The sequence below is a fragment of the Sphingomonas sp. Mn802worker genome, from assembly GCF_000382485.1.
In the GTDB taxonomy this organism is placed as follows: Bacteria; Pseudomonadota; Alphaproteobacteria; order Sphingomonadales; family Sphingomonadaceae; genus Sphingomonas.
Genome location: NZ_AORY01000004.1, coordinates 225,010 through 280,716 on the forward strand (window position 1 = coordinate 225,010; position 55,707 = coordinate 280,716).

The 55,707-nt window shown below is 67.2% G+C and carries 54 protein-coding genes, 1 tRNA gene and 2 pseudogenes (2 of these 57 cut by a window edge); 22 read left to right on the plus strand and 35 right to left on the minus strand.

All coding sequences use genetic code 11. The annotated features are described in order from the left end of the window. Positions 1 to 773: the 3' portion of an N-formylglutamate amidohydrolase gene (locus SMN802W_RS0104520; RefSeq protein ID WP_019515702.1), read on the plus strand. Its footprint begins 73 nt before the window's first position; only the last 773 of its 846 coding nucleotides appear in the window; the start codon falls outside the window, past its left edge; it ends in the stop codon at positions 771 to 773. Between the two features lie 187 nt (positions 774 to 960). On the opposite strand, the gene SMN802W_RS0104525 is transcribed toward SMN802W_RS0104520, so the two are convergent. From SMN802W_RS0104525 to SMN802W_RS0104535, 3 genes are all read right to left on the minus strand, one after another. Further along, positions 961 to 1,509, minus strand: a complete 549-nt coding sequence (locus SMN802W_RS0104525; RefSeq protein WP_019515703.1) for a cytochrome b — start codon at positions 1,507 to 1,509, stop codon at positions 961 to 963. Between the two features lie 13 nt (positions 1,510 to 1,522). Further along, positions 1,523 to 2,290, minus strand: a complete 768-nt coding sequence (locus SMN802W_RS0104530; protein WP_019515704.1) for a SapC family protein — start codon at positions 2,288 to 2,290, stop codon at positions 1,523 to 1,525. 135 nt (positions 2,291 to 2,425) lie between these two features. Further along, positions 2,426 to 3,850, minus strand: coding sequence for an FAD-binding oxidoreductase (locus tag SMN802W_RS0104535; protein ID WP_051083501.1), 1,425 nt, complete (start codon positions 3,848 to 3,850; stop codon positions 2,426 to 2,428). Positions 3,851 to 3,912: 62 nt separating this feature from the next. Here SMN802W_RS0104535 and SMN802W_RS0104540 point away from each other — a divergent pair, with 62 nt between their 5' ends. Beyond that, entirely contained in the window at positions 3,913 to 4,401 is a 489-nt protein-coding gene (locus SMN802W_RS0104540; protein ID WP_019515706.1) for a hypothetical protein, read from the plus strand. Between the two features lie 16 nt (positions 4,402 to 4,417). On the opposite strand, the gene SMN802W_RS0104545 is transcribed toward SMN802W_RS0104540, so the two are convergent. The 12 genes from SMN802W_RS0104545 to SMN802W_RS0104595 form a co-directional block, all read right to left on the minus strand. Then, a complete protein-coding gene (locus SMN802W_RS0104545) occupies positions 4,418 to 4,645 on the minus strand; it encodes a hypothetical protein (RefSeq protein ID WP_019515707.1) in 228 nt (75 codons plus the stop codon). A gap of 150 nt (positions 4,646 to 4,795) precedes the next feature. Next, positions 4,796 to 5,158 carry a hypothetical protein gene (locus SMN802W_RS0104550; RefSeq protein WP_019515708.1) on the minus strand — a complete coding sequence of 121 codons (363 nt, stop codon included), beginning with the start codon at positions 5,156 to 5,158 and terminating at the stop codon, positions 4,796 to 4,798. Continuing rightward, the gene (locus SMN802W_RS18695; RefSeq protein WP_019515709.1) at positions 5,158 to 5,664 is read right to left on the minus strand and encodes a JAB domain-containing protein; all 507 of its coding nucleotides are present in this window, start codon (positions 5,662 to 5,664) and stop codon (positions 5,158 to 5,160) included. Before SMN802W_RS18695 ends, SMN802W_RS0104550 begins: the two co-directional genes overlap by 1 nt. 68 nt (positions 5,665 to 5,732) lie before the next feature. After that, positions 5,733 to 6,179 carry a hypothetical protein gene (locus SMN802W_RS18700; RefSeq protein ID WP_019515710.1) on the minus strand — a complete coding sequence of 149 codons (447 nt, stop codon included), beginning with the start codon at positions 6,177 to 6,179 and terminating at the stop codon, positions 5,733 to 5,735. 62 nt (positions 6,180 to 6,241) lie between these two features. Further along, positions 6,242 to 6,592, minus strand: a complete 351-nt coding sequence (locus SMN802W_RS0104560; RefSeq protein WP_019515711.1) for a hypothetical protein — start codon at positions 6,590 to 6,592, stop codon at positions 6,242 to 6,244. 38 nt (positions 6,593 to 6,630) lie between these two features. Further along, positions 6,631 to 7,203 carry a response regulator transcription factor gene (locus SMN802W_RS0104565; RefSeq protein ID WP_083925607.1) on the minus strand — a complete coding sequence of 191 codons (573 nt, stop codon included), beginning with the start codon at positions 7,201 to 7,203 and terminating at the stop codon, positions 6,631 to 6,633. 197 nt (positions 7,204 to 7,400) lie between these two features. Continuing rightward, positions 7,401 to 7,796, minus strand: coding sequence for a hypothetical protein (locus tag SMN802W_RS0104570; RefSeq protein WP_019515713.1), 396 nt, complete (start codon positions 7,794 to 7,796; stop codon positions 7,401 to 7,403). A 263-nt stretch (positions 7,797 to 8,059) separates the two neighbouring features. Then, complete coding sequence (locus SMN802W_RS0104575) at positions 8,060 to 8,695, minus strand: TetR family transcriptional regulator (RefSeq protein WP_019515714.1); 636 nt, start codon at positions 8,693 to 8,695, stop codon at positions 8,060 to 8,062. A 70-nt stretch (positions 8,696 to 8,765) separates the two neighbouring features. After that, positions 8,766 to 11,240, minus strand: coding sequence for a hybrid sensor histidine kinase/response regulator (locus SMN802W_RS0104580; protein WP_083925608.1), 2,475 nt, complete (start codon positions 11,238 to 11,240; stop codon positions 8,766 to 8,768). 83 nt (positions 11,241 to 11,323) lie between these two features. After that, positions 11,324 to 14,623: an error-prone DNA polymerase gene (locus SMN802W_RS0104585; RefSeq protein ID WP_019515716.1), complete on the minus strand. Its 3,300-nt coding sequence runs from the start codon at positions 14,621 to 14,623 to the stop codon at positions 11,324 to 11,326. Between the two features lie 186 nt (positions 14,624 to 14,809). Further along, the gene (locus tag SMN802W_RS18705) at positions 14,810 to 17,857 is read right to left on the minus strand and encodes a DUF6504 family protein (RefSeq protein WP_019515717.1); all 3,048 of its coding nucleotides are present in this window, start codon (positions 17,855 to 17,857) and stop codon (positions 14,810 to 14,812) included. Continuing rightward, on the minus strand, positions 17,772 to 18,506 hold the full coding sequence (locus SMN802W_RS0104595) for an ImuA family protein (RefSeq protein ID WP_026325745.1): 735 nt from the start codon (positions 18,504 to 18,506) through the stop codon (positions 17,772 to 17,774). Before SMN802W_RS0104595 ends, SMN802W_RS18705 begins: the two co-directional genes overlap by 86 nt. Before the next feature lie 471 nt (positions 18,507 to 18,977). Between SMN802W_RS0104595 and SMN802W_RS0104600 the strand changes: the two genes are divergently transcribed. The 4 genes from SMN802W_RS0104600 to SMN802W_RS18135 all read left to right on the plus strand — a co-directional run bounded on the left by SMN802W_RS0104600 (position 18,978) and on the right by SMN802W_RS18135 (position 23,261). Then, on the plus strand, positions 18,978 to 20,252 hold the full coding sequence (locus SMN802W_RS0104600; protein ID WP_037523333.1) for a thiamine pyrophosphate-dependent enzyme: 1,275 nt from the start codon (positions 18,978 to 18,980) through the stop codon (positions 20,250 to 20,252). 59 nt (positions 20,253 to 20,311) lie between these two features. Beyond that, positions 20,312 to 21,316 carry an alpha-ketoacid dehydrogenase subunit beta gene (locus SMN802W_RS0104605; protein WP_026325747.1) on the plus strand — a complete coding sequence of 335 codons (1,005 nt, stop codon included), beginning with the start codon at positions 20,312 to 20,314 and terminating at the stop codon, positions 21,314 to 21,316. A gap of 188 nt (positions 21,317 to 21,504) precedes the next feature. After that, on the plus strand, positions 21,505 to 22,851 hold the full coding sequence (locus SMN802W_RS0104610) for a dihydrolipoamide acetyltransferase family protein (protein ID WP_019515721.1): 1,347 nt from the start codon (positions 21,505 to 21,507) through the stop codon (positions 22,849 to 22,851). Between the two features lie 251 nt (positions 22,852 to 23,102). Beyond that, a complete protein-coding gene (locus SMN802W_RS18135; protein WP_156818725.1) occupies positions 23,103 to 23,261 on the plus strand; it encodes a hypothetical protein in 159 nt (52 codons plus the stop codon). Positions 23,262 to 23,267: 6 nt separating this feature from the next. On the opposite strand, the gene SMN802W_RS18140 is transcribed toward SMN802W_RS18135, so the two are convergent. Together SMN802W_RS18140 and SMN802W_RS0104620 are read right to left on the minus strand one after the other, a co-directional pair. Then, positions 23,268 to 23,411 carry a lmo0937 family membrane protein gene (locus tag SMN802W_RS18140; RefSeq protein ID WP_019515722.1) on the minus strand — a complete coding sequence of 48 codons (144 nt, stop codon included), beginning with the start codon at positions 23,409 to 23,411 and terminating at the stop codon, positions 23,268 to 23,270. Positions 23,412 to 23,505: 94 nt separating this feature from the next. Further along, positions 23,506 to 24,864 carry a hypothetical protein gene (locus SMN802W_RS0104620; RefSeq protein WP_193378571.1) on the minus strand — a complete coding sequence of 453 codons (1,359 nt, stop codon included), beginning with the start codon at positions 24,862 to 24,864 and terminating at the stop codon, positions 23,506 to 23,508. A 112-nt stretch (positions 24,865 to 24,976) separates the two neighbouring features. Here SMN802W_RS0104620 and SMN802W_RS0104625 point away from each other — a divergent pair, with 112 nt between their 5' ends. Then, positions 24,977 to 26,701, plus strand: a complete 1,725-nt coding sequence (locus SMN802W_RS0104625; RefSeq protein ID WP_026325748.1) for a DEAD/DEAH box helicase — start codon at positions 24,977 to 24,979, stop codon at positions 26,699 to 26,701. 2 nt (positions 26,702 to 26,703) lie between these two features. On the opposite strand, the pseudogene SMN802W_RS16425 reads toward SMN802W_RS0104625, so the two are convergent. Beyond that, positions 26,704 to 28,097 (minus strand): annotated as a pseudogene (locus tag SMN802W_RS16425) (helix-turn-helix domain-containing protein). 166 nt (positions 28,098 to 28,263) lie between these two features. Between SMN802W_RS16425 and SMN802W_RS18560 the strand changes: the two are divergent. The 3 genes from SMN802W_RS18560 (at position 28,264) to SMN802W_RS17855 (ending at position 30,679) form a co-directional block, all read left to right on the plus strand. Then, positions 28,264 to 28,419, plus strand: a complete 156-nt coding sequence (locus SMN802W_RS18560; RefSeq protein WP_019515726.1) for a hypothetical protein — start codon at positions 28,264 to 28,266, stop codon at positions 28,417 to 28,419. A 122-nt stretch (positions 28,420 to 28,541) separates the two neighbouring features. After that, positions 28,542 to 30,137 (plus strand): isocitrate lyase, encoded by a 1,596-nt coding sequence (locus SMN802W_RS0104640; protein WP_019515727.1) that lies wholly within the window; start codon positions 28,542 to 28,544, stop codon positions 30,135 to 30,137. Between the two features lie 206 nt (positions 30,138 to 30,343). Beyond that, entirely contained in the window at positions 30,344 to 30,679 is a 336-nt protein-coding gene (locus tag SMN802W_RS17855; protein WP_083925610.1) for a hypothetical protein, read from the plus strand. A gap of 38 nt (positions 30,680 to 30,717) precedes the next feature. Here SMN802W_RS17855 and SMN802W_RS0104655 read toward each other — a convergent pair whose 3' ends face one another. Next, complete coding sequence (locus SMN802W_RS0104655) at positions 30,718 to 31,155, minus strand: MarR family winged helix-turn-helix transcriptional regulator (RefSeq protein ID WP_019515729.1); 438 nt, start codon at positions 31,153 to 31,155, stop codon at positions 30,718 to 30,720. Positions 31,156 to 31,299: 144 nt separating this feature from the next. Here SMN802W_RS0104655 and SMN802W_RS0104660 point away from each other — a divergent pair, with 144 nt between their 5' ends. Further along, positions 31,300 to 31,725, plus strand: coding sequence for an organic hydroperoxide resistance protein (locus SMN802W_RS0104660; RefSeq protein ID WP_026325749.1), 426 nt, complete (start codon positions 31,300 to 31,302; stop codon positions 31,723 to 31,725). A 107-nt stretch (positions 31,726 to 31,832) separates the two neighbouring features. Here the strand turns inward: SMN802W_RS0104660 and SMN802W_RS0104665 are convergent, their stop codons facing one another. From SMN802W_RS0104665 to SMN802W_RS0104700, 7 genes are all read right to left on the minus strand, one after another. Continuing rightward, positions 31,833 to 35,033, minus strand: a complete 3,201-nt coding sequence (locus tag SMN802W_RS0104665) for a TRCF domain-containing protein (RefSeq protein WP_019515731.1) — start codon at positions 35,031 to 35,033, stop codon at positions 31,833 to 31,835. Between the two features lie 194 nt (positions 35,034 to 35,227). Beyond that, on the minus strand, positions 35,228 to 35,686 hold the full coding sequence (locus tag SMN802W_RS16430; protein ID WP_019515732.1) for a hypothetical protein: 459 nt from the start codon (positions 35,684 to 35,686) through the stop codon (positions 35,228 to 35,230). A 260-nt stretch (positions 35,687 to 35,946) separates the two neighbouring features. Beyond that, the gene (locus tag SMN802W_RS16435; protein WP_019515734.1) at positions 35,947 to 36,342 is read right to left on the minus strand and encodes a hypothetical protein; all 396 of its coding nucleotides are present in this window, start codon (positions 36,340 to 36,342) and stop codon (positions 35,947 to 35,949) included. Between the two features lie 57 nt (positions 36,343 to 36,399). Further along, entirely contained in the window at positions 36,400 to 37,596 is a 1,197-nt protein-coding gene (locus tag SMN802W_RS0104685) for an acetyl-CoA C-acyltransferase (protein ID WP_019515735.1), read from the minus strand. Positions 37,597 to 37,661: 65 nt separating this feature from the next. Continuing rightward, positions 37,662 to 37,829 (minus strand): hypothetical protein, encoded by a 168-nt coding sequence (locus SMN802W_RS18145; protein ID WP_019515736.1) that lies wholly within the window; start codon positions 37,827 to 37,829, stop codon positions 37,662 to 37,664. Between the two features lie 134 nt (positions 37,830 to 37,963). Continuing rightward, a complete protein-coding gene (locus SMN802W_RS16440; protein ID WP_019515737.1) occupies positions 37,964 to 38,683 on the minus strand; it encodes a phosphocholine cytidylyltransferase family protein in 720 nt (239 codons plus the stop codon). A 33-nt stretch (positions 38,684 to 38,716) separates the two neighbouring features. Then, positions 38,717 to 39,823, minus strand: coding sequence for an inositol-3-phosphate synthase (locus SMN802W_RS0104700; RefSeq protein WP_019515738.1), 1,107 nt, complete (start codon positions 39,821 to 39,823; stop codon positions 38,717 to 38,719). Positions 39,824 to 39,950: 127 nt separating this feature from the next. Between SMN802W_RS0104700 and SMN802W_RS0104705 the strand changes: the two genes are divergently transcribed. Together SMN802W_RS0104705 and SMN802W_RS0104710 are read left to right on the plus strand one after the other, a co-directional pair. Further along, the gene (locus tag SMN802W_RS0104705) at positions 39,951 to 40,817 is read left to right on the plus strand and encodes a CDP-alcohol phosphatidyltransferase family protein (protein ID WP_019515739.1); all 867 of its coding nucleotides are present in this window, start codon (positions 39,951 to 39,953) and stop codon (positions 40,815 to 40,817) included. 74 nt (positions 40,818 to 40,891) lie between these two features. Next, positions 40,892 to 41,425 carry a superoxide dismutase family protein gene (locus SMN802W_RS0104710; RefSeq protein ID WP_026325751.1) on the plus strand — a complete coding sequence of 178 codons (534 nt, stop codon included), beginning with the start codon at positions 40,892 to 40,894 and terminating at the stop codon, positions 41,423 to 41,425. A gap of 1 nt (position 41,426) precedes the next feature. Here SMN802W_RS0104710 and SMN802W_RS0104715 read toward each other — a convergent pair whose 3' ends face one another. Next, complete coding sequence (locus tag SMN802W_RS0104715) at positions 41,427 to 43,001, minus strand: spinster family MFS transporter (protein ID WP_019515741.1); 1,575 nt, start codon at positions 42,999 to 43,001, stop codon at positions 41,427 to 41,429. Positions 43,002 to 43,051: 50 nt separating this feature from the next. After that, positions 43,052 to 43,594: an RNA 2',3'-cyclic phosphodiesterase gene (gene thpR / locus SMN802W_RS0104720; protein WP_026325752.1), complete on the minus strand. Its 543-nt coding sequence runs from the start codon at positions 43,592 to 43,594 to the stop codon at positions 43,052 to 43,054. Between the two features lie 165 nt (positions 43,595 to 43,759). Here thpR and SMN802W_RS0104725 point away from each other — a divergent pair, with 165 nt between their 5' ends. The 4 genes from SMN802W_RS0104725 to SMN802W_RS0104740 all read left to right on the plus strand — a co-directional run bounded on the left by SMN802W_RS0104725 (position 43,760) and on the right by SMN802W_RS0104740 (position 46,537). Beyond that, the gene (locus SMN802W_RS0104725; RefSeq protein ID WP_026325753.1) at positions 43,760 to 44,497 is read left to right on the plus strand and encodes a Bax inhibitor-1/YccA family protein; all 738 of its coding nucleotides are present in this window, start codon (positions 43,760 to 43,762) and stop codon (positions 44,495 to 44,497) included. Positions 44,498 to 44,582: 85 nt separating this feature from the next. Next, entirely contained in the window at positions 44,583 to 45,365 is a 783-nt protein-coding gene (locus SMN802W_RS0104730) for a transglutaminase-like domain-containing protein (protein WP_019515744.1), read from the plus strand. 62 nt (positions 45,366 to 45,427) lie between these two features. Next, positions 45,428 to 45,733: a hypothetical protein gene (locus SMN802W_RS0104735; RefSeq protein ID WP_019515745.1), complete on the plus strand. Its 306-nt coding sequence runs from the start codon at positions 45,428 to 45,430 to the stop codon at positions 45,731 to 45,733. Positions 45,734 to 45,997: 264 nt separating this feature from the next. Further along, positions 45,998 to 46,537, plus strand: coding sequence for a hypothetical protein (locus tag SMN802W_RS0104740; protein ID WP_019515746.1), 540 nt, complete (start codon positions 45,998 to 46,000; stop codon positions 46,535 to 46,537). Positions 46,538 to 46,540: 3 nt separating this feature from the next. Here SMN802W_RS0104740 and SMN802W_RS0104745 read toward each other — a convergent pair whose 3' ends face one another. The 3 genes from SMN802W_RS0104745 to SMN802W_RS0104755 are packed head-to-tail and all read right to left on the minus strand — an operon-like array spanning position 46,541 to position 48,410. Further along, complete coding sequence (locus SMN802W_RS0104745) at positions 46,541 to 46,840, minus strand: barstar family protein (RefSeq protein ID WP_019515747.1); 300 nt, start codon at positions 46,838 to 46,840, stop codon at positions 46,541 to 46,543. Beyond that, positions 46,822 to 47,577 (minus strand): extensin family protein, encoded by a 756-nt coding sequence (locus tag SMN802W_RS0104750; RefSeq protein ID WP_019515748.1) that lies wholly within the window; start codon positions 47,575 to 47,577, stop codon positions 46,822 to 46,824. Before SMN802W_RS0104750 ends, SMN802W_RS0104745 begins: the two co-directional genes overlap by 19 nt. Next, entirely contained in the window at positions 47,574 to 48,410 is an 837-nt protein-coding gene (locus SMN802W_RS0104755) for an NUDIX hydrolase (protein ID WP_019515749.1), read from the minus strand. The genes SMN802W_RS0104750 and SMN802W_RS0104755 overlap by 4 nt, the downstream gene beginning before the upstream one ends. 198 nt (positions 48,411 to 48,608) lie before the next feature. Between SMN802W_RS0104755 and SMN802W_RS0104760 the strand changes: the two genes are divergently transcribed. Both SMN802W_RS0104760 and SMN802W_RS18955 read left to right on the plus strand, forming a co-directional pair. Next, a complete protein-coding gene (locus tag SMN802W_RS0104760) occupies positions 48,609 to 49,853 on the plus strand; it encodes a DUF2171 domain-containing protein (protein ID WP_019515750.1) in 1,245 nt (414 codons plus the stop codon). Positions 49,854 to 50,119: 266 nt separating this feature from the next. Continuing rightward, positions 50,120 to 51,300 (plus strand): annotated as a pseudogene (locus SMN802W_RS18955) (glycosyltransferase). Positions 51,301 to 51,343: 43 nt separating this feature from the next. Here SMN802W_RS18955 and SMN802W_RS0104770 read toward each other — a convergent pair. The 4 genes from SMN802W_RS0104770 to yajC are packed head-to-tail and all read right to left on the minus strand — an operon-like array spanning position 51,344 to position 54,681. Further along, positions 51,344 to 51,712 carry an MTH938/NDUFAF3 family protein gene (locus tag SMN802W_RS0104770; protein WP_037523347.1) on the minus strand — a complete coding sequence of 123 codons (369 nt, stop codon included), beginning with the start codon at positions 51,710 to 51,712 and terminating at the stop codon, positions 51,344 to 51,346. A 25-nt stretch (positions 51,713 to 51,737) separates the two neighbouring features. Then, the gene (gene secF / locus SMN802W_RS0104775) at positions 51,738 to 52,712 is read right to left on the minus strand and encodes a protein translocase subunit SecF (RefSeq protein ID WP_019515752.1); all 975 of its coding nucleotides are present in this window, start codon (positions 52,710 to 52,712) and stop codon (positions 51,738 to 51,740) included. 14 nt (positions 52,713 to 52,726) lie between these two features. Then, positions 52,727 to 54,325 (minus strand): protein translocase subunit SecD, encoded by a 1,599-nt coding sequence (gene secD / locus SMN802W_RS0104780; RefSeq protein ID WP_019515753.1) that lies wholly within the window; start codon positions 54,323 to 54,325, stop codon positions 52,727 to 52,729. Between the two features lie 14 nt (positions 54,326 to 54,339). Next, the gene (gene yajC, locus SMN802W_RS0104785) at positions 54,340 to 54,681 is read right to left on the minus strand and encodes a preprotein translocase subunit YajC (RefSeq protein ID WP_026325758.1); all 342 of its coding nucleotides are present in this window, start codon (positions 54,679 to 54,681) and stop codon (positions 54,340 to 54,342) included. A gap of 188 nt (positions 54,682 to 54,869) precedes the next feature. Here yajC and SMN802W_RS0104790 point away from each other — a divergent pair. The 3 genes from SMN802W_RS0104790 to SMN802W_RS0104800 all read left to right on the plus strand — a co-directional run. Next, positions 54,870 to 54,946 (plus strand) — tRNA-Pro (locus SMN802W_RS0104790). Between the two features lie 89 nt (positions 54,947 to 55,035). Then, positions 55,036 to 55,581 (plus strand): glycosyl hydrolase 108 family protein, encoded by a 546-nt coding sequence (locus SMN802W_RS0104795; protein WP_019515755.1) that lies wholly within the window; start codon positions 55,036 to 55,038, stop codon positions 55,579 to 55,581. A gap of 93 nt (positions 55,582 to 55,674) precedes the next feature. After that, positions 55,675 to 55,707, plus strand: partial view of a 3TM-type holin gene (locus tag SMN802W_RS0104800; protein ID WP_019515756.1) — the start only. Its footprint extends 375 nt past the window's final position; 33 of the gene's 408 nt are visible here — the first part of the coding sequence; the start codon lies at positions 55,675 to 55,677; its stop codon lies off the right edge, out of view.

Consider the following 55,707-nt stretch of genomic DNA (forward strand, 5'->3'; position numbering starts at 1 on the left):
GACGCGCCTATCCCGACGCCTTGTACGCGGCGTTGCGCGTGCCGCGCACCAGCCTGCGTGCGCTGGAGGATCGGTACATGGATGCCGTGGTGTTGCCCGCACGCGGCAACGAGACGCTGCTGCTGCAGGATGCCCCGCGCGCCTGGATCGACCTCAACCGTGCGGAGGATGAACGCGACCCGCTGCTCGACGATGGCGCACGCCGATCGAATCTGTCGGCGAAGGTGCGCGCCGGACTCGGCATCGTGCCGCGTCGGACGGGTGCGACCGGCGATGTCTGGCGACGCCGGCTGGGGTGCGGCGAGGTCGATGCGCGGATCGTGGCGGATCATCGGCCGTATCATCGGGCGCTGGGCGAGGCACTGGCGCGCGCGCGCGACCGCTTCGGGGTGGCGGTGCTGCTCGACCTCCACTCGATGCCGCCGCTGCCGGGCGGCCGCACCCGCGTCGTCGTGGGTGACCGCTTCGGTCGTGCCGCGGCGCCCCGCTTCATGCGGCGGGTGGAGGCGGAGGTGGCCGCGAGCGGCCTCATTCACGCGGTCAACAACCCCTACGCCGGCGGCTACATCCTTGAGCGACACGCGCAGCAAGTGGCGCAAATTCACGCGGTGCAGCTGGAGATCGACCGAGCGCTCTATCTCGATCAGCGGCTCGACCAGGTAGGGCCGGGACTGGAACGGACAAGCGCTCTGGTCCGCGCGATCATCGACGCGCTGACCGAAGAGGCTCTGTCGGGCGTTGGCGGCAATGATCTGGCGCAAGCGGCCGAATGAAAAAAAGCCACCGTGCTAAAAGCACGGTGGCCGAGGTTCAGGGAGGAGGCACATCGAAGATGTGCCGTACGGTCTTGCGAAAGGGGGGACACAAGAACCGTACGCAACAAACATAAGACGACAGCCAAAGGTTTCAAGCAAGCGGCGAGAAAATCACCGTTTCCCCCGCACGCCTGATCGCTGCACCTCAGTGGCGTAGCACCGGTGCCATCCGCGCCAGCACGTGGTCGCGCTGGATCAGGTGATGGTAGAGTGCCGCCGCGACGTGAAGCACGACCAGAGCGAGCATCAGCCAGCCAAGCACACCATGCGCACTGTGTCCGGCGTCGGCCGCGCCTCCTGACAGCGGCAGCAGCGGCACGTCAAACAGGCCAAACCAGTTGAGCGGGCGCGTTGCATCAGGCGCGGACACCATCGCCCAGCCGGTCAGCGGCATCAGGACCATCAATGCGTACAACGCCCAGTGCGTCAGGTGCGCGGTGCCGCGCTGCCACTGCGGCGTACCTGCAGGCAGCGGCGGCGGGCGGTGCGTCAGCCGCCACGCCATCCGCGCGGCGGTGAGCGCAAGCACGGTGATGCCGATCGCCTTGTGCGCGCCCATCAGCTTGCGCAGCGCGGGGATCCCCTCGTGACCGATCCCGATCACGAGGTTGACGATCACCAGCGCGGCGATCGTCCAGTGGAACGCGATCGCCACCGACGAATAGCGGGCAGTGTCGGTGGAGTATCGCGTCACAAGGGTTCTCCGATCAGAACGTCAGCTGCTGCTGCGGCATCTTGCCCAGACGCACCTGCCGCGAGAAGACCTCGCGCATCAGCGCCAGCGAGAAAAGATGCGCGTAAAGCAGCGGCAGCATGCCGGACTGCGAAATCTTGCGCAATTGGTCGCCGCGCAGGTCGGCCAGCTTCTGCTCGTCGACCATCTGGAAACCGCGATAGACGAACGGCTGCTCGACACCTTCCTGCTGGATCGAGACCTCGCCGTCCATCAGCAGGTCCATCTCTCGCAGCTCCTTCATAAACTGGCTGGTGCGCGCCCCCGCCTGCTCGAAGCTTTCGGTGAACTGCAGCACGTTCTGCACGATCTCGGTCGGCTTGCCGTCGGCGAACATCGGCTCGCCGTCCTCGAACGGACCGATCGTGTCCGACGTCGGATCGAAGCACAGCGATAATTCCTGCGCATCGGGGCTGAGGCGGGCGAGCATGTACGGATAGCGGCGGATGTAAGCGGGGACGTAGAAATCGTCCTGGATCAGCTTTCCCTCGTCGTCGACGAAGACATTGACGCCCTCGTTCAGACCCATCAGTCCGATCGGAATCGCGTCGTCGCCGATCGAGAAGACGATCGGCATGTAGCGCTGCACCAGCGGGAATTCCTCAACCGTCAGCGGCACCGCATGCTGCTGCGCGAGGAAGGGAGCGACGTTCGCCGGACGGATGCGGTAATTCGCATGCGCCTCGCTCGAAAGCGGCTCCAGGCCATTGTAGAAGAGCGGAAGCTGCGGCGCGCTGGCCATTGAACATGTCTCCAGGTGTGATCGTTTTGATTTCTGCGCGAAAGTTCCCGCGCAGGCCGTCTTTTTCCGGCGGGTTATTCGGTGCAACGGTCACGCGCAAGCATGATCGGGCCTGGCGCGCGCCATCCGCGACCTTCAACGCGCGATGAGCTTGCCCGGATTGAACAGCCATGCGGGATCAAGCCCCTGCTTGATCGCACGCAGCGCGCCCATGCGCGCGGGCGAGGACAGGCGCGCCAGCTCGCCGATCTTCATCTGTCCGATCCCGTGTTCGGCCGAGATCGATCCGCCTGCCGCCACGACCAGGTCGTGAACGAACGCGGAGACGACCGGCAGCTGCTCGGCGTACCAGTGCGCCGGGTCGCTCCCTTTCGGGGCACGAACATGGAAATGGATGTTGCCGTCGCCCAGATGCCCGAACCCCGACGCGCGCGTGCCGGGAAAGCGCGCCTCGCACGCGGCGGCGGCCTCGACCATGAAGCGCGGCATCGTGTCGACCGGCACCGAAATATCGTGTTGCGCCGCCGGTCCGGTCGCACGCTCGGCATCCGAGATCGATTCGCGCATCCGCCAGAAGGCATCGGCCTGCGCCTCGCTCGCCGCGATCGTCGCATCGGCGATCAGCCCGTCCGCCAACGCGGCGGCGAGCACACGCTCGACCATGCCGACGGGGTCGGCGGCGGCGTCAGCGGCCGTGACCTCGACCAGCACATGCCATGGGGCCGCGCTCTCCACCGGCGCGCGCGCGTCGGGCAGATAGGCGAGCACGGCGTCGAGTGACTCGCGCGGCATTAGCTCGAAACTCTCCACTGCGTCGCTTGCCGCCTGAAATTGCCGCAGCAGCAGCAGCGCATCGTCGGGCGAGCCGAGCGCGATCCAGGCGACAGCACGCGCCGCGACCGCCGGCACCAACCGCAGCGCCGCGGCGGTGACGATGCCGAGCGTTCCCTCCGCCCCGATCAGCAGTTGGTTGAGATCATAGCCGCGATTGTCCTTCTTGAGTGGCGACAATCCGTCGTGGAGCGATCCGTCGGGCAATACCACCTCGACGCCGGCGACCAGCCCGCGCATCGTGCCGAAGCGCAGCACCTGCGTTCCGCCCGCGTTGGTCGACACGAGGCCACCGACCGTCGCCGATCCGCGCGCGCCGAGCGTCAACGGGAAGCGTTGACCAACCGACAGCGCCGCCTCGTGCAGATCGGCCAGGATCACGCCTGCTTCGGCGACCGCAAGTCCGGCGGCGGGATCGAGCCGTCGCATCCGCTTCATGCGGCGAAGCGACAGGATCGCCGCGCTGCCGTCTGCCGGCGGGGTCGCGCCGCCGACCATCGAGCTGTTGCCGCCTTGCGGAACCAGCGGCACGCCGTGCGAGACTGCCGCGCGCACCGTCGCCTGGACCTGGGCGGTATCTTCCGGCTCGATCAGCAGGTCGGCATGGCCCTGATAACGGCGCCGCCAATCGATCAGCCACGGTGCAATCGCGTCCGCGTCGGTGACGATCGCGCGCGATGGCAATTGCGTGGAAAGGTCGGTGGCAAGACGTTGCAGCGCGGAGGTCATCGCCCCGTCTTGCGGCGAATTCATCAAAGGTTCAAACGTTTGAGCGCAATCCACCGTGGTCGATGTTCACGCGCGTTCGCCCTTCTTCGCTGACCGGCTCTGCACTGCTTGCTCCCGCGCTCCTGTTCGGGGCGGCGCCGATGCTGGTGTCGGCGCAGCTGCCGCCGCCGCCTTGGGCGGGTAGCGAACTGGCGCAGCTCACCATCCACGAACGGCTGATTATTCGCATTCCGCGCGTCTTGCCGTCACGGCTACGTGCGACACCGATCGCACCGGTGTGGCACGAGAAGAAGGGGCCGCGTTGCGTCGAGATGAAATCGCTTACCGGCGCGGCGATCAGCGACGATGGCGATGTCGACCTGATCGTCGACGGGGTCAGCCGAATTCGTGCCAAGCTGGACGATGATTGTCCGGGGATGAACTTCTATTCGGGCTTCTACCTGAAGCCGACCGCAGACGGTAAGATTTGCGCCGGCCGTGATCTGCTACGTTCACGCAGCGGATCGCGATGCGGGATCGATCGCTTCCGGCGGCTGGTGACGGCGAAATAGGCCGCGCCGACGCTGCCTAGCCGATGACGCGCGTCGGACGCTCGCGCTTTACCGTCTGGGCCGCCGGCGGAGCGGACGCGTTCGCCATCGCCGCCGCAGTGCCGGTCGCCGGGCGAAGGTGGAACCACTCGGGTCGGTCGATCGCGATCAGGAAGGCGAGCACGCTCAACCCGAATCCCAGCATCAGCAGCGAGGCACGGATCGACTCGAGCAGGCTACGGTGACGCGGATCGGCTTCATGCATCGGTGCGGACTCCTGGAACGAATGTCAGATCTACCCGACAGCGATCGCGTTCGTGTGATCCCCACGTGACGTTTTCTTGCTGCAACGCAGCGTAACATTTTGGCAGCGGAGCAAGTATCGTGCGACTTGTCCCAGCAACATACTCGCGCGCTAATCGTCCTCGGATTTCTTATGCAGCGACCGCAGATCGTGAAGCAGCGCGATCGGCTCGTCCGCATCGCCGACATGGATCAAGGCGCGCTCCGCATCGATGAACGAGATCGCGGCATCGGCCCGATCGGTGCGTTGTTGCAGCAGCCGTTGCATGGCGGCAAGGTCGATGCCGGGGGTGCGACGGTCGACCAGGATGATGTCGGGATCGGCGCCGGCCTCGATCAGGCGCAACGCCTGCGCACCGTGCGGAACCGAGCGGACGGTCATCGCGGTGCGCAACCGCTCGTACAGGCTGAGCGGCAGGTGTGAATCGATTGTCGCCTCGACCACCATGACGTCGAGCGGGCGGCGGCGACGCATCAGATCAGCCCTGCGGCACGCAGGCTGACCTGGCCGCCCGCGGCGACGATGACATGGTCGTGCAGCGCGATCTTCAGCGGCGCGGCCGCTGCGAGCACCGCGCGTGTCAGCGCCACGTCGTGTCTGCTCGGCGTCGGGTCGCCCGAGGGATGGTTGTGCGCCAGGATGATCGCGGTGCTGCCGAGGTCGAGCGCACGGTGGATCAACTCGCGCACATGGATCGCGGTGGCGTCGATCGTCCCGCGCGCCACGACCTCCGACCGGATCAGGCGGTTGCGCGTGTCGAGGAACAACGCGCGTACCTCCTCGCGCGGCAGGAACGCCATCTGCACGCGCAACAGGTCGTGGAGCGCAATCGAGTCGGACACGAGCGGCCGATCGTCGAGCCGGCATTCGAGCACGCCGCTCATCGTCTCGGCAAAGCTCGCAAGCGCGGCGCTGACCGCAGCGCCGTCGCGCACCACCGCGTCGATCCGGTGCGGGCTGGCGGTCAGCGTTGCCGCCACCGTCTCGAACTCCGCCGCCAGCGCCCACGCCTCGTGCTGCGCATCGGGCAGGTCGCGCAGCAGGTAGCTTAGCTGGCGCGCGCACTCCCGTGCCCGCGCGCTGACGCACCCGTGTGGCTCGGCGTCCGCCAGATGCCCGCCGCGAGCACCGGCAACAACAGGTAGGTCGTCAGTCCCGCGATCGAATAACCGTTCGCGTGGAAACCCGGATTGATCAGCCGTCCCAGGTGCGCCAGCAGCGACGGCACCATCAGCGCGGCGGCGAGGAGAGGCCATCGGCGTTCCGATCTCACGGCCACCAGCACGAAGATCGCAAAGGTGATCAGATCGAGCACCATGATGCGCCATTCGAGTTGGTGGTAACGGATCGCCAGCGGCGAGCGCGCGAGGCGGGTGAGCACCACACCGACGAACAGCGTGGTCGTGACCATTCGCTCGTGCCAGCCGCCGCGCAGCCAAGCGGCGATGACCAGCAACGCACTGACGATCCAGAAACAGGCGACATACCACGGCATAGGTGCTGACCCATCACCGCGCGAGCGCCGGGTCAAGCCCGAACGCTCGTGCGCCCACGGGTTCAGGCGGCCTGCGCGGCCGCGAGCGTCAGCGTCGGCGAGGTTCGCTCGGGCGACACGGTGTCGTCGGGGCCGACCGCGCCGGGTGCGATGTTCCAGGCGGCACGATATTCGGCCAGCCGCACATGAACGCGGTAGAGCGCATCCTGCGCCGCGAACGACGCATTCGCCGCCTCGAGCGCGAGCGCGACGACGTCCCCGGCCTCGTCGGGCACAAAACGCGCGCGCTGCCGTGCCTTCAACAGCGTGGCGACGCACTCGAAGCTCGCAGCAGCGGCGTCGACTGCTTGGCGCTTGGCGGGAAGAAAGGATGCGCCGACGTCGAGCGCGATCTGGTGACGGAGATGCGACATGCGGTGAACTCCCGTGCCTGGCCGGGCAGGCGCGCCGGCTAGTTGGTGCGATGTCGGTGGATCGCGTCCGCCCAGCGCTGCAGTCCGTCGGTCACCGGTGCGACCAGCGCCAGTGCCGCCATGACGGCGAACCCCAGCGCGGCGATCGTCAGCAATCTGGACAGCGCGGAAGGGTAACGATCCGCCGTGTTGCCGCCGGTGAATTGGGTCGGAGCGTTTGTGGGTAGGTGCAGGAAGATCGCTCGATCCTCCCGCACCATCTCCGCGTCGCCCCCCAACGCATCGACCCCCGATTGATGCGGCGGATCGGCCGGATGCGGGATACCAGACAGTGCCTTAAGGGATGGCTTGGTAGGCTCAGGCAGCGCAAGTGTCTGAAAAGATTTGATCTCAACGGTGCGCTCATCCTCCGCCACCATGCGCGCCGCGGCGGGCCGGCGGATCCCGCCCAGCTTGGCGCGCGCGTTGCGGACGTGGGTCTCGACCGTCTTCGCCGACAGGTTGAGGGCGCGCGCGACCTCGGGGCCTTCCAGTCCTCGCGCGAACAGGCGCAGCACTTCGCGCTCGCGCGCGGTCAATGCTCGCAGACCGTCGTGTGACGTGGAAGGCATGGCTAGTCCCGGTTCGCCGCCAAATGAGGAACCGATATTAACCTTGTTCGCACATGCCCGCCAGTGTGCGATTGGTTCGACCGATCAACGTCACCGGCGAGTGCGCGTATAGATGCCGGGACGGGCGAGCATTCTCTCCGACCTCGCTTGATCCGGCCGCTTACCCGATCACTCAATACGAGCGAGCAAGTCTTGCCTCAGGCCTGCGGCTTGCGCGCGACGCGGGCGGACGCGATGCTGCCGAGCAGCGTCTCATATTGCGCCATCGTGTAACCGGCGTCGGTGAAAGCGGTCAGCGCGCTGCTCGGGACGGTGTAGCCGTGGTGCCAGCTGAGCACCGCCATGCGGCGCAACGCCTCCAGCTTCGAATCGGCAAGCCGCGGATTGTGGCGCGAGCCGAACAGCCCTCCCATCGCGACCGAGATGCGCGACGGCTGCCGCAGCGACGACAGGCGATCGTTGCGCGCGATCGCGACAACCGACCATTCGAGCGCGCTCAACTGCGTCGCGGGCGTTTCGACCGGCAGGGGGTCGTGGCGCGGGGCAAGCGTCGACAACTCGTCATGCCGGGCTGCGAAATCGATATAGGCCATCACTGTCTCCCTGCCGCGTGCGCGTGCGAAACCGCGATCATGGTCGAGCCATGTCCGGGTTGATTGTCTTGCTGGCGGATCGTCGGAACGAACCGCGCTTCGATGTTGATGACGATCGGCCGAAACCGTTCGTGGGTGGGTGGAGGCCTTCCCGATCAGGTCAGCATCCGTTTCTATACTCAGCGGTATAGAAACCGCGCCGGGTCAGGTCAACAGCTTTGTGTACCGCACGGTAAAATAATTCGCTCGGAGACTGCCGAAGATCAACGCGTCGGCCATATCGCCAAGCTGGTGTCGACCACGCGCTCCAGATCGGCGCGCGTCGCTCCCGATCCCGCTTGCACCGCCATGCCCTGCACCAGCGCGTAGATATAGGCCGTCAGCGCCTCGGGCGCGAAATGCGCGGGCAGGTCGCCTTCGTCCTGCGCGGTGCGGAACCGCTCAACCAACGCGGCCTGCGACGAGGCGCGCCGTTTCATCACCTCGGCCTTGATCGATTCACCCTCCGCCCCACACGCGCTTGACGTGATGACGCGCAGGCACCCGCTCGGCCCGCAATCGTTCGTCTGTGCATCGATCGCGCCGCGCATCAGATATTCGGCAACCGCGCGCGCGGTCGGCTGCTGCAAGGCCTCTCGCGTATAGGCAAGCTTTTCCGCCTCGTAGAGGTCGAGCGCCTTGTGGAACAACGCTTCCTTGTTGCCGAATGCCGCGTAGATGCTCGGCTTGGTGATCCCCATCGCCTGGGTGAGGTCCGCCATAGTCGCGCCCTCATACCCCTTCGACCAGAACACGCCCAGCGCCGCCGTCAACGCGGTGTCGACGCAGAATTCGCGCGGACGCCCCTTGGGCGCTGCGCACGGCGACGTGGCAGGAGCATCGATCAAGGCAATTTCCATAACGCCCGGTATATAATTATGCGGACGCCAGAGTCCAGTCAGGCGTCAGCCCGCGCCCGCTCCAGCGTGTTCAGTCGACGAGCATATCCGCCACGCGGCGCTTCAGCTCCGCCAGGTCGAACGGCTTGGTCAGCACCGCCATGCCTCCCTCCAATTGGCCGGCGCCGACCGCAGCGTTGGCGGCATAGCCGGTGACGAACAACACGGCCAGCGACGGCCTGACCGCGCGTCCGGCATCCGCGACCTGTCGCCCGTTCAGCCCGCCCGGCAAGCCGACGTCGGTAATCAGCAGGTCGATCGCCATGTCGGTGCGAAGGATCGCGATCCCCTTGGATCCATTCGAGGCGGTCAATACGCGGTATCCCGCCTCCACCAGTACGTCGCAGACCAGGTCGGTAATGGCGGTCTCATCCTCGACCAGCAGGATCGTGCGGCCGCGCGAATTCCGGCTGGGCTCTTCGTCCTGCGAGGAGGGCGCGGTGGATGTGGCATGTGCCGGCACCGCGCCGACCAGCCGCGGCAAAAAGAGCGACATCGTCGTGCCATGGCCGATACGCGATCGCACCTGCACCTGCCCGCCTGACTGATGCACGAAGCCGTGGATCATCGACAATCCGAGCCCGGTGCCTTCACCGATCGGCTTGGTAGTGAAGAACGGATCGAACACGCGCTCGATCACGTCATCGCTCATCCCGGTGCCGGTGTCGGTCACACGCAGCACAACGTAATCGCCCGGCATCAAATCGGGGAGCTCGGGTGAGGCTGCAGCGATGGCGACATTCTCGGTCGTGATCGACAGCCGCCCGCCATCGGGCATCGCATCACGCGCGTTGATGCAAAGGTTGAGCAACGCATTCTCGAGTTGCGGCGCGTCGACCAGCACCGGCCACAATTCGCGCGGCGTTTCGACACTCAGTTCGATCTCGGGGCCGAGCGTGCGGTCGATGATGTCGATCATGCCGGCGACCAGCACGCCCGTGTCGGTCGCGGTCGGCGCCAGCGTCTGGCGGCGCGAGAAGGCGAGCAGGCGCTGCGTCAATGCCGCGGCGCGCTGCGCGCCTGTTGTCGCCATCGTCATATAACGGTCGAGCCGGTCATATTGCCCGGCCTTGATCCGGTGGCTCAGCAGTTCGAGCCCGCCCGTCACCGCGGTCAGCAGGTTGTTGAAATCGTGCGCCAGCCCGCCGGTCAGCTGTCCGACCGCCTCCATCTTCTGCGCCTGTCGCAACTGGCTCTCGGTCGCGGCGAGCGCTTCTGCCTGCGCGCGCTCCTCGGTCGCGTCGCGCCCGACCGCGATGATCAGGCCATCGCCCGGTCCCGCCGCCCAGACGATGGTGCGATAGCTGCCGTCCTTGTGGCGATAGCGGTTCTCGAATCGGGCGTACGCCTCGCCCGCGCCGATGCCGGCCGCTGCCGCCGCGGTCCGCTCCAGGTCGTCGGGATGCGTCAGCGGCAGGAAGTTCTGCCCCACCAATTCGCGTTCGCTCCAGCCGAGCACGCGCGTCCACGCCGGATTGACCGCATCGATCGTGCCGTCGGCGCGCGCGACCAGCATCAGGTCACTCGACAATTGCCACAGCCGGTTGCGGTCGGCGGTCCGCTCCGCCACCTGTCGCTCCAGCGTCGCGGCAAGCTCCTCAAGTTGCCGGCGCGCGGCGCGGCGCTGCGTTTCGTCACGCGCAATCTTGATGAAGCCGCGTTCCCGCCCTTGCGCGTCGGCAGGCAGCGGGTGGACAGAGCCGTTCAGGTACACGTGCGTTCCGTCGCGCCGCACCTGCCAGCGTTCATCGGCGGCGCCGCCAACCCGCGCCGCGCCGATCAGCTCGCGCACGTCCGCACCCGAAGCGCGATCCTCGGGCGTGAAGGTCATCGACATGGGCTGGCCGACCGCCTCCGCCGGGGTCCAGCCGAGCACCGCCTGCGCGCCCGCCGACCAGCTGGTGATGACCCCGCCCGGATCGGTCGTGAAGATGACGTGGTCGGTCGCGCCTTCGATCACCAGGCGCAGGCGTTCCTCGCTCTCGCGCAAGGCCGCGTCGGCCAGCACGCGCGTCGTCGTCTCGTTGGTGAAGATGAACAGGCCGGCGATCTCGCCAGCCTCGTCGAGCACGCGCGAGTAGGAGAAGGTCCACCATGTGTCCGCCGCGCCACGATCCGTGTCGAGCTTCCACGGCAGGTCGGTGAAACGCTGGCTGCGGCCGTCGAACGCGTCGCGCACGATCGGCATCGCCTGTTCGAGCGCGTCAGCCCATACCTCGGCGAAGCGTGCGCCCATTGCCCAGTCAAGCCGGGGTCCGAGCAGTGGAAAATACGTCTCGTTGAAGAAAAAGAACAGGTCGTTGCGACCCCAGCTGAGGATCATCGATTCGGGCGAATTTAGGATCAGGCTGAGCGCGGTCTTGAGCGCCGTCGGCCACCCCTCGGGCGGGCCGAGCGGATGGTCGCGCCAGTCGCGCGCCAGGATCAGCGCGGTCGCGGCACCGCCGCCTGCCAGAAAGCGCAGGCCGGGCGGCAATGGATCGGGGGACGTCGGATCGGAGTGCATGGCCTCGTGCGGGCGAGAAGGTCGATGATGCGACACATAGCCGGGCGGTGATCGCCCTGTCATCCCGCCCGCCACCGGACGCGTCAGTGAAAATCGTGGCTCTTGATCGGGATGACCGGCTCTGGCCGATCACGGAAATGATAGTCGGAGCGGATCGTCGGGCGCCATTTCGGATCGCGCGCGTCGGGCGTGCCGCCGTTGGTCGCGCCGTCACCGGGCGAGGTGAAGCGCGGCAGGTCGATCTCGCCGACGGTGCGCAGCATCGCGGTCAGGTCGGTCACGCGGTCGACGATGACGTGCGTCACCTTGCCCTCTTTCTGCACGCGACCGCGTAAAGACACCATCGCGGCGGACATGACGGTGCGGCGTTGCGCCTCGAACCGGTCGGGCCACAGGATGCCGTTCGCGACCCCGGTCTCGTCCTCGATCGTCAGGAACAGCACGCCCTTGGCGCTGCCCGGGCGCTGACGCACCAGGATGATGCCCGCGACCTCCACCCATTTGCCGTTGCGGTGTTCGAGCGCCTCGCACGGCACCATGCCGCGTTCGTTCAAAAGCCCGCGCAGGAAGCGCAAGGGATGCGCGCGTAGCGACAATTGCGTTGCTCGGTAATCCTCCACCACCTCACGCCCTTGCGTCAGCCGGGTGAGCGTGACCGATGCCTCCGGCGTCTCGATCCCGGCGAACAGCGGCAGCGGCTTTTCTCCCAGTCCGCGGATCGCCCACAACGCTTGCCGCCGGTCGAGCCCCAGTCCTGCGAACGCGTCCGCCTTGGCGAGCTTTTCCAGTGCGGCAAGCGGCACGCCCGAACGCCGCCACAGATCCTCTACCGAGCGGAACGCCCGCTCGCCCCGTGCCGCCAGGATCCGTCCCGCGTCCTCACCCGACAGGCCATGCACGATGCGCAGGCCCAGCCTGAGCGGCAGGTAAGGGGAGGGGGCCGCGGCGGGCGGTGCGTCGCCCAGGCTCGTATCCCATTCGCTTTCCATCACGCAGACCGGGCGGATCACCACGCCATGTTCGCGCGCGTCGCGTACGATCTGCGCGGGAGCATAGAAGCCCATCGGCTGCGCGTTGAGCAGCGCGGCGCAGAACACGTCGGGATGGTGGCATTTCATCCACGACGAGGCGTAGGCGATCTTGGCGAAACTCGCCGCGTGGCTTTCGGGGAAGCCGTAGCTGCCGAACCCCTCGATCTGCTTCACCAGCCGCTCGGCGAATGCCTGGGTGATGCCGTTGCGGCGCATTCCTGCAATCAACCGTTCACGGAACGGTCCGACCCCGCCGGTCGCCTTGAACGTCGCCATCGCGCGGCGCAATTGATCCGCCTCTCCGGGCGTGAACCCCGCGCCGATAATCGCGACCTGCATCGCCTGTTCCTGGAACAACGGCACGCCCAGCGTCTTGGTCAGCACGGCGGCGAGCGCGTCGTTCGGGTATTCGATCCGCTCCAATCCTTCGCGGCGTTTCAGATAAGGGTGCACCATGTCGCCCTGGATCGGTCCGGGCCGCACGATCGCGACTTGGATCGCGATGTCGTAGAACTCCTTGGGCTTCATTCGCGGCAACATGCTCATCTGCGCGCGGCTCTCGATCTGGAACACGCCCAACGTGTCGGCTTGCTGGATCATCGCAAAGGTGGCGGGATCGTCGTGCTGCAGGTCATCGGACGCCATCGTCAGGTCGGTGTCCTTGTGCGCGTGGAGCAGGTCGAACGCGCGCCGCATGCAGCCGAGCATCCCCAGTCCCAGAATGTCGACCTTCATGAAGCCGAGTTCCTCGATGTCGTCCTTTTCCCACTCGATTACGTGGCGATCGGGCATCGCCGCGGGCTCGATCGGAACCAGATCGTGGAGCGGCGCGCGCGTCAGCACGAACCCGCCGGGATGCTGCGACAGGTGGCGCGGCGTGCCGATCAGGTCTCGCGCCAGTTCCAGCGCGAGGGCAAGGCGCGGCTCGCCCGCATCGAGGTTCAGCGCCTCGACATGCTCGGTCGGAACGCCTTGGCTCGACCAGCCCCATACCTGTCCGGCGAGTCCGGCGGTCATGTCCTCGGGCAGCCCCAGCGCCTTGCCCACCTCGCGGATCGCGCCGCGCGTGCGGAACCGGCTGACCACCGCGGTCAGTGCGGCGTGGTCGCGGCCGTAGGTCTCGTAGATCCACTGGATCACCTCCTCGCGCCGTTCGTGCTCGAAATCGATGTCGATGTCGGGTGGCTCGCGCCGTTCCTCCGACACGAAGCGCTCGAACAGCAGCTGGTGCTTGACCGGATCGATCGAGGTGATGCCGAGCACGAAACAGATCACCGAATTGGCGGCCGACCCGCGCCCCTGACACAGGATGCCGACCGAGCGCGCGTAGGTGACGATCGAGTTCACCGTCAGGAAATAGGCCGCGTAATTCATGCGCCCGACCAGCGCGAGTTCGTGCTCGATCAGCTTGGTGTATGCCGCGGGTGGAGTGCCGTCGAAGCGCCGGTCGAGTGCCTGCCGGGCCAGCCGCTCCAGCGCACCTTGCGCGCTGCGGCCGTTCATCACGATCTCCTCGGGATATTGGTAATCGAGATCGCGCAGCGAAAACGTGCAGCGCTCGACGATCGCCTCGACCGCAGCGATCGCCTCCGGGTGCGCACGGAACAGCCGCGCCATCTCGGCGGGGGGATGCAGGTATCGCCCGACGCTGCGCTCGCGCCGAAAGCCGAGGTCGTCGATCGTGCACTTCTCGCGGATCGCGGTCAGCACATCCTGCATCATGCGTCGGTCAGGCTGGTGAAACAGCGTGTCCCCGGTGGCGAGCGGGGAAAGGCCATATTGGTGCGCGACCTGCGCCGTCGCCTCCAGCCGTTGCTCCTCGCCCGGGCGGTGCCAATGCGTCAGGCAGACATGGCCGCGCGCGCCGAACAGGTCCGCCATCCAACGCAGGCTGCGTGGCGCCGGCACGCCGCAGTCGCCCGGCTGCTCTGCCGCGATGCCGTCGTCCGGCACCAGCGCGGCGACCAGTCCTTCGGCATGGTCCGCCAGATCCTCCCAGTGGAGGAAGCATTGTCCCTTCTCGCCGTGCCTGGTGTCGGCGCGGTTCTTGCCGAGCGACAACAGCCGCGTCAGCCGCGACCAGGCGGCGCGGTCCTCGGGCCAGACCAGCAGCGAGTCCCCTGACACGAGGTCGAGCCGGCAGCCCGGGATCGAGCGGATCACCAGCCCGGTGTCGCGTCGCACCTCGTCCGCGGCATAGAGTGCGCGCACCACGCCTGCGACCGAGTTGCGGTCGGTGATGCCGAGCGCGGGCATCCCCATCGTCGCGGCGGTTGCGAACAATTGCTCGCACGACGACGCCCCGCGCAGGAACGAGAAATGCGTCGTCACCTGCAGCTCGCTGTAGGTCATGGCCGGCGAGCTTCATCCGGGATCGCGCGTCGACGCACCTGTACCTGCGTGCCAGCAGGATTGAACGGGTATTGAACTTGAGCGTCAGTCCTGTCTGACACAGGTCGTGTCGAAGCTACGGCGGCGTCGGACTGGAGTGGCAATGAGTCCACCCCGCGCCTCTCAAGCTCAGCCGGCCGCAAGATCTCACCCGAACGTGCCATGCAGGTGCCATGTCATGTCGCCGGTTTCGGGGCGCTGGCCGTCGCCGCGGCGGAACAGCCAGAAGCGCTGGCCCGTCTCGTCCTCGACCTGGAAATAATCGCGTATCGCCTGCCGCTCGGGCGCGCGGCGCCACCATTCGCCCGCGATCCGTTCCGGCCCGTCGCCGCGCACCACTTGGTGCATCTGCCCGCGCCAGCGGAAACGCCGGGGATAGGAATCGGGCAGTTCGGCCATGACGTGATCGATCGGCTCGGGCCGGCGCAGCAGCCGTGTCGGGCGCGGCCAGCGCGGGTGCCATGGATGCGGCGTGGCGCGGGTGTCGAGGTGGCGCACGTCGTCGCGCACCAGTCGCGCGCCGGCGTTCGCCACCTGGTCGAGCGGCGCGGCGGCGGCGACCGAGCGTTCGGGCACGTCGCTCTCGACCGCGCGGGTGCGCCACAAGTGTGATGCGCCGATGCGGTTGATGATCGCGTCGACCAGCGCGGCGAGGTCGGGCACCTGCTCCTCCAGATCGCCCGCCATCGCCTCGGGCCCGAGCGGTTCGTCGCGCGTGACGTGGAGCGCCACTGTTTCGATCCCGAAACCGGGGTCGATCAACTCGACCCGTCGCACCAGCAGCCGCAGCATATGAAGTGGATCGCGCGTCGCGCGCGCAAAGCCGACGCGGATCGCCTGCACGCTTCCATCGACGCGGGTCAGCGCGAGCACCAGCGCACGCGCGCCGCGGCCCTGCTCAGCCAGCGCCTGCGCCAGCCGGTGGCTGAGCTGCGCGATCCAATAGGCGATCGGATCGGCCGTCAGGATCGGCTCGGCCAGGCGCTGCGCGACGATCACTGGGTCGCGCGGCACGACCGGCACGACCGGTTCCGCCACCGCGCCGATCAACTGGTCGAGCCGCGTCGCCACCGCGCGGCCGAAACGGCGGACGAGCGGCGCGCGCGGCATCGCGGCAAGCTGGCCGACGCGGTCGATCCCCAGCCGCCGCATCAACTCCGCCGCACCCGTATCGAGCCGCAATGCAGTGACCGGATAGTCGGTGAAGGGCGACAATCCGTGCGCAGGGGGCAGCAGCGCGACGGCCGAGCTGTCGTACCGCGCCAGCGCCCAGGCCGCGGCGGGCGTGTCGGCGATGCCGATACGCGCGTCATAGCCCAGCCGTGCGAGCAGCCGCACGATTCGCCGCGCCATCGCGCGTTCACCGCCGTGGAGGTGCGCGACCCCGGTCAGGTCGATGAACAGCCCTGCCTCGCCTGAGCTGATATCGGGCGGCGCGTCCGACACCGATACACCCGGCGACCAGCGTCGCGCCAGTGCGGTCGCCAGCCGGTCGAGCACGGCGCGGTCCCCCGCCGGATCGGCATCGCGCACGCCGACGTTGGGCGTGGCGGCGCGCACCTGCGTCAGCGCCATGCCCGGCTCGATCCCCAGCATCCGCGCGGCGGGGCAGGCTGCGGCGACCTCCACCCGGCTGCCGACCTTGTGGACGGTGACGAGCGGAGCGTGCGCCGGCGTGGAGGGCGGGGTCGCATTGCGGTATGGGGGCGCATCCGCCGGGCAGACCCGCGCCACCGTACCCGCGGTGCTGCGCCCGGTGTCGAAGAACGGCGCGACCGGCAGCACGCTCGCGACCGCGTCGTTCGACCCGACACGGGCGTTCACCATGCGCCGTTCGCCGACACCTTTGCCACCGCTTTGTTTGTCCGGGTGCGGGCCATCACCGGGATAGCGGATCGCGACGATGGCGGGGCGAAGCATGAGCGGTGTGGTGCCCGATGAAGCTTGGTCGCGTCTGTCGGCGGCGCGCTCGACCGGGAGCGCGCCGGTGCTCGCAACCTTTGATGCGACGCGACCATCCGTCATATCCCGCTCGCATATGCTTGAAGGGTCGGACTGCGCCCTGTCGCCCAAATGGCGAATGTCAGTGCTCGCTAGGCCAAATACATTCGGCACGGCCGGCTGGTTACCATTGCAGGTCCGCCGCGAGGCGGCAGCAAGGCGGATCGCTCCGATCGCAGCCGATGGGCTATCATTAAGCGGGGAGGCGGTCAGGGCTGTGACAGCCCCGGTGCCGACGAGCCGCACTGTTGGAGCGGCAAGATTGACTATGACACTCATCGGTTGCGTTGCGGACAGGTCAGGCCGCGATACGGTGTGGCCGCGTGCCGATGCGCGATGATCGGAGCGGTCGGCGTCACCGTTAGCCGTCATTGCCAATCGTGCCGCGGCATCTGACCGGCGGTTGTGCGCGGGTAATGGCCCGCCCGAGGCGGCAAGCGGTGCATGCGGCGGCGGATTACCTGCCGTGCAATGACTGCGGCACGTTGCAGCAAGGTCGATCGAGCCGGCGTTGTGCGCCGCATTTTCATCATCCCGCACGGCAGGATCGTCTGCCTGCGAGCCATGACACTGCACGCCAGTCCGGCAACCACATGGTGCCACGAGCGGCGATGTCGTCGTGCACGCATCGCCGACCGGATCACGTCGGCGCTGCGCCGAGGTCGGGCGCACGCCCTCGCCACCGAAGCGAATCGCGACCATCCCGCCGGGGGCACCCGGCACCCCTGCAAAGCCCGGTTCAGGCCAGCCGCTCGACTTTCCGCCATCGTCGCCCGGCAGCCGCTTGAACGCGTGTTCCGCCGCTTCGCTGCGGCGACCCATCTCGCGCATCGGCGGGCGCTGGTGCGCTTCCATCCGCGCGATCCGCCGCTCGACATCGGCGCGTGTCTCGCCCGCCCAGCAGGCCGACGCGCCACCGGCACGCTCGTCCTTGCCGGCGAGCGGGCGATCGAACGCGCGCACGTCTTCGGCCGCATCCTCGCTGCGCGCCCAGCGTGCGCCGGGCCGCCAGCCGCTGTTGCGCGGCGCGTCGCACTGCTTGCCGCCTTGTTCGGCGTCGCTCGCCTGTTTCAGCGCGGCGAGCTCGGCCCCCGTGACGGCGGCGCGTTCAGGCGGCGGCGTGTGCTGCCGCTCCGCCCGCCTTATACGGTCGATCGACCAGTTTGGCAGGTAGAGCGATGCGACCCGTTTCATCGCAGGCCTCCACTGTGAGTTGAAAGGGTTCGCCGCCGCGCTGGCGGACGAGCGAGACGTGCCAGCGCGCGCGGCCGATGCCGGCGGTGGGGATCGGCGTGCTGGGCGCGGAGCCGACGCGCCAGCGCGTCACCGCGGCGGATGGCGCGCCGAGCGTGTCGGCACCCTCTCGCGCGTGGCGTTTCATCAACAGCGCGATCGTGCGCCCGCCCTCCGCGGCGAGCTGCAACCGCCGCGTCGCCGGCATCCCGACGCGGCGTGCCTCGCCGATCACCGCGCCGAGCGCGCGGTGGCGCAATCCTTCCTCCATCAACGCCAGCACCTCGGCATCGTCGGCAGCCTCGGCGTAGAGCACGCGCTCGGGCGCGAGCCCGACCTGGTAGAGCGCGGGCGCGAACAGGTCGCGGCGGCGCACCACCCACAATATCGGTCCCCAGGCGCGTGCGGCGATACCGGCCATGAACAGGGTCGCGCTGGCATCGTCGCCCAGCGACGGGGTCGCCGCCGCCACCTCGTGCAGCGCGTCGAGGCGGAGGCCGTTGTTGGCGAGCCGCGCGTCGATGCCGCCGACCCCGAAGGGCAGCACCGGGCGGCGGCGATGCCCGTCACCTTCAATCTCACGCAGCGTCTCACGCAGCTGCGCGAGCACGGCAGATTGCGTATCCGGCAGTGGTTCGGCGGGCTGTGACACAGTGGCAATACGACTCGTTGCTGTTGTTGTTCCTATTTTGTTCTCTTGAACATGACGCTGTCAATCCGCCTCGCGATCGTCATTGTCCCGGCGCAGGCATTTGGATGTGGATATTTTTTGCAGGTCGCATCGCCCGCAGTGCCGCGTGTTTGCCCGCCGTCAGCAGCTTTGTTGCCGTCCGTGCCGCAACGACGCTTGTCAGCAGCCGTGCGCACCTGCCCGCCCGCCACGATCTTGCCGCGCCTTGCGATTTGTCGCTCCGCAGTGCTGCTCACCCAGCGCCAGGGGTGCTCTTGAAACATAATTACAAGTGCGACTAAGACGTTTTCGAGCGTTCAATACAGGATGCACACCGCGGACGCGTGAAGCAGCCGCATGATGGAGAGTGAAGTGGCGAGCAACGCGCCCAACAATCTGCCAAGCGCCGACATGCCGCGCCAGAACATGCCGCGCCTCTCGCTCCACGTGCCGGAGCCGAAGTTCCGGCCCGGCGACGCGGTCGACTTCGCCGACGTGGAGGTGCCGCCCGCAGGCTCGGCACGCCGCCCCGACACTGCCGAAGCCGCCAGCCAGTTCACCGATCTCGCCTACTCGCTGGTACGCGTGCTGGACGAGGACAACCAGGCGGTCGGCCCATGGAACCCGCACCTCTCGCCCGACAAGATGCGCCGCATGCTGCGTCACATGGCGACCGTCCGCGCGTTCGACGAACGCATGTTCCGCGCGCAGCGGCAGGGCAAGACCAGCTTCTACATGAAATCGCTCGGCGAGGAGGCGGTGGCGGTATCTGCCGCGCACGCGCTCGACGACGAGGACATGTGCTTCCCGTCGTATCGTCAGCAGGGGCTGCTGATCGCACGCGGCTGCCCGATGGTCGACATGATGAACCAGATCTACTCGAACCGGGGCGACAAGCTGCAGGGCAAGCAGCTGCCGATCATGTATTCGGAGAAGCGCTTCGGCTTCTTCTCGATCTCGGGCAATCTGACGACGCAATATCCGCAGGCGGTCGGCTGGGCGATGGCATCGGCGTCGAAGGGCGATACCAAGATTGCGGCGACGTGGTGCGGTGAGGGATCGACCGCGGAAGGCGACTTCCACTCCGCGCTGACCTTCGCGACCGTCTACCGCGCGCCGGTGATCTTCAACGTCGTCAACAACCAATGGGCGATCTCGAGCTTCTCTGGGTTCGCGGGCGCGGAGGCGACGACCTTTGCCGCGCGCGCGGTCGGCTACGGGATCGCGGGGCTTCGCGTTGACGGTAACGACGCGCTCGCGGTTTATGCCGCGACCGCATGGGCGGCGGAGCGCGCGCGTACCAATGCGGGGCCGACGCTGATCGAGCATTTCACCTACCGCACCGAAGGCCACTCGACCTCCGACGACCCGACGCAATATCGTTCCGCCGGGGAGCCGACGGCGTGGCCGCTCGGCGATCCGATCACGCGGTTGAAGGATCATCTGATCGCGATTCGTGAGTGGGACGACGAGCGGCAGGCGGCGATGGACCGCGAGGTCGCCGAGGAAGTGAAGGCGGCGCAGAAGGAAGCCGAGAAGAACGGCATCCTCGGCCACGGCCTGCACCAGCCGCTCGACAGCCTGTTCGACGGCGTGTTCGAGGAAATGCCCTGGCACCTCAAGGAACAGCGCCAGCAGATGATCGACGAGGAAGAAGCGAGCGGCCGGCCGTGGGCGAGGAAGTGACGATGGACACGGCAGAAGCAGCCCCGGTGGCCACGGGCGAGGCGGGCGACACCACTCGCATGAACATGATCCAGGCGATCAACTCCGCGATGGACGTCATGATGGCGCGCGACGCGGGCGTGGTCGTGATGGGCGAGGACGTCGGCTATTTCGGCGGCGTGTTCCGCGCGACCGCAGGCTTGCAGAAGAAATATGGCAAGACCCGCGTGTTCGACACGCCGATCACCGAGTGCGGGATCATCGGCGTCGCGGTCGGCATGGGCGCCTACGGCCTCCGCCCGGTCCCCGAGATCCAGTTCGCCGACTATATCTACCCCGCACTCGACCAGCTGGTCAGCGAGGCGGCACGGCTGCGCTACCGCTCAAGCGGAGAGTTCACCGCGCCGATCACGGTGCGCTCGCCGTTCGGCGGCGGCATCTTCGGCGGGCAGACGCATTCGCAGTCGCCGGAAGGGCTGTTCACCCACATGTCGGGGATCAAGACGGTGATCCCGTCGACGCCCTATGATGCCAAGGGGCTGCTGATCGCCGCGATCGAAGACAATGATCCGACGATCTTCTTCGAGCCCAAGCGCATCTACAACGGGCCCTTCAACGGCCATTGGGATCGCCCGGCGGAGAATTGGTCGAAGCACCCGGCGGGCGCGGTGCCCGAAGGCTATTACAAGATACCGCTCGGCAAGGCGAACGTCGTGCGCGAGGGCGAGGCGGTAACGATGCTCGCCTACGGCACGATGGTGCACGTCTGCGCACAGGTCGTCGCCGACACCGGTGTCGACGCCGAGATCATCGACCTGCGCACGCTCGTGCCGCTCGATATCGAGACGATCGAAGCGTCGGTGAAGAAGACCGGCCGCTGCCTGATCGTCCACGAGGCGACGCGCACCGCGGGCTTCGGTGCCGAGCTGTCGGCGCTGGTGCAGGAGCGCTGTTTCTACCACCTTGAGGCGCCGGTGGAGCGCGTGACGGGCTTCGACACGCCGTACCCGCACAGCCTCGAATGGGCGTATTTCCCGGGGCCGGTCCGCATCGGACAGGCGCTCAAGAAGATTCTGAAGGACTAGGACGTGTCCTTGCTGCCGGCAAAGACCGTGATCGCCCTGCGGGCGCCCGCTGCGCGGCGGGGTGACTGTCGGCCCGCGGCGTCGTCGCGCGTCGATCACGATGGTTCCCCATCGCTCTCTCCTTGCTCCTATTCGCGAACCAACATTCACCCCGTCACGGCATTGCCGGCAACAAGGACCCGTCCCTGATGGCACGTTTCACCTTCAAGCTGCCGGACATCGGCGAAGGCATTTCCGAGGCCGAGATCGTCGCGTGGCACGTCGCGGTCGGCGACCGTGTCGAGGAGGACCAGCAACTCGCCGACATGATGACCGACAAGGCGACCGTTGAGATGGAATCGCCGGTGTCGGGCACCGTCGTCGAACTGGCGGGCGAGGTCGGCGACCAGGTATCGATCGGTGCCGCGCTGGTAGTGATCGAGACCGATACGGCGGAAGGCGGCGAGGCGGAGACGGTTGTGCAGCCGGCGGACGAAACGGGCAGCGATCTGTCGCCGATGAAGACGGAGGCGGTTGCTCCAACGACTGAGCCGCAACCCTTACCGGCGACCGAGACAAACAACGTCGATGCGGAGAACCCCGGTGTCGCCGATGCACGCGGTGAAACGCCGGCGTACGAGGCTGCGACGCCGGCACCACGCGCCCCCTCGATCGAGCCGCCCACCACCCCCGCACGCGCCGTTCTCGCCAGCCCTGCTGTCCGCGCACGCGCGCGCGATCTCGGCGTCGACCTCGCCGAGGTGAAGGCGGAGGGCGACCGCCTGCGCCACTCGGACCTCGATGCGTATCTGCGCTACGGCAGCGGGCAGGGCTATCACGCCCCGCATACCAGCCGCGCACGCAGCGACGAGCAGGTCCGCGTCATCGGTATGCGCCGTCGTATCGCCGAGAACATGGCTGCGTCGAAGCGCCACATCCCGCACTTCACCTACGTCGACGAGATCGACGTGACCGAGCTGGAGCGCGTCCGTGCCGACCTGAACGCCAATCGCGGCAACCGGCCGAAGCTTACCATGCTGCCGCTGATGATCGTCGCGGTCTGTCGCACGTTGCCCGACTTCCCGATGCTCAACGCGCGCTACGACGACGAGGCGGGCGTGGTGACGCGCTCGGGCCGGGTCCACCTCGGCATGGCGGCGCAGACCGATGCCGGCCTCACCGTGCCTGTCATCCGCGACGCGCAGGACAAGAACGTGTGGCAACTCGCCAGCGAGATCACGCGGCTGGCCGAGGCGGCGCGCGCGAACAAGCTCAAGCCCGACGAGCTCGGCAACGGCACGATCACCGTCACCTCGCTCGGCCCGCTCGGCGGCATCGCGACGACGCCAGTCATCAACCGGCCCGAGGTCGCGATTATCGGCCCGAACAAGATCGTCGAGCGTCCGGTGTTCCACGGCGACGACATCGTCCGCGCCAAGCTGATGAACCTGTCGATCAGCTGTGACCACCGCGTCGTCGATGGCTGGGACGCGGCGAGCTACGTTCAGGCGCTGAAGAAGCTGCTCGAAACGCCGGTGCTGCTGTTCGCTGACTGAGGGCGAAGGCTAGCGCCGCGATGAAGTGCGCGGCGCACCGCTCACATGGCCCTTACGGACGGTTAGTTGCTGTACAGTCCGATGAAAGCGCGCGCGACGTGATCCCGCTAGATGGGCGAACACGCCGTACGGGTGACCGCCCCGGCTGATTGTTCCGCACGCCCAATTGAGGCCGAATTACATCACCATGTCGTAAGTAGTACGCTTGGTCTCGACGAAGAAGCGTCAAATAGGCCGTGTGACGCTCAATCGTGATCCACTCGACCGTGACCTTTTACGGTAATGAAGAACGCCCTGCCAGCGAGGTCACCGGCTGCGCCGCCGCTCTCGGCCCTGATCCTTTGGCACGATTGCCCAAGCAACTAAGCGACGACGACAGGGGCGAGGCAGGGCGCACGCCGCTCGGCTGATCGGTGCTAGACCGCCCGCCCGCGGAACAGCTGCACCAGCCCGACAATCACGGCCACGACCAGCAGGATGTGGATCAAGCCACCCGCGACGTGAAGGCTGAAGCCGAGCAGCCACAGCACCAGCAGGATCACTGCGATCGTCCACAACATCGGCACTCTCCTTCGTTACGCCAGCGAAAACGTAGACAACGACGGCCGCGTTCCGTGCGCCTGGCAATCTTTCGACATAATATCGTTGAGCGGCTCAGCGCATCGGGACCTGCGATGGCGGATAATAAGGCGGCGGGGCTGGCGCGGGTGGCGCCGCCGGCACGACGTGCGTGGCGGTCGGGTCCTTGAGCAACCGCCATCCGGTCGGCAAGTAATCGGTCGACATGAAGAAATAAAAGGCACAGCTTCGGTCGCTGCGGTAGCTGCCGCCCTTCACCAGCCCGAAAGCGCGCGTCCCGAGAAACACTGGCGCACCGCTGTCGCCGCCCTGGCAGCTTGGCCCCGCCACCGTTACCCAGGTCGGCAGGCACGCTCCGCCGCACAATTGGCCCGCCGGCGCGAACGAGACGAGTTCGACGGGCGCACAACTGTAGCCGGTCCGCTCGCCGCGATGGCAGACGACATCGCCCGCGCGCATGCTGCTGAGCGCGCGCCGGCCGGCCACCGCGCGGCTGACCGTCTTGCCCGTGTCGGCGAAGAAGGCGGGTTGCAGCGGCACGGCGCTCGCGTTGACCTGCACGTCCTGATAGCCCCAACCCCATTGACCGACGAACGAGAGCGCCTGAGCCTCGCCGTTCGGGCCGATGTAGGTCAGTTCGTCGGGGCAGTGCGCCGCGGTCGCGATCCCGGTGCGTGCACCATCGGTGACGACGAAGCCGGTGGTGCAGGCATATCGACGACCATCCGCCGGATCGACGCCGACGACGCGCGCGCCACCCTCCGCCATCATGTCCGCGCTCGCGACCACTCGGTCGGTCCGCACCCGAACCGGCACGCCCGCGATTGCCGTCAGTCTTGCGGTGAGCGCATCAACGCCCTCGCGATCGACATCGGATGGATTGACGATCACCACCAACTCGCCGGTCGCGAGATCGATCCCCATTCCCGGCGGGTGCGCCACCGCGGCGGCAAGCTCGGTCTGGTGCGAGGCGAGCGCCAGCTCCAGCGCCGCGCGCGTCGCCGACGCACCGGTGCGGAACACGATCGGCACGGCGATGCCGCCCGCCACGATCGATCGATCGGGCACAGGCGCGTCGCCGGTCAGCAGGACGACAATGCGATACGCTGGACGGTGCTCGATCGAAATTCCTGCCAGCCGATCGGCCAACTCGATCGCTAGTCGATCGGTTACCGGCACTGTCTCTTCCTGCGCGATCAGCCGCGCACGTGCCTCGGTGAGCGGGACGCCGTACAGCCGCGCATATTCGCCCGCGTCCTGCGTGATCGCAGCGTCGGCGCTCTGGCGGGGAGGAAAGGCATCTGCTTCCACTGCGACCGTTGGCGGAGCCTGCACCGGAGCCGCCAGCACCTGCGCGTCGCCGGTGCTCGCAGCCGCCACCATCGCCACCGCACCCAGGGCGCCGCGCCACCATCTACCGATCCTGCTCGACACCCGCGCCTCTTAGCGCTACCTGCCCGAACTTGTCCTGAACGAACATGCGCGAGCGCCGAACAGGCGTGCTGCCCTTGCAGCCAACGCGCAGCCACCCAATTTTGAAAGCCTCATGACCTTCCCGAACCTCCCCCAGCCTCTCGCCGAGGCGCTTTCCGCGCGCGGTTACGCCGCTCCCACTCCCGTTCAGGCGGCGGTGATCGAGCCCGAGGCGCACGGACGCGACCTGATCGTCTCGGCGCAGACCGGCTCGGGCAAGACGGTGGCGTTCGGCTTGGCGATGGCGGGCGAGCTGATGCCGGAGGGCGAATTGCCACCGGCAGGTGCGCCGCTCGCGCTCATCATCGCGCCGACGCGTGAGCTCGCCTTGCAGGTCAGCCGCGAGTTGCAGTGGCTCTATGCGTCCGCACACGCGCGCATCGCGACCTGCGTCGGGGGCATGGACGCCTCGCGCGAACGCCGCGCGCTCAACCACGGCGCGCACATCGTCGTGGGTACGCCGGGGCGTCTGCGCGACCACCTCGAACGTGGCGCGCTCGACCTGTCGAGCTTGCGCGCTGCCGTCCTCGACGAAGCGGACGAGATGCTCGACATGGGGTTCCGCGAGGACCTCGAGGAGATCCTCGACGCGACCCCGGCCGAGCGCCGCACGCTTCTGTTCTCCGCGACGATGCCGAAGCCGATCGTCGCGCTCGCCAAGCGTTATCAGAAGGATGCGCTCAGGATCGAGACCAAGGGCGAGGATCGCGGCCACGGCGACATCTCCTATGTCGCGGTGACGGTCGCGCCCGCTGATATCGAGCACGCCGCGATCAACCTGCTGCGCCTGCACGAGGCGGAAACCGCGATGCTGTTCTGCGCCACGCGCGACAACGTGCGCCGGCTCCACGCCAGCCTGGTCGAGCGGGGGTTCGCGGCCGTCGCCTTGTCGGGCGAGCACAGCCAGAACGAGCGCAACGCCGCGCTCCAGGCGCTGCGCGACAAGCGCGCGCGCGTCTGCGTCGCGACTGACGTCGCCGCGCGCGGCATCGATTTGCCCAGCCTGAGCCTCGTCATCCACGTCGAGCTGCCGCGCGACGCGGAGACGCTCCAGCATCGCTCGGGTCGCACCGGTCGCGCCGGGCGCAAGGGCACCGCGGTGCTGATGGTGCCGTACCCGCGCCGTCGCCGTGTCGAGATGATGCTGCGCGGTGCCAAGATCAACGTTGAGTGGACCAACCCGCCGACCGCCGACGACATCCGCGCCAGCGACCGTGAGCGGCTCATCACCACCTTGCTAGAGCCAGTCGAGATTGACGAGGAGGATCGCGCGCTCGCACAGCGGCTGATTGCGGAGAAGTCGCCCGAGGACATTGCCGCGATGCTCGTCCAGGCGCACCGCGCACGGCTGCCCGAGCCGGAGGAGCTGGTGGCCGCGACGCCCGAGGCGCAGCGCGCCGCGCAGGCCGATCGCCACCGTCCCGGCTTTGACGATACGCAGTGGTTCGTGATGGACATCGGCCGCCGCCAGAACGCCGATCCGCGCTGGCTGCTGCCGCTGCTCTGCCGTCGCGGGCACATCACGCGCAACGAGATCGGCGCGATCCGTATCGGCCCGAACGAGACCTGGTTCCAGGTGCCGACCGCGATCGCCGCCAAGTTCAACGCGGCGGTTCAACGGACCGCAAGCGCTGACGGCGAGGACGAGAGCGGCATTCGCATCATCCCCGGCAACGGGCCTGCGCCGGGCGGAAGTGGCGCGCCGCGTGGCGGCCCGCGTACCGGCGGCGCTCGGGGCGCACCGATGCACCGCGCGCGCCCGACAAACCCGCGCAAGCCGCAGGGTCGTCGACCGTAAGTTCAGTCGGCGACGAAGCTCAGTGCCGACACACGCCGCTCGCGCTCGTTGACTACCAGCGCGCGCGCCGCGGGCGGCAGCGAGCGCTGAGGGCAGTCGGCGCGCAGGCACGCGCGGCAGCCGAGCCCGATTGGGGTCGCGGCACCCGCCAGATCGAGCCCACGCGCGGCGGCGAGCGTCGGGGCCTGCTCGGCGGGCACGCCGAGCGACAGCGCAAACTCCGCCGCGACCGCACTCGCGCCGACGCCGACCGAACGCGTACCCGGCACCGCAACCTGCAACGTGAACCAGCGCGTGCCGTCCTCAAGCTCGATCAACTGAGGCACTGCCGTACCCGGACGGTCGAATGCGTGATGCACCCGCCACAACGGGCAGCGTGCATCGCTTGTAACCATCACAGCGCCACTCGCCCCCGCGAAGCGCTTCGACACCTGACCCGCGCGGTCGACGCGCAGCAGGAAAAACGGCAGCCCGCGCGCGCCGACCCGCGACAGGGTCGTCAGCCGGTGCGCAACCTGCTCTACGCTCGCGCCGAAGCGATGCTGCAATGTCGCTAGGTCGTACCCGCTCCCCTCGCACGCGCGCAGGAACCGCGCATAGGGCATCATCACCGCGGCGGCAAAGTAAGCGGCGAGGTGCCGTCGGAATAGCCGCTCCGACACGCGATTGGCGAACGTCGCACCGCGTGCCAGCGCGTCGATCTCGGTGCGCGCCTCCAGTTGCGCCAACTGCGTCGCAAGCGCGAAGGTGCGGCTTGCGGGCGACAGCATCTCGCCCAGCTGCAACTGCCGCGCGTGCAGGTCGAGACGCCGCAGGTGGTCGGGCATCACCTCCGCCGGCAGGATACGGATCGCCAGGCCGTGGCGCACGCGCAGCCGCTCGGTCAGCGCACCGTACAGGTCCGCGCTCGCCAGCCGCAGTTCGTCGGCCACACCTTCGGCCAAGGCGTCGAGATCGGGAAAGTGGCTGCGCCAGCGATCGATCTCGCGCCGGACCGCCACCGTTGGGTCGTCCGCCTCATCGGCTGCGCCTGTGACCCCACCGCCGCGGTCGAACGCGCGCGCGAACGCCTCCGCCCGCCGGGGGCGGCGGCGAGCCATTCCTCCACCTCGCTGCGATCGATCTCCAGATCGGCGAACAGCGGATCGGCCAGCCGCCGCCGGATCGCCTCCGCCCCGCCGCCGGGCTCACCCGCGACCAGCGCGCGCGGGTCGAAATCGAATACCTCGGTCATCTTGACCAGCAAGCCGGCCGGCAGCGCGCGCTGGTTGCGCTCGATCAGGTTCAGGTAGCTCGGCGACACGCCCAGCATCTCCGCCATCGCTGCCTGCGTCAGCCCGATACGGCGTCTGAGCCGCCTGACCGCATGACCGCCCATCACCTTCTCGCGCGCCATATCTTGCCTGTAAACAAATTGACAGCGTGACAGCTTCTACGCTGCTTCTTGCGACCCTGCGACACAAAACCTTGTCAATCTTTGTTCACAGGCGACGTTTGGTCGGCTTACTCCTTCCTCAGCGGCGAACAACCGCCGAACAGAGAAACACCAGAGGAGAGCGTCCATGCCGACCGAACCGCAACGCAGCCGTGCCGTCTTCTCGACCGAAGACTTCGGGCTGATGAAGGAAGCCGTCGCCAATTACGTCCGTCAGATCGCGGACGACCCGCGCTCGGCCAAATTCTCCAACCTCTACCACCGCCTCGGCCGGCTCGGCTGACGCGAACGCCCGCAACGCGGGCGACCAAGTTCCTGGGGAGGAAAGGTGGTTCGTCGGCGCGGAATGCCGCGCCGGCGACCATTTTCACGCGCCCCGTTCACACGCATACAAGGGGCAATGCCATGACCTACCAGGACCACACCAGCCAGATCGGCCAGCTGATCGCGCGCCAGAACGGCACGTGGGACGGCATCGACGCCGAGGCGGTCGCGCGGATGCGGTTGCAGAACCGCTTCAACACCGGGCTCGACATCGCCAAGTACACCGCGGGCATCATGCGCCGCGACATGGCCGCCTACGATGCCGATCCGGCCAATTACACGCAGTCGTTGGGGTGCTGGCACGGCTTCATCGGGCAGCAGAAGCTCATCAGCATCAAGAAGCATTTCGGCTCGACCAAGGGACGCTACCTCTATCTCTCCGGCTGGATGGTCGCCGCGCTCCGCAGCGATTTCGGACCGCTCCCCGACCAGTCAATGCACGAGAAGACGAGCGTGCCTGCACTAATCGAGGAGCTCTACACCTTCCTCAAGCAGGCGGATGCGCGCGAACTGGGCATGATGTTCCGCGAGCTCGATCACGCGCGTGAGGCGGGCAATGAGATCGAGGCGCAACGGCTGATCCACGCGATCGACCATTACGAGACGCACGTCGTGCCGATCATCGCCGACATCGACGCCGGCTTCGGCAATGCCGAGGCGACCTATCTGCTCGCGAAAAAGATGATCGAGGCGGGCGCCTGCGCGCTCCAGATCGAGAACCAGGTTTCAGACGAGAAGCAGTGCGGCCACCAGGACGGGAAGGTGACCGTCCCGCACGACGACTTCCTCGCCAAGGTTCGCGCCTGCCGCTACGCCTTCCTCGAACTGGGCGTCGAGGACGGGATCATCGTCACGCGCACCGATTCACTTGGTGCCGGCCTCACCAAGCAGATCGCGTTTAGCAAGGAACCGGGCGACATCGGCGACCAGTACAACAGCTTCCTCGATGCCGAGGAGATCACCGATTTGTCGAGCGTCAACGGCGACGTCATCATCAACCGCGACGGCAAGCTGATGCGCCCCAAGCGGTTGCCGTCCAACCTGTTCCAGTTCCGCGAAGGGACGGGCGCCGACCGCTGCGTGCTCGACTGCATCACCTCGCTCCAGCACGGCGCCGACCTGTTGTGGATCGAAACGGAGAAGCCGCACATCGAGCAGATCGCGAGCATGGTCGACCGCATCCGCGAGGTGATCCCCAACGCCAAGCTTGTCTACAACAATTCGCCCAGCTTCAACTGGACGCTCAACTTCCGCCAGCAGGTGTTCGACGCCTGGGCGGGCGAGGGGCGTGACGTGTCGTCCTATGACCGCGCGCGGTTGATGAGTGTCGACTATGACGACACCGATCTGGCGGCAGAGGCGGACGAGCGTATCCGCACCTTCCAGAAGGACGCGGCGGCACGCGCCGGCATCTTCCATCACCTGATCACGCTGCCGACCTATCACACTGCGGCATTGTCGACCGATAATCTCGCCAAGGAGTATTTCGGCGACGCGGGCATGCTCGGCTACGTCAAGGGCGTGCAGCGTAAGGAAATCCGCGAGGGCATCGCGTGCGTCAAGCACCAGAACATGTCGGGCTCCGACATCGGCGACGACCACAAGGAATATTTCGCCGGCGAGGCGGCGCTAAAGGCTGGCGGCGCGCACAACACGATGAATCAATTCGCCGCCTGAAAGCAGCAAGGGGAACCAGTTCGCCGCCTGACCCGACCCCTGCGTAGGCAGCGTACCCACCCGCGTCGGGCAACCGGCGCGGGTAATCGCGCGTGCGACGGCCGCGGCGTTCAACATGTACCTGAGCCTACAGGGCGGTTCAGCCGCGGTGCCGATTGGCTCGGCTAGGCGTTGGGCAACCCGGTTATCGGGCAAGGAGATACGCCATGAAGCTTCTACGCATGTTCGCCGCTGCCGGCCTCGTCATCGCCAGCCTCGGCGTGTCCGCCACCGCCGACGCGCAGGGTCCGCGCGGGCCACATGGCCCCGGTCCCGATCGTCACTGGAATGATCGCGGACCTGACCGTGGCCCGGGACGGGGCCCTGATCGCGGGCCGGGCCGCCATGACTGGCGCGGCGATCATCATCGTGGACCCGACTGGCGCGGCGATCGCGGTCACCATTACGGGCGGGATCACCGCCGCTATGGTTATAACGGCTATGGCCGCAACCGCTGCTACGTGACATGGCGCAACCATCGCCAGATTCGCATCTGCCGCTGATCTGAAAACGGCGCGGGCGGAGTCGCTTCCGCCCGCCGCTATCTACCCACGTTTTCCAGCGCGCCGCGCAGTCGCTGCACCTGCCGGTTGAGCGCATCCACCTCGGCCAGCGTCATGCCCGATCGCCCGACCAGCGTCTCGCCTAGGCAGCCGCATTCCTCACGCAGCGCCCAACCACGTTCGCTTAACCGTACCTGCACCTGCCGCTCGTCGGCCGGGTTGCGCGTCCGCGTCATCAACCCGGCCCCCTCCATCCGCTTGACCAACGGCGTCACCGTGCTCGATTCGAGCGCCAGCCGCTCCGCAATCTGCCCGATCGTGCGCGCATCTTCTTCCCACAGCGCATGCAGCACCAAATATTGCGGGTAGGTAATACCAAGCGCGTCGAGCTGAGGCTTGTAGGCGCGATTGATCGCCATCGAGGTCGCGTAGAGTGAAAAGCAGAGCTGCTGGTCGAGCGGCAGCGGGGCGGGCATCGGCGTTCTCCCATATCGGCACAAAGCCGGCTCGCGAAAGCATATCGCGACAACTAAATCGCTGGACAAGGCGCAGCGTCGATCTTACCTAAAAGTTATCGCGATAAGAAATATCGTGCAATTAATCTTCGAGAGGTGAAGATCATGGCAGTGGACGTCAAATATTCGACCAAGGCGACCGCAACGGGTGGCCGCGACGGGCATGCGCGCAGCGAGGACGGCGCGCTTGACGTCAAGCTCTCGACGCCGAAGGAACTCGGTGGCGCAGGCGGCGATGGCGCTAACCCCGAGCAGCTGTTCGCGGCCGGTTACTCCGCCTGTTTCATCGGCGCCTTGAAGGCCGCCGGTGCGCAGATGAAGCTCAAGATCCCCGCCGACACGCAGGTCAGCGCGACCGTCGGCATCGGTCCGCGCTCAGAAGGCGGCTTCGGCATCACCGCCAATCTCGTCGTCTCGCTGCCGGGACTGGATCGTGATGAAGCGCAAAAGCTGGTCGACACTGCGCACCAGATCTGCCCTTATTCTAATGCCACCCGCGGCAATGTGGATGTCGGTCTGACGCTCGCCTGATCCCAGGCGGCGTTATTGCCGAACGCGACGCGCCTCTTCCGCCCCCCGGCAGGGGCGCGTCTGCGTTCGGACGTGACGGCAAACGGCGCGAACACGCGCCGCCCGGCCTATTCCGCAAGCGCCGCGACGACCTCCTGCACCTTGGCCAATCGCGCACCGGCGTCCTCGATCCGCTCGCGCAGTAGATAGCGTCCGTTCTTTTCCTCTAGCGCCTCCGCCGTCAGCGTGACGCGCGGGCGCGGCTCAAGCGCGATCGCGGCCGGTCCTGCAACGATCCGCTGGATCTGCGCTGCGCGTGCCTCCGCACGCAGTCGCGCCACCGCGATCAGCGTACGCGCTTCCTCAGGCATCGCGCCGAAACGGTCCTCCAGTTCCTCCTCCAGAGCGTCGAGCGCCTCGGCGTCGTACAATCGCGCGATGCGGCCGTAGATCGACACGCGCAGTTCCTCGTCGGGTATCCACGTCTCGGGCAGGCATCCCTCAACGCCCAGTTGCAACTCGGGCGTCCAGCGGTCCGCCTCTTCGCCGCGCGCACGACGCAGCGCATCCTCAAGCAGCTGCTGGTACAGGTCGATCCCGATCAGCTTCATATGCCCTGCCTGGGTCTCGCCCAGCAGGTCGCCCGCGCCACGCATATCGAGGTCGCGCGCGCTGATCGCAAAGCCTGCGCCCAGCCGGTCGAACGCCTCCAACGTGCGTAGCCGCTTTAACGTACGCGGCGCGATCTCGTGATCCGGTTCGGTGAACAGCAGCACTTGCCCGCGCCGATTGCCGCGCCCGACGCGCCCGCGCAGCTGGTGCAGTTGCGAAAGGCCGAAGCGGTCTGCCCGCCAGATCACCATCGTGTTGGCGCGCGGTACGTCTAGCCCCGCCTCGATAATGTTGGTGGCGAGCAGCACGTCGCCGTCGCCGCGCCCGAACGCGACCATCGCATTGTCGATCTCGCTTGACAGCATCTTCCCGTGTGCCTGCAACAGCTCGAGCTCGGGCACCAGTTGCGCCAGCTTGTCGGCCAGTGGGGCCATGTCCTCGATCCGTGGCACGACCACGAAGCTCTGCCCGCCGCGTGCCTTCTCCCGCAACAACGCCGCGCGCATCACCTCGGCGTCGAAGCTTGCCACCGCGGTGCGGATCGGCTGGCGGCGGGCAGGAGGCGTCGCAATAACCGAGAGCTGCTGTAACCCCACTAATGCCGATTGCAGCGTGCGCGGGATCGGGGTCGCCGACAGCGACAGCACATGTCCCGCCGAAAGATCGCGCAAATGCTGCTTGTCCGCCGTGCCGAAGCGCTGCTCCTCGTCGATCACGACAAGCGCGAGGTTGTAATACTCGACGCCTTTGCCTGCGACCGCGCCGGTGCCGACGACGACGTGGATGCTGCCGTCGGCGAGCCCCGCCTTGACGCGCTTTTTCTCCGCCGCCGTCGACAACCGCGATAGGCCCGCGACGACCACGTCGCTGCCCTCGAACCGGCTGGTGAAGCTTTCCAGATGCTGGCGTGAGAGCACCGTCGTCGGCGCCGCGATCGCGACCTGCCCGCCGGCGAGCGCGGCCAGCGCGGCGGCGCGAAGCGCCACCTCGGTCTTGCCATAGCCGACGTCCCCGATCACCAGTCGGTCCATCGGCTTGCCCGAGGCGAGATCGGCGCGCACCGCCGCGATTGCGCGCGCCTGATCGATTGTCTCGGTAAAGGCGAAGCCAGCGGCGAAACGTTCATACGCCGCAGTGTCGGGATCGAGCACCGGCGCCTCGCGTTCAGCCCGTTCTTTCGCCAGCGCGGTCAGCGCCTCGGCATCCTTCGCGATTGTCTGCTCGATCTCGCCGCGGCGTTTCTGCCAGCTCGATCCGTCGAGCTTGTCGAGCGTCACCGCGTCCGCCTCCGCGCCGTAACGCCAGATGCGGTCGGCCTCTGTCACCGGCACCAGCCGCGTCGCATCGTTCGCATAGGTCAGCTTGATCGCGTCGCCCGCCACGCTTCCGGCGCCGCTCGCCTCGTCCGCGGTCATCTGTTCGAGCCCGGCGACGACGCCGATGCCATGCTCCTCATGCACCACCACGTCGCCGACGCGGATCTCGCCGAAATCGAACAGGGCGGTGTCCGCCGGCCCGGTCGAGGTCGTGTCGCGCTCCGCGCGGCTGCCGAGCAGGTCGGCGGCGACGACCGCCAGCACGCCATCGCGCCGGAACCCACGATCGGTCGCCATCTCGAGCAACAGGAATGCGCCCGGCTTCGCCGTCGACACCTCGGCCCAAGACGCGACCTGCTCGGGCTCGCGCTTCACCGCCTTGGCGACACGTCGTTTCAAGAAACGCAGATCGCGCGCGCTGCCCATCAACACCACGCGCGTATCATCGTCCCAGGCTTCCTTCGCGGCCTTGGCAAACGCACGCAACGGCGCCTTTCGCTCGACAAACCTCGGCGGCAGGTCGCCGGCGCGTTCGATCGTTACGTGCTCGATCGATGTGAGCGCCTTGTCCCACGTCGCGTCGTCGACCACTTCCTTCAGCGCGCGTCGTGGGCGTCGCTTCTCCGCGTCCGCCGACAGCGCAAGGAAGCGCCGCCGCCGCTCGTCCGCGGCCGCCCCGATCACCACGCGTGCACCCGGCAGGTGATCAAGCAGCGTCGTACGCTCCTTGCCTAGTTTCGGCTCGGATACGCGGCCCAGTTCACGGCATTCGATCTCGCCCACGGTGCGCTGGTCTGCGGGATCGTAGCAGCGCAGGCTGGTGATCTTGCCGTCCGCCACTTCGACGCGCAGCGGCAGGTCGGCGTCGGCCGGAAACACGTCGAGCACGGCGCCGCGCAGCGCGACCTCGCCCGGCTCGTCAACGCGCTCATCCGCGACATAGCCGAGGTCAATCAATGTATCCGACAGCGCGGCGAGGTCGATCCTCGCACCCACCTCGACGGTCGGTGGCGTCGCCTCGAACCCCGCCGGCGGCGGATAGGCGCGCGCCAGTGCCTCGCCCGTCGTCACGCATGCGATCGATGCGCGTTTCTTCTTTGCGGTCAGCAATCGCAATTGGCGCAACGCCGATACGCGCTGCCCGACGTTGGCGGGGGAAGCGGGCGCGTCGTCACCCGGCAGTGCGTCGCTTCCGGGGCAGAACAGCACACACGCGTCTGGCGCGGCGGCTGCAAGCGCGTACGTGATCGCGACGCCACGCACTTCGTCCACCGCAGCGATCAGGACATCACCGTCGTCCAGCAATTCCGCCGCCGCCGCCGCGATCTCTCCCGTCTCAAGAGTCGGCGCTGCGGGTGCGCTGCCGATCAGCGTGGAAGCGTCGCGAGTCTCGTCGGCCATAAGCGTCTGTGTTTCCGAAGGAAGGAGCGGCGCGAACGGACAGGGGGTAGGCACGGTTCCGCCATCGTAGTGGGTGTCAGTGGTGCAGAACCAACCAACCCGGCATAGCGGTTTGATGGCGTTCGTCATGCGCGACGCATTCGTGTTGACCGGTCAACCGGGGTTGGCGGTGCGACACCCGCGGTGGGGCGAGATCAGGCGAGTCGGTCGAGGAGATTGATCCGCTCAAGATCCTTGGAACGGCCGAAACGCTCGAACATGATGCGCAGCTCGGCGCACGACGGCACGTACACGATCGCGCGATTGACGCGGATGACCACCCGTGTCCGCGGCTGCACCCGCCGCCACCTGCCATCGCTATCCCGCAACCGGAAATCGGCCATGAACTCGATCGTCAATGGCGTCTCGGTCCAGCGGCCGAATAGGTCAGATCGAAAGCGAGGATGATCGGACGCCGCGTCCGGCACGATGCCCGATCGCGAAAACAGCTTCTCGGCATCCGCCCGGCTCAGCAAGATGTCGACATCGCCGACCGTAATCGGACGCGCACCGTGGATCGCTGCCGCCGCACTTGAGATGATCCACCATGGATCGCGCGTTTCTTCTAGTAGTACGGCCGCCGCGACGATCGTTCGCGTCAGTGAAAGTGGCAAGGTGGCGTCATGATCGTTCAGCTGATCGCTCGCGTGCTGAATCGGCGGTGGAACATGCCCACACCCGGTGCGGTCACGATGGTCATCGGCGACCAGCTATCGTCGCCCGCCCGTGCTTGGTGGCCTGCGGCGAAGATTGCCACACACCTCCAACCTCGGGCGCGACGCCTCATCATCCAAGCCCCAGCTTGAACTCTAAAGGCTGCACGTTCACCTGGCTCGCGCTTCACCTCGCCACCGCTGCGCGCCGCCTCACCACGTCATTGCCGTTCCGGCTGGCCCGCCGCCGCACCGCCCGACAAGCCCGGGTTCTCGCCCGTGCTATCCTCGTCGAAGCCCTCGCCCGGATTGCCGCCGCCCGCACCGCTGCCGCTGCCGTGAACGGCGCCCGTGGCAGGGTCGAATGAGGCACGCTGGCCGTTGTCGGGCGGCACTGGGGCGGCGTCTGCTACCCGCTCGCCCGGACGCGCGGCGACCGTGCCCGATGGCTGCGCTTCGCCGAGCGCGCGTTCATCCACGGCGCTATAGCCTTCGCCGGTATAGCCCACGGCACGGTTGAACGGTGCCGGTTGGTGCGACCGCTCGGGGTCGACCTTGGCATGATCGAACGGCGCGTCGGCGCGGCGCTCGTCGGTGTTGCACATCTTATCGTTCATGCCTCATCCAACGCGCGAGCGGCTGCAGCCGATCCGCCGGTCTGTGCGGCACCTGCGTCACACGATCTCGAACAGCCCCGCCGCGCCCATGCCGCCCGCAGTGCACATCGACACGACGACGTAACGCACGCCGCGCTTGCGCCCCTCGATCAGTACGTGGCCGACCAGCCGGCTGCCCGTCATCCCGAACGGATGCCCGACTGCGATCGCGCCACCGTTGACGTTATACTTCTCCGGATCGATTCCCAGATGATCGCGACAATAGAGGCATTGCGACGCGAACGCCTCGTTCAATTCCCATAAACCGATGTCGCCGACCGACAGCCCGGCGCGCTCCAGCAGCTTCGGGATTGCGAAGACGGGGCCGATCCCCATCTCATCGGGCTCGCACCCCGCCGCCTGGAACCCGCGGTAGACGCCGAGCACCTGCTTGCCCTCGGCTTCGGCAGTCGCGCGATCCATCACGATCTGCGCCGCCGCCCCGTCGGATAATTGGCTCGCATTGCCCGCGGTCACGTTGCTGCCGGCGCCGGTGAATTCGCCGCCCGCCCAGACGGTCTTCAGTCCCGACAGCGCCTCAAGCGTGGTGCCGGCGCGAATGCCCTCATCCTGCGCGATCGTCACCGTCTCGCTGCCGGTACGGTTGCCCGCCTTGTCGAAGATCGCCTTCTCGACCGTGATCGGCACGATCTCTTCGGCAAACGCGCCCGTCTCCAGCCCGCGCGCGGCGCGCTGCTGGCTCGTTGCGGCATACTCATCCTGCGCGGCGCGGGTGATGCCGTAGCGTTCGGCGACGATCTCGGCGGTTTCGATCATCGGAATGTAGGCGGCGGGCACGTTGCGCGTCACGCTCTCGTTGACGAAGCGCGGCGCGTCCTTGGTCACGGTGTAGCTGATCGACTCCATCCCGCCCGCCAGCGCGACATCGATATCGCCCGCGATGATCGAGCGCGCAGCAAGCGCCACTGCGGTCAGTCCGGAGCCACACTTGCGGTCGAGCGTGAACGCGGGCACCGAATGCGGCAACGCGCCCGCAAAAATCGCCATGCGGCCCGCGTTGCCGCCCTGCGTGCCCCATTGATTGCCGATGCCCCAGAACACGTCGTCGATCCGCGCGGGATCGATGCCGGCGCGCTCAACCGCGGCGTTCATCACGTGTCCCGCCAGCACGGGAGCCTCAGTCGCGTTAAACGCGCCGCGGTATGCCTTGCCGATCGCGGTACGGGCAGTGGATACGATTGCGGCTTCGCGCATGGGGCTCTCCTGTGCTTTGCTCCTGACTAGATCGGAGGCTCGTGCGCCGCAATCATGCGCACACGCTATTGCTTGGACGCGTCGCCCGCTTGCTTGGACGTAGCACCGTCGCGCGACGCACCAAGCGCCATCGCCTGCGCCGAGCCCGTAGCTGGCTTGACGCGCACCGACGCCTTCTCGCGTCCGACCGTCAGGTAGAGAACCCCTGCGATCAGCAGTGCGAGCACGGCCAAGACGGGCCAGCCGGAAAAAGTTCTGGAACGGGCAGGACGAATGTTCATGACGTGGCGGCCTTTCAAAGGACTAGCCAACCCAATCGCCCGCCTGCACCCGTGTTCCGGCCGAAACGATTACATATTCTTGCTAGTCAGGCAGCCAGCCCGGGAGCGCCCGCCACGAGCGCGTCCTCCGCTTGCGCAAGCGCACGCGGATCGTCGACATCGAGCCACCAGGCATCGGCCACGTCGGTCACGCGCGCATCGCCGCTTCGCGCCAATGCCTCGACGCCTGCGGAGATCGATCCTGCGCCGCCATCGACGATCGAGCGCCTGAGCGCGTCGTGGAAGCGCCCGTCGACCGCGAACACGCCGGTGTCGTAGCAGTCATAATCGGGCAGGTGCTTGCCGATCGCGACGATCCGCTCGCCATCGCTCCGCACCCGCGTTACGTCGTCAAGGTCGACCAGCGGATTGTCCAATCGCCGGTCGACGCCCAGCACCAGCGCAGCGGGCGGTGCCGCGATCACGCGCGCGACCAGCGCGGGATCGAACAGATGATCCGCCATCATCAGCAGGTGGCGCTCAGGCCCGATGCGGTCCGCGCCCGTCAGCACCGAGTGACCGTTCGGGCGCGACCAGTCAGCGGTGCGCACGCAGGAGATCGACAGGCGGTAGGCGCGCGCCGTCTGCGCCAGATGCGCTTGCAGCGCCTCGCCCTCATGTCCCGTCACCACGGTGAATGCACTCGCGCCGCCGTCGCGCGCCGCCAGGATCACGCGGTCGATCAGCGGGACCCCTCCGACCGAAGTCAGCGGCTTCGACGGGGAAACCGCGCGCAGCCGGCTACCGTAGCCGGCTGCGACGATCACGGCATGCACGTGCGCGTTCCCGTTCCCCGCTTCTTACTCGGCCGCGATGCGGACGTCGCCGGCGATGAACTCGTCGGTCATCTGCGCCGCGACATCGTCGGTCACCTGCTCGGGCGGGTGCTTGCAGAAGAACGCCGACGGGCCGGTGAGCGCGCCGCCGACCTTGCGGTCGAGTCCGAGCTTCACGCAGCGGATCGCGTCCACGACCACGGCCGCCGAATTCGGCGAATCCTCGACCGACAGGCGCAGCTCCAGGTTCATCGGCACGCCGCCGAACAGGTCGCCCTCAAGCCGCAGGAAGCACAGCTTGTTGTCGCCCAACCACGGGATGTAGTCCGACGGACCGACGTGGATGTTCTCGTCCGCCAGCCGCTCGGCGATGACCGCCTGCACCGCTTCGGTCTTCGACTCCTTCTTGCTCGCCAGCCGGTTGCGGTCGAGCATGTTCATGAAGTCGGTGTTGCCGCCGGTGTTCAGCTGATAGGTGTGATCGATCGTCACGCCGCGCTGGCCGAACAGGTTGGAAAGCACGCGGTGGACGATCGTCGCGCCGACCTGCGCCTTCACGTCGTCGCCGATGATCGGCAGACCGGCGTCGGCGAACTTCTTCTCCCACTCAGGCCGGCTGGCGATGAACACCGGCATGCAGTTGACCACGCCGAGGCCAGCCTCGAGCGCGCATTCCATGTAGAATTCGGTCGCCTCCTGGCTGCCGACCGGCAGGAAGTTGACGAGGATTTCGGCGCCCGAGTTCCGCAACTCGGCGATGATCTCCGCCTTTTCGGCGTCGCGCGTGTCGTTGATCTCGAACCCGCGGTCATTCGCGGCGGTCAGCATGTGGGCTGCGACACCGTCGAGCTTCGCGCCCATCTTCACGATCGTGCCGGTCTTGGGCACATCGGCGTGGAAAACCTTGGTGCAGTTCGGCTTGGCGAAGATCGCCTCGCCGAGATCAAGGCCGACCTTGCGGCTGTCGACGTCGAACGCCGCCACGAACTCCATGTCGCCGACCTTGTAGCCGCCGATATCCTCGTGGATCAGGCCGCTGGCGGTGTTGCTGCCGGTATAATGGTACTTGCCCTGGACCAGGCTGCTGGCGCAATTGCCGACACCGATTACCGCGACCTTGATGGTATTCATTGATCCCCACTTGCCGGACGTTTCCGGCACAAGACAGAAAGTTTGCCGCTCCGTGACAGAACCGTTGCGGCTGTCAAGCGAACGGGTGATCGTACACCATCGCGGTCGCGCCTGCACGAGGGAAAGCGTGGACGAATCTCAACCCACTGTGGCGCGAAAGCCGCGGGAACTGCAAGGTTTTCTGAACGCCGCGATCTACCATCCGATCGCGGGCGCACTGGCACGCGCGCTGGTGCCGACGCGTGTGACGCCCAACATGGTGTCGGTATTCGGCGCGCTGATGGTGGTGTCGGCGGGCGTCTTCTACACGCTAGTCGGCGGCGCGTGGGGGATCGCGATCGGCTTCGTGCTTCACCTGTCGTGGCACGTTGTCGACGGCGCGGACGGTATGCTGGCGCGATTGTCGGGGCGTGCATCCCCCTCAGGTGAGGTGGTCGATGGGCTATGCGACTATTTTGGCCACGGCATCCTCTACGCGCTGCTTGCCGCACAGCTCGACCACCATATCGGCTGGATCGCCTGGGCGCTGGCGATCGCGGCAGGCGTGTCGCGCGCGGTGCAGTCGGTGTTCGCCGAAAGCGGACGGCGCACCTATCAATGGTGGGTCTACGACGTGCCGTGGCTGCAGAACCAGCGTGCGCCCGCGACCGGCATCGGCGCGACGCTGTCGGGCGTCTATCTTTGGGCGTGGGGCGCGATGTCGGGTCCGACGCGGCGCGTTGACGCGCTGGTGCTGAGCGCCGAGTACGATCGACGCGAGCGGGCGCGCATCGCCGAGATCGCGCACGCGGCAGGCACACGCACGCTGCCGGTATTGGCGGCACTCGGCGCCAATCCGCGCACGATCCTGCTCGGCCTCAGCATGATCGCGGGCTCGCCGCTCTGGTTCTTCCTCATCGAGGTCGTCGTGCTGAACGTCGTGCTCGCCTTCGCGATCTGGCAAGCGGCGGCGAGCGCGCGTCGCATCGCCGCGCTGATCGCGCGCGGTCAGTAGTTGCCCTTCAAACGGGAACGCACGCCTACGTCGATCCGTTTCGCTCCCGATCCGGTTCAAACAGGGAGATGGTGATGCGGCTGATGTTGCTGGTGGCGGGGAGCGCGGCGCTGACGCTCGGTGCCTGCACACGTGAGGAGATGGCGACGGGCACGCCGATGGCGGGCGGCGCGAAGGCGGTGGCGATGCTCCGTACCGCCGACGGTGCCGATGTCGGCCGCGCGACCGCGACCGAGGTTGCTGGTGGGCTGCGCTTCACGGTTGACGCGATGGCGATGCCGGTCGGCACGCACGGCGTCCACGTCCACACAGTCGGCCGCTGCGACGCGCCCGGCTTCACCACCGCGGGCGGGCACTGGAACCCGACAATGCGCAAGCATGGTTCGATGAACCCGCAGGGGCCACATGAGGGCGATTTGCCAAATCTCGTGATCGACTCAGGCGGGCGCGGCACCGTCGGCGCGACCGTGCCGGGTGCGACCATGGCGGGCTTGCTCGACGCCGATGGCGCGGCCTTCATCGTTCACGCGAAGGCGGACGACCTGATGACCGACCCTTCGGGAAATTCGGGTGACCGCATCGCCTGCGGGGTGTTCCAGCCAGCCTGACCTAGATCACCTCGCCCGCTGCCCGTGCGCGCTCCTCACGCGTGCGCTCGGCGGCGGGCACCAGGCGGTAGGCCGCGCCCGCGGCCGCGATCGTGATCGGCGCGCTCAGCAGCAGCGACAGCATGCCGGTCGAGAGACTCCCCGTCAGCGTCGACACACGCCCTGCCAGATAGGGCCCCAGCGCCAGCCCGAGCAGCGTCGTGCCGATGAAGAACGTCGCGGTCGCTGTGCCCCGCATCCGCGGCAACACCAGATCCTGCGTCGTCGCCGCGGCGGTGCCGAGCGCCCAACTGGCGAAGAATTGCGCCGCGAACAGGCATGGGTAGAGCACGGCGGGCGTCGCGGTGGTGAACCCGATCGCCAAGAACGGCAGCGGCAGGATTGCGCCCGCCAGCACCATCACCAGCCGCCCCGAGGGGCTACGTTGCCGCAACCGGTCGCCGATGACACCGCCGACCGTCACGCCCAAAAACCCCGACAGCGCGCCGATGCTGCCCAGCATCAGCCCCGCGATCGCCGGCTCCACGCCCAACACGCGCATCGCATAGGGTGCGGCCCAGAAGCTCGCGGCATAGGCCAGGAATGCGTTCAGTCCGTAGGCCATCACCGTGCACACGAACGCGGGCGTGCCGACGATCAGCGCGAAAGTGGCAGGATCGCGGCGTTTCAGCGCACACGCCCAGGAAAACACCGCGTAACAGCCGGTACCGACCGCGAGCCACTGCGGCGCGGGCTCCCCCATCGCCAGCAGCGCGAGGACGGCGAGCACAATGATGCCCAGTCCCGCCAGATTGACCAGCAGCGCGCGCAGTCCGCCGCGCAGCGCACCGATCAGCGTCAGCGGCGGCAGGATCGTCAGCAGTTCGTCGGCAAAGGCGCGGAACGGCGCCGGGTGCCGCTCGGGCTCGGGCAATCCCTCGACCGCGCCACGGATCGGCTCACGCAGCGTCGCGATCCACGCCGCCAGCACCAGTCCCGGCAGCCCGACCGCCAGAAACGCGGCCTGCCATCCGACCAGCCCCAGCGGTCCACCGGCGGGATAGGCCGCATTCCAGCGCTGCACGATCGCGCCGCCGATGAACAACGAGCAGCCACCGCCGACATAGATGCCGGCGGAATAGATCGACAGCGCGGTCGCGCGCAGCTTCTTTGGAAAATAGTCGGAGATGAGCGAGTAAGCGGAGGGTGAAGCGGTCGCCTCACCGATGCCGACGCCGATCCGCGCCGCGGTCAGCTGAGCACCCGACGCGGAGAAGCCTGACAGCGCGGTCATTGCCGACCACAGCCCGAGCCCGATCGTCATCAGCCTGACCCGCGACCAGCTGTCCGCCAGCCGCCCGAGCGGTATGCCGAACAGCGCGTAGAACACCCCGAAGGCGGTGCCGTAGAGGAAGCCCAGGTCCTCATCCTTCAGGTGCAGGTCGCGCTTGATGTCCTCCGCCAGGATCGAAATCACCTGCCGGTCGACGAAGTTGAGGATGTAGACGGCAAACAGCAGTGCCAGCACGTACCAGGCGTAGCCGCTCGCGCGAGTCTCGCTCTGATGTATGTCGCCTGTGATCGCCGGTTCTGCCATCCCCGTCCCCTCTTGTCTGCTTTGACCCCAGCCTAGCCGGCAGGGGAGGGCTATGCCAGCGGCCAACGCGCGACCGGCTCGTATCGCGCGCCCTCATGGCCTAAATGACTCTCGTACAGGATCAGATGTGGCAGCGTGAACGCGGGCGTGGTCAGCCCGGCGTGCTCCGCCACCCAGCGCGCGATCGCGCCCGCGTCGCTGCTCCCACGACCGAAGCGCGCGAGCGTGAGGTGTGGCAGATAGCGTCGCTCGTCGCGCACCACGGCCGCACGTGCCAGTGCCTGATCAACCTTGCGGTGTAGGGCGGCGAGTGGCTCGGCGGGCATGATCCGCGCCCACAAGGTATCGACGCGCCCGCGCCGGTCGAACGTGCCGACGCCTTCTACCCGCGCCTCAATCACGGGCGCGGCAACGCCGGCGAGCGCGGCGGCAATGTCCTCTGCCTGTGGGCGCTCGACCTCGCCGATGAAGCGCAAGGTCACGTGCAGTTGCTCGTCGTCCTGCCAACGCGCACCCGGCAAGCCGTCCATCACGTCGACCAGCATGTCGCGAACAGCAAGCGGAGGGCGGAGGGCGACGAACAGGCGGTGCATCAACCCTCCCAGAGAGGTAGCAAGGACCCCTTTTTGACGAACGCATGTAACGAACAATTGCCGATGTTGGCGCTAACCATCCGGCTCGCTTGAAAACGTGACGTGACCGAGCGATATTCATCGATGACCCGGTGTTTCCATGCCGGACGAAGGAGCGATTTGACAATGGCAAACTGGTCGGACCCTCAGGGCTCCACCGCCCGGTTCGGGGCGGCGCAGGCCGGTACGCGGGACGCCGCCCACGACGCGGGTCTCCGGTCGTACATGCTGTCCGTTTACAACTACATGACTTCGGGCGTGCTGCTGACGGGCATCGTCGCGCTCGGCTTCGCGCTGTCGGGCTATGCCGCCGCGGTGTTCCAGACGCCGCTTCGCTGGCTGATCGTGCTCGCGCCGCTCGCCTTCGTGTTCGCGATGAGCTTCGGGCAGAACCGCTTCAGTGCCTCGCAGCTGCGCGGGATGTTCTGGGGCTTTGCGGTGGCGATGGGCCTGTCGCTGTCGACGGTCTTCCTTGTCTACTCGCCGGTCGCGATCGCGCAGGCGTTCTTCGCCACGGCCGCCGGTTTCGCGGCGCTCAGCCTCTACGGCTACACCACCAAGCGTGATCTGTCGGCGTTCAGCACGTTCCTGATCATCGGCGTCGTCGGCCTGCTGGTCGCCAGCGTCATCAACATGTTTGTGAATTCCGGCCCGCTCGGCTTCGTCATCTCGCTGGTCGGTGTGCTGCTGTTCGCCGGGCTGACCGCGTACGACACGCAGCGGACGAAGAGCATGTATTTCCAGGTCGCCGGTCATGGTGAGCTGGTGTCGAAGGCAGTGGTGCTCGCCGCGCTGACGCTGTACCTCGACTTCATCAACATGTTCCTGTTCATCCTGCGTCTGTTCGGCTCCGGCCGCGACTGATCGCGGATAAGCGTCGTAATCAGGAACACGGGCTCGGCGGCATCGCCGGGCCCGTTTCTTTTGCGCTCACGAAAGTCACTGCCGCTTGCGCCTCTCGATCGACGCCTATCTCGACTACGGCTTCCCGGAGCGAGCCGATGTGCTGCTTCAGATCGAGGCCGCGGCGCTGCTCGATCAACGGCTTGAGCAACAGTCGCTCGTCATCGAGAGCGACAATCCGATCCGCGCCGTGTCGGGCGAGGATGGCATCGGACAGCGGACCTGGGCGACCGCCGAACACCGTCTCGTCGCGCACTACCGCGCCACGGTGCGGATCGACCGCGCCACGCCGTCGCTCGCCACGCTGCCGCACACGCCCGCCGGGCTGCTGCCGTCGCACACGATTCCCTATCTGCTGCCCAGCCGGTATTGCGAGTCGCACCGGTTCGACCACTTCCTGCGCCGTACCTTCGGTGGTTTGCGCGGCGGCGATCTCGCGATCGTGCTGGCCGAGTGGGTGCGCGCCAATATCGATTACGACGGCGCGGGCAGCGACGGGCGCAGCAGCGCGCTCGACACCTTTGCCGAACGTCGCGGCGTGTGCCGCGACTTCGCGCACCTGCTCGTCGCGCTCGCGCGTGCGGGCGAGATCCCGGCGCGCTGCGTCGCCGCCTATGCGCCGGGTGTCGATCCACCCGACTTCCATGCCGTGGTGGAACTCTGGCTGGGTGGTGCGTGGCACCTCGTCGACCCGACCGGCATGGCGCACCCGGATGAGATCGCACGCGTCTGCGTCGGGCGTGACGCTACCGACATCGCGTTCATGACGATCTTCGGCAGCGCCTGGCTCCAGCAGCAGCGCGTTTCGGTCACGCGCCTCTCTGACTGACGCACGCAGGAACAGGTGCCTGCGCGCGTCGTTGGTGTGTCGAAACATCAACGGAGGTTCAGGTGTCCGATAACAATCCGATCGACGATCGCGCACTCGACAGCATGTCGGTCGCACCCGATGGCACGCAGGCGGGCAACGCCGGCGGCAGCAAGGACGCACGGCAGGACGCCGGGCAGGATAAGATGATCAACAAGCGGCTACAGAAGGATCCGTCGAACGAGGACGCGAAGCTCGATGAAGGCCTCGACGAATCGATGGACGCCTCTGATCCTATCTCCGCGACGATCCCGGGCCGCAAGGATGAGCCGCCCGCCTCGTCGGGCTTTGATGCGGCAGCGGAGGCCGAGCGCCAGCGCGACGCCTAAGTGCTAACAGCGTTGATCAAGCGAAGGGTCGGCCAAGTGCCGGCCCTTTGTCGTTGGGCCTCTAGCTTACCGTGACCTACCAGCCACAGCAGCAAGCAAGAAAACCACATCATATGGCACTTCATCGCATTCATGTTGCGCTGCGGTATCTTTCATGATGGATTTGTGACGCGACGCACGTGTTCGTTAAGGCTGGTGTTAACCATCCTGGCGCATGATGCTCCGCATAGCATTGATCGGGCGGGGTGAACGATGAGCGCGAGGATGAAGCCGGCAGAAGGCGCGATGACGCTGGCGGAGATGAAGGAATTTGCGAGCTTCCCGGCCGCGACGCAGCGCTACATCCGCCGCAGCCTCGACGTGGGGCTCGACCGGCAAGATGCGATGCTGCGTTGGTCGCGCGACGTGGTCGAGGCCGCCTCGATCCGCGCGCAGGCGCGCCACTACCGCCGGCTCGACACCTTGCGGGCGAGCGTGCCCGACGACAGCGGGCTGGACGCGGTCGAGCCGTTCCTCTCACCCCTGGTCGTCACCTCGGCGTTCGATCTGGGGCAGGGGCGGCTGCTCAGTTTCTCGGCCTATCGCTTCTTGTACGAACGGCTGATCGGCCCGCGCGTGCGGCCGTGGCTGCCCGCTGCCTTCTGCTCGGCCGCGGCGCTGCCGCACCTTCACCCGGAGCTGCGCCGCAAGCTGCTGCAATCAATCAGCGAAGCCGCGGCGACCGCGTCGGGATGGTCGTCACGCCAGCCGGGCTTCTACCCGCACTGGGTCGAGAAGGTCGAGGCGGGCGCGCCGCTCCACTGATCGTCACGCCAACACCAGCCGTGCATCGATGCCATATTGCGCCTGCGCGTCGTCGAACACGGTGACGAGCCGCGCCAGATATGTGCGCATGGACTGGCTCGCCTGATTGACCGCTTGCACCGTTACGACGATCGGCGGCCGGATGCGGTAATGTCCCGCGACCAGCGCGTCATACACCGCGTCGAGGTTGGGCCCATGCCAATCCGGCGCGCCAAGCGCGGGCAGCAACGCGGCATAAATGTCGCGGAAGTCCTGCCACCCGGCGGCGTCGAGCATGATCCGCGTCACCGGCACGCGCGCCACCCGGTCGCGCCGCGGTTCGCCTGATCGAGGTGGAGGTGATCGCGGTGCGCGGCGTTATAGTCGGGCGACAGCACCGTCGCGAACAACCGGCATGCACCATCGCGAACGTCGTGCAGGAAGGCAGCGTCCTGCGCCGCGTCGCCGAACCAGTCACGCACCACGGTGACGCGCCGGCCGTCGGCCAGCCGGAAGCCCGCGATGTCGACCGCATCGGCGGTCGCATGCTCGCTCCAGCTACCCGCATCGCGCCCGTAGATGCGCCGGCACGAATAGCTGCCGAAATGCTCGATGTCGGCGACGTGGGTGCCGAAGTGCCGCTCGGCTGCGGGCTGCACCACGTCCCACTCCCACTTCACCAATGCCGCCGCGACCGGGCAGGCGACGCCCAGGCTCGCCGGCGAATAACCGATCGTCCTCGGGCCGCCACTGCGCAGCCGCACCGCGTCACGGTATCCGCACCGTGCACCGTCATCGCGCGGAGGCAGCGCGGTGTAGCGCACACCCGAACGGTCGAGCAGCGCACGGCAGGTGCCGAAATCGTCACCCAGCGCCGCCAGCTTGCGCCCGGTAAACGCACCGATCGGCTGCGACAGGTCGAGCGGGGTCCACGGCAGGTCCTGCGGTCGCCCTCGCATCACCCCCCAAGCGACCAGCGCCAGCAGCGCCGCACCACCTCCGATGACCAGCATCCGTGCGACCCGCCGGACGACGCGGATCACGCCTGCACCGATGCTCATCCGCGCATCGCGCTGGCGGTCGCCTCGGAGGTCACCGGATAGCCGAGGTCTTCGGGTATGCAGAGCCGGTCCTCGCCGCCCCGCCGCTCGCTCCACGGTGTCACCACGCGGAGCGGTGTCGCGCGCGCATGCGCGACCGCCGCATCGAACGAGGCGAATTGCGCCAATCGCTCCAAATTGCGGCGCGTCGGGAAGATGATCGACAGACGTCCCGCGTCCGCATCTGCCAACACCCCCGCGGCGCTCGCCCAGGCGAGCCGGACATTCTCGGTTTGGTCCACACACGCCTCGGGCGCGTCACCGGGCAGGCGTGCAAGGTAGAAGCGCGTATCGAAGATCCGCCGGTGACGATGCGCGGGACGCCAGCGCGCGAACGGCACCAGCGTGTCGAGGTCGAGCGTCACACCCGCCGCCCGCAGCACGTCGGCGAACGCCGTGCCCGCATGCAGCGCACGCCGCATCTTCGTCAGCGCAGCAAGCGAAGGAGTGGCGGTCAGCCCGACCGGTAGTCCTGCCTCCTCGATCGTCTCACGGATCGCCGCGATCCGCGCCGCGGTTTCACCATCGTCATCCGCCCCCAACGTCTGTGCCAGCGCGTGATCGCCCGGATCGACCCGCCCGCCCGGAAACACCATTGCGCCGGCGGCGAACGCCATCTTCTGCGCGCGTTCGACCATCAACAATTCGGGTGGCCCCCCGGATCGCTCGCGAAAGATCACCAGCGTCGCGGCCGGGACGGCGCGCGCCTTGGCGCCCTCATCATAAGTCGCAGATGCGGGCACGTCGTCATGGCTTGGGCCGCCGCTGCCGCCGTCCGCGTCCGTTTGCGTCATCCCGCTTCTCCTTCGCCGCGACCATCGCCGCGCGACCGCTCGCCTGCAAGCCTCGTGCCGCTGTTCAGCCGAGCCACGGATGCGACGAAGAGGATGTTGCGATACCGTAACGATAGGAACGCATCGGCCACTTCCGGCTTTGTTGGCGCGCATACGACGCACACAATCGGCGCGTTGCTGTCCAGCTAGGAGGACCGAATGGGCTACGAACGTTATCCGCGCGGCACGAACCCGCAGGGCGATTATAACAATCGTGAAGAGACTCAGGACTATGGCCGCGACTATGGATCCGGCCGGCAGTACAGCTACTCCAGCGCGCGCGATTATCAGTCCGCGGGCATGATGGGCCGCGACGACGACCGCGACTATCGCGGCAACCGTGATCGCTACGAGTCGGGCTCGTACGGGTCGAACCCTTATGGCCAGCGCGACTACGGCAACGCAGGCTATGGCCGCAACGACCGTGACCGCGACGATCGCGGCTATGGCCGTTCCGAATACGGTCAGTCCGGCTACGGCCAGTCGAACTACGGCCAGTCGCGCCAATATGGCTCGTCAGGCAGGAACGAGTATCACGGCAGCTACGGTTCCGACGGTCGCCGCTTCGTCGATGTCGGTGATCGCAAGCATTGGGACGATGATAATCGCGGCGGCTACGGTCGTGAGCAGAACCGCTTCGGAGGCAACGATCGCGGCGACTCGCAGCGCGGCAATTACGGCCGTGCGCCGCAGGGCTATAACTACCAGGAACGCGGCTTCTTCGACCGCGCCGGTGACGAGGTCCGTTCGTGGTTCGGTGACGAGGAAGCCGAGCGTCGGCGCGAGATGGACAATCGCTATGACGAACGCGAGTACAACCAACGCGACCGGCATGACCGCGACTCCGACTATCATCACTGGCGTTCGGGCCAGATCGCCGCGCTCGACCGGGACTATGACGAGTATCGCAGCGAGAACCGCAGCAAGTTCAACAACGAGTTCGGCTCGTGGCGCACGAACCGTCAGACGCAGCGCGATTCGCTCGACAAGGTGAAGGAGCATGCCGAGGTCGTCGGCTCCGACGGCAGCCATGTGGGCACCGTCGACAAGGTACGCGGCGACCGTATTCTCCTGACCAAGAACGACGTCGATGCGGGCGGCCAGCACCACTCGATCCCGTCAAGCTGGATCAGCTCGGTCGAGGACAAGAAGGTCATGCTGTCGAAGACCGCTGACGAGGCCAAGAAGCAGTGGCGCGACGAGGAGAGCAAGCAGGCGATGTTCGGCTACGGTGATCGCACCAGCGACAACATGGCGGGCCAGCGCTCGTTGTCGCAATCGGGCAGCTATGGTGGTTCGACCGGCCAGAGCATGACCGGCAGCACCGCCTCGTCGACCAGCACGTCAGCCGGCGGCGACACCAACCTGAACAGCAGCTTTTCCGGCACGTACCAGAACAAGTAAGCTGATCGAGAGTGCGTGAGGAAGGGCTCGGGCGGTAACGCCCGGGCCCTTCTCTTTACCGCGTGCAAGGTGCGACCGTGTGGTCGGGGGTTACGCCTCAAGATCTTGGACGCGCTCGACACGCGCTAAGCCGGTGCCGTCGCGTTGTGCCGCGGAGCGCACGAGCATGGACCGTCACGACAGCCGCAGATGGCCGATGCAGCCACTATGCGCTGATCGCTTCACAGGCATAAACTAGTTAACCTTCGGGCTGCTATATCACCGTCATGCGCGTCCTGACGCTCTCCACGCTGTTTCCCGACGCGACGCGCCCCAACTTCGGCATCTTCGTCGAGCGGCAGACGAGCGGGCTCGCCGCCCACCCCGACGTGGAACTTCGCGTCGTGGCACCGATCGGCTTGCCGCCATGGCCGCTCAACCGTCATGCGCATTATCGCGCACTCGCTTGCGTGCCGCGCGAAGAGGTCTGGCGTGGACTGAACATCCTGCGACCGCGCTTCACCACAGTACCGGGAACCGCCGGCCGCTTCCATGCCGCCGCACTTACCGCTGCGCTGCGCCCGATCCTCGACCGGCTACGCGACACCTTCGTGTTTGATGTAATCGATGCGAGCTTCTTCTTCCCCGACGGCCCCCCGCAGTCGCGCTTGGGCAGCGTTACGGCGTGCCGGTCTCGATCAAGGCGCGCGGTGCCGACATCCACCACTGGGGTCGGGCACCCGCCACTGCGGCGCAGGTTCGTTGCGCAGGACAGGCGGCGGACGGTCTTCTGGCGGTCAGTGCGGCGATGCGCGACGACATGGCGGCATTAGGCCTGCCCGCGGAGCGCATCCGCGTCCATCACACCGGCGTCGACCTCGACCGCTTCGCCCCCGCCGATCGCAGCAGGCTCAAGCGGGAGCTAGGCATCGACGGCGCGCTGATCGTGTCGGTCGGCGCGCTGATCCTGCGCAAGGGGCACGACATCGTCATCAAGGCGCTTGCCGACCTGCCACATGTCACGCTTGCCATCGCAGGGGAAGGACCGGAGCGCGGACGGCTCGAAGCACTCGTCACCGAGCGCGGCCTCGGTGAGCGCGTCCGGCTGCTGGGCAGCGTCGCGCACGCCGACCTGCCACGCTGGCTCGCCGCGGCGGACGTGTTCGCGCTAGCATCGTCGTCGGAGGGGCTGGCCAATGCCTGGATCGAGTCGCTTGCATGCGGCACGCCGATCGTCATTCCCGATGCGGGCGGGGCAGACGAGGTCGTGACCGACGCGGCGGCGGGGCGGATCGTCGCACGGACCCCGGCAGCGTTTGCTGAGGCACTCGCTGCGATCATCAGCGATCCGCCCGCACCCGCCGACACTCGCCGCATCGCCGAGCGGTTCACCTGGGCGGTAAACACCGCTTCGTTATACGATCATCTCTCGGGACTGGTGGCTCGCCACTACACGTCAGCGCCTTGATTCTCAGGAGTGCGGGCCCGAGCCGTCTAGGCTGTACGCATCCTCACGCATCGATCGGGTAGAGCGCCGCGACCACCTGTCGGTCCTCGGCACGCAGCACGCCCCAGGCGCGCGCCGCGGCGCGGCTGTCCATCGCCTCGACACCGATCCCGCGCGCCTCCAGCGCGGCGACCAGCGGACGCGGCGGTCGTGCCAGGTTCGCGCCGGTGCCGAGCAGCACGAATTCGGGCGCGCCCTCCAGGATCGCCGCCAGTGCCGCCTCATCCAGTTCGGCGAGCGGTGGCGGTGACCACGTGTCCGCGCGCAACGGGGTCAGCGTCAGCGCGGTGTAGACGTTCTCATCAACGCGGAACCCGCTTGGCCCCATCGCGCGGATCAGCGGCCCGGCAGCGCCGGCCCGATCCATCCGCATCGATCCCGCGCGCGTCACCACGGCGTCAGTTCCGCGGTCCCACGCGCTCGGCATTCTCGATCCCGCCGCGACCGGGCCGTGCCGCGCCGCCTTCCGGCTCGGCACGCAGCCCCAGCGAGATCAGCAGCGACGAAGACACGTAGATCGACGAATAGGTACCGACTACGATGCCAAGGATCATCGCCGCGGTGAACCCGCGCAGCACGTGCCCGCCCAGCAGCAGCAGTGCGGCGAGCGCGAGCAGGATCGTGACCGAGGTCATCACGGTGCGCGGCAGCGTCTCGTTGACCGACAGGTTGATGATCTCGCGCATGTCCATCTTGCGGTACCGGCGCATGTTCTCGCGGATGCGGTCGTCGATCACGATCTTGTCGTTGATCGAATAGCCGATGATCGTCAGCACCGCGGCGACGATGTTCAGGTCGAACTCGAACTGCGTCAGCGCGAAGAAGCCGAGCGTCATCAACAGATCGTGGACGATCGCGACGATCGTCGACACCCCGAACTGCCACTCGAAACGGAAAATCGCGAACAGGCCAATGCCGAGGATCGCGAGCACGATCGCGATTGCGCCGTTGCGCACCAGCTCGCCCGACACCTTCCCCGACACGGTCGAGTAACGCAGGAACGTCGCGCCGGGGAACTTGGCAGCGAGTGCGGCCTCGACCTTCTTGACGGCCGCATTGGTCGCGCCCTCGTCGCCGCCCGACTGGACTGGCAGGCGGATCGACAGCGTGGTACCGTCGCCGATCGGCTGGATGTTGGCATCGCCGACCTCCTGCTGCTCGATCACGGTGCGGACCTGATCGATCGGCGGCTGCGTCGCGAACCGCTCCTCGATCATCAACCCGCCCTCGAAATCGACGCCGAAGTTGAGCCCGTGATAAAAGGTCAACCCGACCGCCACCACGCTCAGCAGCAAAGTCAGGCCGAACGCCCATCCGCGCAGCCGCACGAAATCGATGTTGGTGTTGTCGGGTACGAGCTTGAGGAGTTTCATGGGTCTGGCCCGGCTCAAATGTTGATTGTCTTGGGCTTGGTGCGGCGCACCCAGCCGGCGACGAGCATGCGGGTAAAGGTGACGGCGGTGAAAACGCTGGTCGCGATGCCGATCAGCAGCACCACCGCGAAACCCTTGACCGGGCCCGAGCCCAGCAGGAACATGATGATGCCAGAGATGGCGTGCGTCACGTTCGCCTCGAAGATCGTCCGGCTCGCTTCCTTGTAACCCAGCTCGATCGACTGCACGACGCTGCGCCCGCGGTGGAATTCCTCGCGGATGCGCTCGTTGATCAGCACGTTGGCGTCGACCGCGGTACCGATCGTCAGCACGAATCCCGCGATGCCCGGCAGTGTCAGCGTTCCCTTGATCAGCGCCAGCACGCCCAGGATTACGAAGACGTTGATGATGACGGCCAGGTTCGCATAGGCGCCGAAGCGGCCGTAGGTCACCAGCATGAACGCGACCACGAGCGCCACCGCGACCGCGGATGCGAGGATGCCGGCGCGGATCGAGTCTTTGCCCAGGTCAGGTCCGACGGTCGATTCTTCCACGACCTTCAACGCGACCGGCAGCTTGCCCGAGCGCAGCGCGATCGCCAGCGCGTTGGCGCTCTCGGTTGTGAAGCCACCGTTGATCGCGGCGCGACCGCCCAGGATCGGCTCGTTGATGTTGGGCGCGGAGATGACGCTGTTGTCGAGGATGATCGCGAATGGCTTGTTGACGTTCTCCTGCGTCACGCGCGCGAAACGGCGACCGCCCTGGCTGTCGAAGGTGATCGAGACCTGCGGCGCGTTGGTTTGCGGATCGAACTCCTGCCGCGCGTCGGACAGCATGTCGCCGGTGATAATCGCGGAACGCTTCACCGCGATGAAGGGAATGCCCGACGGGCTGTTGGGATAGGGGAGCACTTGGCTGCCCGCGGGCGCCTGACCCTTGGCTAGCTGCGCCGGATCGGTATTCTGGTCGACCAGCTTGAACTCGAGCTTGGCCGTCTTGCCCAGCAGGTCCTTTAGCGCCTGCGGATTGCCCAGACCCGGCACCTGTACGACGATACGGTTCGATCCCTGACGGATGATCGTCGGCTCGCGCGTGCCGAGCTCGTCGATGCGGCGGCGCACGACCTCGGTCGCGTCCTGCATCGCGCGATCCACCGCCTGCGTGAGGCCAGCTTGCGTCGGGGTCAGCACGAAGCGGCTAGTGTCGACGACCTGAATGTCCCATTCGCGCTGTCCGGTCATGCCGGCACCGCCGCCGGTGATCGCCAGCAGCCGTTCGCGCGCGGCGTCGACCTGGGTCGGATCACGCAGCAGGAACGACAATTGCCCGCCGCGGCTGGAGATATCGCCAATCTCGATCCGCGGGTTCTGTCGCCGCATCTCGGTCTGCACCTGCTCGCGCATCGCCTCGACCCGCGTCGCCGCAACGTCGTTGGTATCGGCCTCGAGCAGCAGGTAGCTGCCGCCCGCCAGATCGAGCCCCAGATTGATCGTGGAGAATTTGACCGGCAGTCGTTCGTTCAACCCCGGCACGATGCTCGGGATCGAGAGCGCCACCAGCACGGCCAGGAACGCCCAGATCGAGGCGACCTTCCAGCGTGGGAAATCGAGCATTGTCTTGGCTCAGCTCAGTCGTTGGCGGGCTTGGAGCCGAGCGGAGTGACCTCCGCCAGCGTCGCCTTGACCACGCGCACGCGGGTGTTGGGCGCGATCTCAACCTCGACGAAGGCATCCTCGACGCGCGTTACCTTGCCGACCAGACCGCCCGCGGTGACGACCGAATCACCCTTCTTCACCGCCGCGACCGCTGCCTGCAGCTTGCGCACTCGCGCCTGCTGCGGACGGATCATCAGGAAGTAGAAGACGATGAAGATGAGGAACAGCGGCGCGAGGCCGAGGAAGCCGCCGAGTGCACCGTTCGCGGAACCCGCACCGCCGGCTGCCTGCGCGTAAGCTGGAGAGATGAGCATCGTGTCCAAGCATGAAAAGTTGCGCGCGCGAGCATCACCCGCACGCCAAAGAAGTTCCCGGCGCTACCATCGCGCGCCACCCGGCGCAACTGCCCGCCCCGGCAGCACGGCCCGGCGAGCCCCAGACGTACCCCGGCAACAGGTCGCTTGCATCATCGCGTCGCCGCGCGTAATGGCCGCCGCTCGGTCGGGGCGTAGCGCAGCCTGGTAGCGCATCACACTGGGGGTGTGGGGGTCGCAGGTTCGAATCCTGTCGCCCCGACCAAATCACACAGCGACGATGTAGCGAAGCACCGCCTCGTCGCTGTCCTACACGCATATGTTCACGCATTGTTCCCGCGGTTCAACCGGGGAGTGTTTCACGTGATCGATCAACTCATCGACGCTGTCATCGACCGCGAAGGCGGCTATTCCAACCATCCCGCCGACCGCGGCGGCGCAACCCGCTTCGGCATCACCGAAGCGGTTGCGCGGGCGAACGGCTATGCCGGCGACATGCGGCATTTCTCGCGCGCCGCCGCCGTCGCGATCTATCGCCGCATCTACTGGGTGCGCCCGCAGTTCGATCAGGTTGCGACCCGCGCGGCCGCGCTCGCCGCCGAGTTGTTCGACACCGGGGTCAACATGGGCCCGGCGGTCGCGGTCACCTTCCTGCAACGTGCGCTCAACGCGCTTAATCGCGGCGCAACCGACTACGCCGACGTGGTGCTCGACGGTCGCGTCGGTGCACAGACGCTCGCCGCGCTCGACCGCTTCCTCGCCACACGGCGCGCGAGCGGGGAGGTCGTGCTCGTCAAGGCGATCGAGGCATTGCAGGGTGAACGCTACATGGCGCTCGCCGAGCAGCGACCCGCGAACGAGGCTTTCCTCTACGGCTGGCTCGCCAATCGCCTCAACTGACGGCGCCAAGGTCACGTCCCTCGCGCGCTCATGCGTAGGGGTGTGACTTCAGTGACCTTCCAGCCGCATCACGACTCTTGAAGGAGCCTCATCATGGCCCGACCCGCCACCGATCTCATCACGCCG

Excerpts from the sequence above, each read along its gene's own strand:
- SMN802W_RS0104560 (WP_019515711.1), bottom strand. The coding sequence starts at position 6,592 with ATGTCGCATCTCCGTCACCAGATCGCGCTCGACGTCGGCGCATCCTTT.
- SMN802W_RS0104570 (WP_019515713.1), bottom strand. The coding sequence starts at position 7,796 with ATGGCCTATATCGATTTCGCAGCCCGGCATGACGAGTTGTCGACGCTT.
- SMN802W_RS0104725 (WP_026325753.1), top strand. The coding sequence starts at position 43,760 with ATGGCAAACTGGTCGGACCCTCAGGGCTCCACCGCCCGGTTCGGGGCG.
- SMN802W_RS0104565 (WP_083925607.1), bottom strand. The coding sequence starts at position 7,203 with ATGCCTTCCACGTCACACGACGGTCTGCGAGCATTGACCGCGCGCGAG.
- SMN802W_RS0104585 (WP_019515716.1), bottom strand. The coding sequence starts at position 14,623 with ATGACCTACAGCGAGCTGCAGGTGACGACGCATTTCTCGTTCCTGCGC.
- SMN802W_RS0104535 (WP_051083501.1), bottom strand. The coding sequence starts at position 3,850 with ATGACCTCCGCGCTGCAACGTCTTGCCACCGACCTTTCCACGCAATTG.
- SMN802W_RS0104755 (WP_019515749.1), bottom strand. The coding sequence starts at position 48,410 with ATGACGCAAACGGACGCGGACGGCGGCAGCGGCGGCCCAAGCCATGAC.
- secD (WP_019515753.1), bottom strand. The coding sequence starts at position 54,325 with ATGCTCGATTTCCCACGCTGGAAGGTCGCCTCGATCTGGGCGTTCCTG.
- SMN802W_RS0104545 (WP_019515707.1), bottom strand. The coding sequence starts at position 4,645 with ATGCATGAAGCCGATCCGCGTCACCGTAGCCTGCTCGAGTCGATCCGT.
- SMN802W_RS0104575 (WP_019515714.1), bottom strand. The coding sequence starts at position 8,695 with ATGGAAATTGCCTTGATCGATGCTCCTGCCACGTCGCCGTGCGCAGCG.
- SMN802W_RS0104660 (WP_026325749.1), top strand. The coding sequence starts at position 31,300 with ATGGCAGTGGACGTCAAATATTCGACCAAGGCGACCGCAACGGGTGGC.
- SMN802W_RS0104530 (WP_019515704.1), bottom strand. The coding sequence starts at position 2,290 with ATGGCCAGCGCGCCGCAGCTTCCGCTCTTCTACAATGGCCTGGAGCCG.
- thpR (WP_026325752.1), bottom strand. The coding sequence starts at position 43,594 with ATGCACCGCCTGTTCGTCGCCCTCCGCCCTCCGCTTGCTGTTCGCGAC.
- SMN802W_RS18705 (WP_019515717.1), bottom strand. The coding sequence starts at position 17,857 with ATGAAACGGGTCGCATCGCTCTACCTGCCAAACTGGTCGATCGACCGT.
- SMN802W_RS0104770 (WP_037523347.1), bottom strand. The coding sequence starts at position 51,712 with ATGCGGATGGATCGGGCCGGCGCTGCCGGGCCGCTGATCCGCGCGATG.
- SMN802W_RS0104750 (WP_019515748.1), bottom strand. The coding sequence starts at position 47,577 with ATGAGCATCGGTGCAGGCGTGATCCGCGTCGTCCGGCGGGTCGCACGG.
- SMN802W_RS18700 (WP_019515710.1), bottom strand. The coding sequence starts at position 6,179 with ATGCCGTGGTATGTCGCCTGTTTCTGGATCGTCAGTGCGTTGCTGGTC.
- SMN802W_RS0104700 (WP_019515738.1), bottom strand. The coding sequence starts at position 39,823 with ATGAATACCATCAAGGTCGCGGTAATCGGTGTCGGCAATTGCGCCAGC.
- SMN802W_RS0104605 (WP_026325747.1), top strand. The coding sequence starts at position 20,312 with ATGAACATGATCCAGGCGATCAACTCCGCGATGGACGTCATGATGGCG.
- secF (WP_019515752.1), bottom strand. The coding sequence starts at position 52,712 with ATGAAACTCCTCAAGCTCGTACCCGACAACACCAACATCGATTTCGTG.
- SMN802W_RS0104740 (WP_019515746.1), top strand. The coding sequence starts at position 45,998 with ATGAAGCCGGCAGAAGGCGCGATGACGCTGGCGGAGATGAAGGAATTT.
- SMN802W_RS0104655 (WP_019515729.1), bottom strand. The coding sequence starts at position 31,155 with ATGCCCGCCCCGCTGCCGCTCGACCAGCAGCTCTGCTTTTCACTCTAC.
- SMN802W_RS18140 (WP_019515722.1), bottom strand. The coding sequence starts at position 23,411 with ATGTTGTGGACGATCGCAGTGATCCTGCTGGTGCTGTGGCTGCTCGGC.
- SMN802W_RS17855 (WP_083925610.1), top strand. The coding sequence starts at position 30,344 with ATGAAGCTTCTACGCATGTTCGCCGCTGCCGGCCTCGTCATCGCCAGC.
- SMN802W_RS0104665 (WP_019515731.1), bottom strand. The coding sequence starts at position 35,033 with ATGGCCGACGAGACTCGCGACGCTTCCACGCTGATCGGCAGCGCACCC.
- SMN802W_RS0104580 (WP_083925608.1), bottom strand. The coding sequence starts at position 11,240 with ATGCACTCCGATCCGACGTCCCCCGATCCATTGCCGCCCGGCCTGCGC.
- SMN802W_RS0104640 (WP_019515727.1), top strand. The coding sequence starts at position 28,542 with ATGACCTACCAGGACCACACCAGCCAGATCGGCCAGCTGATCGCGCGC.
- SMN802W_RS0104760 (WP_019515750.1), top strand. The coding sequence starts at position 48,609 with ATGGGCTACGAACGTTATCCGCGCGGCACGAACCCGCAGGGCGATTAT.
- yajC (WP_026325758.1), bottom strand. The coding sequence starts at position 54,681 with ATGCTCATCTCTCCAGCTTACGCGCAGGCAGCCGGCGGTGCGGGTTCC.
- SMN802W_RS0104540 (WP_019515706.1), top strand. The coding sequence starts at position 3,913 with ATGTTCACGCGCGTTCGCCCTTCTTCGCTGACCGGCTCTGCACTGCTT.
- SMN802W_RS16435 (WP_019515734.1), bottom strand. The coding sequence starts at position 36,342 with ATGAACGATAAGATGTGCAACACCGACGAGCGCCGCGCCGACGCGCCG.
- SMN802W_RS0104610 (WP_019515721.1), top strand. The coding sequence starts at position 21,505 with ATGGCACGTTTCACCTTCAAGCTGCCGGACATCGGCGAAGGCATTTCC.
- SMN802W_RS0104600 (WP_037523333.1), top strand. The coding sequence starts at position 18,978 with ATGCCGCGCCAGAACATGCCGCGCCTCTCGCTCCACGTGCCGGAGCCG.
- SMN802W_RS0104710 (WP_026325751.1), top strand. The coding sequence starts at position 40,892 with ATGCGGCTGATGTTGCTGGTGGCGGGGAGCGCGGCGCTGACGCTCGGT.
- SMN802W_RS0104715 (WP_019515741.1), bottom strand. The coding sequence starts at position 43,001 with ATGGCAGAACCGGCGATCACAGGCGACATACATCAGAGCGAGACTCGC.
- SMN802W_RS18560 (WP_019515726.1), top strand. The coding sequence starts at position 28,264 with ATGCCGACCGAACCGCAACGCAGCCGTGCCGTCTTCTCGACCGAAGAC.
- SMN802W_RS0104625 (WP_026325748.1), top strand. The coding sequence starts at position 24,977 with ATGACCTTCCCGAACCTCCCCCAGCCTCTCGCCGAGGCGCTTTCCGCG.
- SMN802W_RS0104685 (WP_019515735.1), bottom strand. The coding sequence starts at position 37,596 with ATGCGCGAAGCCGCAATCGTATCCACTGCCCGTACCGCGATCGGCAAG.
- SMN802W_RS0104550 (WP_019515708.1), bottom strand. The coding sequence starts at position 5,158 with ATGCGTCGCCGCCGCCCGCTCGACGTCATGGTGGTCGAGGCGACAATC.